This is a genomic window from Geodermatophilus sp. TF02-6, assembly GCF_003319115.1.
Classification (GTDB): Bacteria; Actinomycetota; Actinomycetes; order Mycobacteriales; family Geodermatophilaceae; genus Geodermatophilus.
The window spans coordinates 1-55,138 of record NZ_QOHF01000022.1 but is presented as its reverse complement, the minus strand read 5'-3'; the positions used below and the strand labels follow the sequence as shown (position 1 = coordinate 55,138).

At 75.3% G+C, this 55,138-nt stretch carries 63 protein-coding genes, 1 tRNA gene and 2 pseudogenes (1 of these 66 cut by a window edge); 19 read left to right on the top strand and 47 right to left on the bottom strand.

Going from position 1 to position 55,138, the window contains the following annotated elements:
* Window positions 1-309 carry the 5' end (the start) of an ABC transporter ATP-binding protein gene (locus DQ238_RS18215; RefSeq protein WP_113782663.1) on the bottom strand. Its footprint begins 678 nt before the window's first position, so only the first 309 of its 987 coding nucleotides appear in the window; the start codon lies at window positions 307-309; the stop codon falls past the left edge of the window.
* On the opposite strand from DQ238_RS18215, the gene DQ238_RS24150 reads away from it, so the two are divergent.
* Complete coding sequence (locus tag DQ238_RS24150; RefSeq protein WP_113782694.1) at window positions 214-1,347, top strand: glycosyltransferase family 9 protein; 1,134 nt, start codon at window positions 214-216, stop codon at window positions 1,345-1,347. The genes DQ238_RS18215 and DQ238_RS24150 overlap by 96 nt on opposite strands.
* Here DQ238_RS24150 and DQ238_RS18205 read toward each other — a convergent pair.
* The 10 genes from DQ238_RS18205 to DQ238_RS18160 all read right to left on the bottom strand — a co-directional run bounded on the left by DQ238_RS18205 (window position 1,317) and on the right by DQ238_RS18160 (window position 10,545).
* Window positions 1,317-2,735, bottom strand: coding sequence for a glycine--tRNA ligase (locus DQ238_RS18205; protein WP_113782662.1), 1,419 nt, complete (start codon window positions 2,733-2,735; stop codon window positions 1,317-1,319). The two genes, DQ238_RS24150 and DQ238_RS18205, sit on opposite strands and share 31 nt — an antisense overlap.
* A gap of 146 nt (window positions 2,736-2,881) precedes the next feature.
* Window positions 2,882-3,178: an antibiotic biosynthesis monooxygenase gene (locus DQ238_RS18200; protein ID WP_113782661.1), complete on the bottom strand. Its 297-nt coding sequence runs from the start codon at window positions 3,176-3,178 to the stop codon at window positions 2,882-2,884.
* Between the two features lie 128 nt (window positions 3,179-3,306).
* Window positions 3,307-4,086, bottom strand: a complete 780-nt coding sequence (locus DQ238_RS18195; RefSeq protein ID WP_233496080.1) for an isoprenyl transferase — start codon at window positions 4,084-4,086, stop codon at window positions 3,307-3,309.
* Window positions 4,083-4,868, bottom strand: coding sequence for a DNA repair protein RecO (gene recO / locus DQ238_RS18190; protein WP_113782659.1), 786 nt, complete (start codon window positions 4,866-4,868; stop codon window positions 4,083-4,085). The genes DQ238_RS18195 and recO overlap by 4 nt, the downstream gene beginning before the upstream one ends.
* Window positions 4,869-5,783, bottom strand: a complete 915-nt coding sequence (era, locus tag DQ238_RS18185; RefSeq protein WP_113782658.1) for a GTPase Era — start codon at window positions 5,781-5,783, stop codon at window positions 4,869-4,871. It abuts the gene before it with no gap.
* A gap of 230 nt (window positions 5,784-6,013) precedes the next feature.
* Window positions 6,014-6,346 (bottom strand): cytidine deaminase, encoded by a 333-nt coding sequence (locus tag DQ238_RS18180; RefSeq protein WP_113782657.1) that lies wholly within the window; start codon window positions 6,344-6,346, stop codon window positions 6,014-6,016.
* Between the two features lie 6 nt (window positions 6,347-6,352).
* Window positions 6,353-7,882 carry a hemolysin family protein gene (locus tag DQ238_RS18175; RefSeq protein WP_305037577.1) on the bottom strand — a complete coding sequence of 510 codons (1,530 nt, stop codon included), beginning with the start codon at window positions 7,880-7,882 and terminating at the stop codon, window positions 6,353-6,355.
* Window positions 7,879-8,472, bottom strand: coding sequence for an rRNA maturation RNase YbeY (gene ybeY, locus DQ238_RS18170; RefSeq protein WP_233496079.1), 594 nt, complete (start codon window positions 8,470-8,472; stop codon window positions 7,879-7,881). The genes DQ238_RS18175 and ybeY overlap by 4 nt, the downstream gene beginning before the upstream one ends.
* Before the next feature lie 5 nt (window positions 8,473-8,477).
* Window positions 8,478-9,560 carry a PhoH family protein gene (locus DQ238_RS18165; RefSeq protein ID WP_233496078.1) on the bottom strand — a complete coding sequence of 361 codons (1,083 nt, stop codon included), beginning with the start codon at window positions 9,558-9,560 and terminating at the stop codon, window positions 8,478-8,480.
* 166 nt (window positions 9,561-9,726) lie between these two features.
* Window positions 9,727-10,545, bottom strand: coding sequence for an enoyl-CoA hydratase/isomerase family protein (locus DQ238_RS18160; protein WP_113782692.1), 819 nt, complete (start codon window positions 10,543-10,545; stop codon window positions 9,727-9,729).
* 72 nt (window positions 10,546-10,617) lie between these two features.
* Here DQ238_RS18160 and DQ238_RS18155 point away from each other — a divergent pair, with 72 nt between their 5' ends.
* Window positions 10,618-11,085, top strand: a complete 468-nt coding sequence (locus tag DQ238_RS18155; RefSeq protein WP_113782656.1) for a TspO/MBR family protein — start codon at window positions 10,618-10,620, stop codon at window positions 11,083-11,085.
* Window positions 11,086-11,097: 12 nt separating this feature from the next.
* Here the strand turns inward: DQ238_RS18155 and DQ238_RS18150 are convergent, their stop codons facing one another.
* The 4 genes from DQ238_RS18150 to hrcA all read right to left on the bottom strand — a co-directional run bounded on the left by DQ238_RS18150 (window position 11,098) and on the right by hrcA (window position 14,797).
* Window positions 11,098-11,457 (bottom strand): histidine triad nucleotide-binding protein, encoded by a 360-nt coding sequence (locus DQ238_RS18150; protein WP_233496077.1) that lies wholly within the window; start codon window positions 11,455-11,457, stop codon window positions 11,098-11,100.
* 392 nt (window positions 11,458-11,849) lie between these two features.
* A complete protein-coding gene (locus tag DQ238_RS18145; protein WP_113782655.1) occupies window positions 11,850-12,617 on the bottom strand; it encodes a 16S rRNA (uracil(1498)-N(3))-methyltransferase in 768 nt (255 codons plus the stop codon).
* A 13-nt stretch (window positions 12,618-12,630) separates the two neighbouring features.
* Window positions 12,631-13,758: a molecular chaperone DnaJ gene (dnaJ, locus tag DQ238_RS18140; RefSeq protein WP_113782654.1), complete on the bottom strand. Its 1,128-nt coding sequence runs from the start codon at window positions 13,756-13,758 to the stop codon at window positions 12,631-12,633.
* Between the two features lie 16 nt (window positions 13,759-13,774).
* Window positions 13,775-14,797 (bottom strand): heat-inducible transcriptional repressor HrcA, encoded by a 1,023-nt coding sequence (hrcA, locus tag DQ238_RS18135; RefSeq protein WP_113782653.1) that lies wholly within the window; start codon window positions 14,795-14,797, stop codon window positions 13,775-13,777.
* A gap of 315 nt (window positions 14,798-15,112) precedes the next feature.
* Here hrcA and DQ238_RS18130 point away from each other — a divergent pair.
* Window positions 15,113-15,403, top strand: a pseudogene (locus tag DQ238_RS18130) (type II toxin-antitoxin system VapB family antitoxin); the annotation flags it as partial.
* A 247-nt stretch (window positions 15,404-15,650) separates the two neighbouring features.
* Here DQ238_RS18130 and hemW read toward each other — a convergent pair.
* Complete coding sequence (gene hemW / locus DQ238_RS18125) at window positions 15,651-16,871, bottom strand: radical SAM family heme chaperone HemW (RefSeq protein WP_113782652.1); 1,221 nt, start codon at window positions 16,869-16,871, stop codon at window positions 15,651-15,653.
* A 48-nt stretch (window positions 16,872-16,919) separates the two neighbouring features.
* On the opposite strand from hemW, the gene DQ238_RS18120 reads away from it, so the two are divergent.
* Entirely contained in the window at window positions 16,920-17,690 is a 771-nt protein-coding gene (locus DQ238_RS18120) for an enoyl-CoA hydratase-related protein (protein ID WP_113782651.1), read from the top strand.
* Between the two features lie 159 nt (window positions 17,691-17,849).
* On the opposite strand, the gene DQ238_RS18115 is transcribed toward DQ238_RS18120, so the two are convergent.
* Window positions 17,850-18,806 (bottom strand): polyphosphate kinase 2 family protein, encoded by a 957-nt coding sequence (locus tag DQ238_RS18115; RefSeq protein WP_113782650.1) that lies wholly within the window; start codon window positions 18,804-18,806, stop codon window positions 17,850-17,852.
* Between the two features lie 123 nt (window positions 18,807-18,929).
* Between DQ238_RS18115 and DQ238_RS22585 the strand changes: the two genes are divergently transcribed.
* Entirely contained in the window at window positions 18,930-19,205 is a 276-nt protein-coding gene (locus DQ238_RS22585; protein WP_147263112.1) for a hypothetical protein, read from the top strand.
* Complete coding sequence (locus tag DQ238_RS18105; protein ID WP_113782648.1) at window positions 19,202-19,630, top strand: PIN domain-containing protein; 429 nt, start codon at window positions 19,202-19,204, stop codon at window positions 19,628-19,630. Before DQ238_RS22585 ends, DQ238_RS18105 begins: the two co-directional genes overlap by 4 nt.
* A gap of 24 nt (window positions 19,631-19,654) precedes the next feature.
* Here DQ238_RS18105 and selB read toward each other — a convergent pair whose 3' ends face one another.
* From selB to DQ238_RS22905, 7 genes are all read right to left on the bottom strand, one after another.
* Window positions 19,655-21,400, bottom strand: a complete 1,746-nt coding sequence (gene selB / locus DQ238_RS18100) for a selenocysteine-specific translation elongation factor (protein ID WP_113782647.1) — start codon at window positions 21,398-21,400, stop codon at window positions 19,655-19,657.
* Window positions 21,401-21,453: 53 nt separating this feature from the next.
* The gene (selA, locus tag DQ238_RS18095) at window positions 21,454-22,764 is read right to left on the bottom strand and encodes an L-seryl-tRNA(Sec) selenium transferase (protein WP_113782646.1); all 1,311 of its coding nucleotides are present in this window, start codon (window positions 22,762-22,764) and stop codon (window positions 21,454-21,456) included.
* Between the two features lie 58 nt (window positions 22,765-22,822).
* Window positions 22,823-23,053, bottom strand: a complete 231-nt coding sequence (locus DQ238_RS18090; protein ID WP_113782645.1) for a hypothetical protein — start codon at window positions 23,051-23,053, stop codon at window positions 22,823-22,825.
* Window positions 23,054-23,483: 430 nt separating this feature from the next.
* Window positions 23,484-23,966, bottom strand: coding sequence for an ABC transporter substrate-binding protein (locus tag DQ238_RS18080; protein WP_113782643.1), 483 nt, complete (start codon window positions 23,964-23,966; stop codon window positions 23,484-23,486).
* A 139-nt stretch (window positions 23,967-24,105) separates the two neighbouring features.
* Window positions 24,106-24,453 carry a carboxymuconolactone decarboxylase family protein gene (locus tag DQ238_RS18075; RefSeq protein ID WP_113782642.1) on the bottom strand — a complete coding sequence of 116 codons (348 nt, stop codon included), beginning with the start codon at window positions 24,451-24,453 and terminating at the stop codon, window positions 24,106-24,108.
* A gap of 12 nt (window positions 24,454-24,465) precedes the next feature.
* A complete protein-coding gene (locus DQ238_RS18070; protein WP_113782641.1) occupies window positions 24,466-24,714 on the bottom strand; it encodes a carboxymuconolactone decarboxylase family protein in 249 nt (82 codons plus the stop codon).
* A 73-nt stretch (window positions 24,715-24,787) separates the two neighbouring features.
* Window positions 24,788-24,883 (bottom strand) — tRNA-OTHER (locus DQ238_RS22905).
* A gap of 23 nt (window positions 24,884-24,906) precedes the next feature.
* Between DQ238_RS22905 and selD the strand changes: the two genes are divergently transcribed.
* Entirely contained in the window at window positions 24,907-25,914 is a 1,008-nt protein-coding gene (gene selD / locus DQ238_RS18065) for a selenide, water dikinase SelD (protein WP_199506432.1), read from the top strand.
* Window positions 25,915-25,942: 28 nt separating this feature from the next.
* On the opposite strand, the gene DQ238_RS18060 is transcribed toward selD, so the two are convergent.
* On the bottom strand, window positions 25,943-27,025 hold the full coding sequence (locus DQ238_RS18060) for a hypothetical protein (protein WP_147263110.1): 1,083 nt from the start codon (window positions 27,023-27,025) through the stop codon (window positions 25,943-25,945).
* Window positions 27,026-27,224: 199 nt separating this feature from the next.
* Between DQ238_RS18060 and DQ238_RS18055 the strand changes: the two genes are divergently transcribed.
* From DQ238_RS18055 to DQ238_RS18035, 6 genes are all read left to right on the top strand, one after another.
* Window positions 27,225-28,190 (top strand): zinc-binding dehydrogenase, encoded by a 966-nt coding sequence (locus DQ238_RS18055; RefSeq protein ID WP_113782639.1) that lies wholly within the window; start codon window positions 27,225-27,227, stop codon window positions 28,188-28,190.
* 170 nt (window positions 28,191-28,360) lie between these two features.
* The gene (locus DQ238_RS18050; RefSeq protein WP_113782688.1) at window positions 28,361-28,804 is read left to right on the top strand and encodes a YbaK/EbsC family protein; all 444 of its coding nucleotides are present in this window, start codon (window positions 28,361-28,363) and stop codon (window positions 28,802-28,804) included.
* 2 nt (window positions 28,805-28,806) lie between these two features.
* On the top strand, window positions 28,807-28,971 hold the full coding sequence (locus DQ238_RS22900; protein ID WP_158550830.1) for a hypothetical protein: 165 nt from the start codon (window positions 28,807-28,809) through the stop codon (window positions 28,969-28,971).
* Between the two features lie 59 nt (window positions 28,972-29,030).
* The gene (locus DQ238_RS18045; protein WP_113782638.1) at window positions 29,031-29,264 is read left to right on the top strand and encodes a helix-turn-helix domain-containing protein; all 234 of its coding nucleotides are present in this window, start codon (window positions 29,031-29,033) and stop codon (window positions 29,262-29,264) included.
* A 2-nt stretch (window positions 29,265-29,266) separates the two neighbouring features.
* Window positions 29,267-29,806 carry a Clp protease N-terminal domain-containing protein gene (locus tag DQ238_RS18040; RefSeq protein ID WP_113782637.1) on the top strand — a complete coding sequence of 180 codons (540 nt, stop codon included), beginning with the start codon at window positions 29,267-29,269 and terminating at the stop codon, window positions 29,804-29,806.
* Between the two features lie 123 nt (window positions 29,807-29,929).
* Window positions 29,930-30,340: a glyoxalase gene (locus DQ238_RS18035; protein ID WP_113782636.1), complete on the top strand. Its 411-nt coding sequence runs from the start codon at window positions 29,930-29,932 to the stop codon at window positions 30,338-30,340.
* A gap of 13 nt (window positions 30,341-30,353) precedes the next feature.
* On the opposite strand, the gene DQ238_RS23360 is transcribed toward DQ238_RS18035, so the two are convergent.
* Together DQ238_RS23360 and lepA are read right to left on the bottom strand one after the other, a co-directional pair.
* Window positions 30,354-30,581, bottom strand: coding sequence for a hypothetical protein (locus tag DQ238_RS23360; protein WP_199506431.1), 228 nt, complete (start codon window positions 30,579-30,581; stop codon window positions 30,354-30,356).
* Between the two features lie 119 nt (window positions 30,582-30,700).
* Window positions 30,701-32,539: a translation elongation factor 4 gene (gene lepA, locus DQ238_RS18030; protein ID WP_113782635.1), complete on the bottom strand. Its 1,839-nt coding sequence runs from the start codon at window positions 32,537-32,539 to the stop codon at window positions 30,701-30,703.
* A 177-nt stretch (window positions 32,540-32,716) separates the two neighbouring features.
* Here lepA and rpsT point away from each other — a divergent pair, with 177 nt between their 5' ends.
* A complete protein-coding gene (gene rpsT / locus DQ238_RS18025) occupies window positions 32,717-32,983 on the top strand; it encodes a 30S ribosomal protein S20 (protein ID WP_113782634.1) in 267 nt (88 codons plus the stop codon).
* Window positions 32,984-33,082: 99 nt separating this feature from the next.
* Here the strand turns inward: rpsT and holA are convergent, their stop codons facing one another.
* The 11 genes and pseudogenes from holA to DQ238_RS17975 all read right to left on the bottom strand — a co-directional run bounded on the left by holA (window position 33,083) and on the right by DQ238_RS17975 (window position 45,452).
* Entirely contained in the window at window positions 33,083-34,075 is a 993-nt protein-coding gene (gene holA / locus DQ238_RS23895) for a DNA polymerase III subunit delta (RefSeq protein ID WP_233496076.1), read from the bottom strand.
* Between the two features lie 388 nt (window positions 34,076-34,463).
* Window positions 34,464-35,891: pseudogene (locus DQ238_RS23890) on the bottom strand (ComEC/Rec2 family competence protein); the annotation flags it as partial.
* 740 nt (window positions 35,892-36,631) lie between these two features.
* Window positions 36,632-37,450 carry a ComEA family DNA-binding protein gene (locus DQ238_RS18015; protein ID WP_113782633.1) on the bottom strand — a complete coding sequence of 273 codons (819 nt, stop codon included), beginning with the start codon at window positions 37,448-37,450 and terminating at the stop codon, window positions 36,632-36,634.
* A 139-nt stretch (window positions 37,451-37,589) separates the two neighbouring features.
* Entirely contained in the window at window positions 37,590-38,474 is an 885-nt protein-coding gene (locus tag DQ238_RS18010; protein ID WP_113782632.1) for a DegV family protein, read from the bottom strand.
* A gap of 70 nt (window positions 38,475-38,544) precedes the next feature.
* Entirely contained in the window at window positions 38,545-39,258 is a 714-nt protein-coding gene (locus DQ238_RS18005; RefSeq protein ID WP_233496075.1) for a histidine phosphatase family protein, read from the bottom strand.
* A 20-nt stretch (window positions 39,259-39,278) separates the two neighbouring features.
* Complete coding sequence (gene rsfS / locus DQ238_RS23885) at window positions 39,279-39,971, bottom strand: ribosome silencing factor (RefSeq protein WP_233496074.1); 693 nt, start codon at window positions 39,969-39,971, stop codon at window positions 39,279-39,281.
* Complete coding sequence (gene nadD, locus DQ238_RS17995; RefSeq protein WP_233496073.1) at window positions 39,968-40,711, bottom strand: nicotinate-nucleotide adenylyltransferase; 744 nt, start codon at window positions 40,709-40,711, stop codon at window positions 39,968-39,970. Before nadD ends, rsfS begins: the two co-directional genes overlap by 4 nt.
* A gap of 63 nt (window positions 40,712-40,774) precedes the next feature.
* The gene (locus DQ238_RS17990) at window positions 40,775-41,383 is read right to left on the bottom strand and encodes a DUF4352 domain-containing protein (protein WP_147263107.1); all 609 of its coding nucleotides are present in this window, start codon (window positions 41,381-41,383) and stop codon (window positions 40,775-40,777) included.
* A 465-nt stretch (window positions 41,384-41,848) separates the two neighbouring features.
* On the bottom strand, window positions 41,849-43,267 hold the full coding sequence (locus DQ238_RS17985) for a VWA domain-containing protein (RefSeq protein WP_199506430.1): 1,419 nt from the start codon (window positions 43,265-43,267) through the stop codon (window positions 41,849-41,851).
* Entirely contained in the window at window positions 43,267-44,166 is a 900-nt protein-coding gene (locus tag DQ238_RS17980) for a MoxR family ATPase (RefSeq protein WP_113782628.1), read from the bottom strand. The genes DQ238_RS17985 and DQ238_RS17980 overlap by 1 nt, the downstream gene beginning before the upstream one ends.
* A gap of 29 nt (window positions 44,167-44,195) precedes the next feature.
* On the bottom strand, window positions 44,196-45,452 hold the full coding sequence (locus DQ238_RS17975) for a glutamate-5-semialdehyde dehydrogenase (protein ID WP_199506429.1): 1,257 nt from the start codon (window positions 45,450-45,452) through the stop codon (window positions 44,196-44,198).
* A gap of 72 nt (window positions 45,453-45,524) precedes the next feature.
* Between DQ238_RS17975 and DQ238_RS17970 the strand changes: the two genes are divergently transcribed.
* Genes DQ238_RS17970 through DQ238_RS17955 form a run of 4 tightly spaced genes read left to right on the top strand, consistent with a single transcriptional unit; the run spans window position 45,525 to window position 48,626 of the window.
* Complete coding sequence (locus DQ238_RS17970; RefSeq protein ID WP_233496072.1) at window positions 45,525-46,427, top strand: metal ABC transporter substrate-binding protein; 903 nt, start codon at window positions 45,525-45,527, stop codon at window positions 46,425-46,427.
* Window positions 46,424-47,206, top strand: coding sequence for a metal ABC transporter ATP-binding protein (locus DQ238_RS17965; RefSeq protein ID WP_233496071.1), 783 nt, complete (start codon window positions 46,424-46,426; stop codon window positions 47,204-47,206). The genes DQ238_RS17970 and DQ238_RS17965 overlap by 4 nt, the downstream gene beginning before the upstream one ends.
* A 2-nt stretch (window positions 47,207-47,208) precedes the next feature.
* Window positions 47,209-48,204 carry a metal ABC transporter permease gene (locus DQ238_RS17960; RefSeq protein WP_113782626.1) on the top strand — a complete coding sequence of 332 codons (996 nt, stop codon included), beginning with the start codon at window positions 47,209-47,211 and terminating at the stop codon, window positions 48,202-48,204.
* Complete coding sequence (locus tag DQ238_RS17955) at window positions 48,201-48,626, top strand: Fur family transcriptional regulator (protein ID WP_113782625.1); 426 nt, start codon at window positions 48,201-48,203, stop codon at window positions 48,624-48,626. Before DQ238_RS17960 ends, DQ238_RS17955 begins: the two co-directional genes overlap by 4 nt.
* A 4-nt stretch (window positions 48,627-48,630) precedes the next feature.
* Here DQ238_RS17955 and DQ238_RS24275 read toward each other — a convergent pair whose 3' ends face one another.
* Entirely contained in the window at window positions 48,631-49,077 is a 447-nt protein-coding gene (locus DQ238_RS24275; RefSeq protein ID WP_113782624.1) for a MarR family winged helix-turn-helix transcriptional regulator, read from the bottom strand.
* A gap of 72 nt (window positions 49,078-49,149) precedes the next feature.
* Between DQ238_RS24275 and DQ238_RS17945 the strand changes: the two genes are divergently transcribed.
* The gene (locus tag DQ238_RS17945; protein ID WP_113782623.1) at window positions 49,150-49,794 is read left to right on the top strand and encodes a maleylpyruvate isomerase family mycothiol-dependent enzyme; all 645 of its coding nucleotides are present in this window, start codon (window positions 49,150-49,152) and stop codon (window positions 49,792-49,794) included.
* An 85-nt stretch (window positions 49,795-49,879) separates the two neighbouring features.
* Here DQ238_RS17945 and DQ238_RS17940 read toward each other — a convergent pair whose 3' ends face one another.
* The 8 genes from DQ238_RS17940 to rplU form a co-directional block, all read right to left on the bottom strand.
* On the bottom strand, window positions 49,880-50,272 hold the full coding sequence (locus DQ238_RS17940) for a type II toxin-antitoxin system VapC family toxin (RefSeq protein ID WP_113782683.1): 393 nt from the start codon (window positions 50,270-50,272) through the stop codon (window positions 49,880-49,882).
* Window positions 50,269-50,490, bottom strand: a complete 222-nt coding sequence (locus tag DQ238_RS17935; protein WP_113782622.1) for a type II toxin-antitoxin system Phd/YefM family antitoxin — start codon at window positions 50,488-50,490, stop codon at window positions 50,269-50,271. Before DQ238_RS17935 ends, DQ238_RS17940 begins: the two co-directional genes overlap by 4 nt.
* Window positions 50,491-50,532: 42 nt before the next feature.
* The gene (locus DQ238_RS23875) at window positions 50,533-50,751 is read right to left on the bottom strand and encodes an isocitrate lyase/phosphoenolpyruvate mutase family protein (protein WP_233496070.1); all 219 of its coding nucleotides are present in this window, start codon (window positions 50,749-50,751) and stop codon (window positions 50,533-50,535) included.
* Window positions 50,752-50,784: 33 nt separating this feature from the next.
* Entirely contained in the window at window positions 50,785-51,267 is a 483-nt protein-coding gene (def, locus tag DQ238_RS17925; protein WP_113782621.1) for a peptide deformylase, read from the bottom strand.
* Between the two features lie 13 nt (window positions 51,268-51,280).
* The gene (gene proB / locus DQ238_RS17920; RefSeq protein WP_113782620.1) at window positions 51,281-52,417 is read right to left on the bottom strand and encodes a glutamate 5-kinase; all 1,137 of its coding nucleotides are present in this window, start codon (window positions 52,415-52,417) and stop codon (window positions 51,281-51,283) included.
* A complete protein-coding gene (gene obgE / locus DQ238_RS17915; RefSeq protein WP_113782619.1) occupies window positions 52,414-53,910 on the bottom strand; it encodes a GTPase ObgE in 1,497 nt (498 codons plus the stop codon). Before obgE ends, proB begins: the two co-directional genes overlap by 4 nt.
* A gap of 147 nt (window positions 53,911-54,057) precedes the next feature.
* Complete coding sequence (gene rpmA / locus DQ238_RS17910; RefSeq protein ID WP_113782618.1) at window positions 54,058-54,312, bottom strand: 50S ribosomal protein L27; 255 nt, start codon at window positions 54,310-54,312, stop codon at window positions 54,058-54,060.
* A gap of 7 nt (window positions 54,313-54,319) precedes the next feature.
* Window positions 54,320-54,646, bottom strand: a complete 327-nt coding sequence (gene rplU / locus DQ238_RS17905; RefSeq protein WP_199506428.1) for a 50S ribosomal protein L21 — start codon at window positions 54,644-54,646, stop codon at window positions 54,320-54,322.
* Window positions 54,647-55,138 lie beyond the last annotated feature (492 nt).

The following is a 55,138-nucleotide window of genomic DNA, read 5'->3' as shown; positions in this document are numbered from 1 at the left end:
GCCGGTCTGCATCACCGCGGCGACGAGGCCGTGGGCGACGGCGGTCCGCGGCGCCGTGCCGTACACCTCGACGGTGCCGGCGTCGGGCCGGGACAGGCCCAGGACCATGTCGATCGTCGTCGTCTTGCCGGCGCCGTTGGGGCCGAGGAAGGCCACGATCTCCCCCGGCTCGATGGTGAGGTCGAGCCCGTCGACGGCGGTGACGGCGCCGAAGTGCTTGCTCACCCCGCGCAGGGCGACGGCGGGGACGGGAGAGCGGACGCCCGGTGCGGGCGGGTGCACCGGCTGGGGCGGGGCGGCGAGTTCCATGCCACGAGGCTGGCCGAGCCGCGCCGCCCGTCCCTCGACCGAGCATCACGACTGCCCGGTGACAGTCGTCATGGGTGCGCGGGCCGGAGGTCGAGGCATGGGCGCGGCCCGGCCCGGGCAGAGGTGCTCGGCGACCCCGTCGGCGCCCGGCGCGTGGCGCCCGACCGGCCGGGACCGAGGGACAGGACAGGAGGCGATCCGTGCCGGGAACGACCGCCGTGCCGGGCGAACCGGCCGGCTCCCTGGTGCCCGACGTCGAGCGGATCGCGGTCCTGCGGGCCAACGGGCGCCCGCCTGACCGCCGGCGCACGCGACGTCGACGCCCCGGCGCTCGACCGCGACCTGCCCTACGCGGGTGACCAGCACGAGGTGTTCCGCTGCCTGGAGGTGGTCGGCCTGGTCGGCGCCGTCCCGGCGGTCGTCGCGCCGCAGCTGGCCGTGACGGCCGCGGACGCGGCGGCCGCCGACGCCGTCCTGACCCCGGATCCGCGGCCGCTGGTGGCGATCAACCCGGGCGCGACCGATCCGCGCCGCCGCTGGCCCGCGGAGTGCTTCACCGCGGTCGCCGGCGAGCTGACCCGGCGGGGCGCACGGGTGGTCCTCGTCGGGGCCGGCCCCGACGACCGGGGGGCGGCCGCCGCCATCCGCGCCACCGTGAGCACGCCGCCGGAGGAGCTCGTCGACCGCGTGACCCTCGGCGCGCTGGCCGGGGTCCTGGCGCGCTGCCGCGTCGTCGTCGGCAACGACTCGGGCCCGCGGCACCTCGCCGAGGCCGTCGGCGCGGCGACGGTCGGCGTCTACCTGGAGCGCAACCTGCGGGGCGCCGGCCCGCTCGCCAGGTGGCGCCACCGCGTCGCCGTCTCCGCGCCGACCACCTGCCCGGTCTGCGGCGCCGACGAGCGCCGCGAACGGTGCGGCCACGACGCGTCGCTGGTGGCGGAGGTGCCGGTCGACGACGTGCTCGCCGCCGCCGTCGAGCTGCTGGGGGACGCCGGCGACCGGCCCGGTCAGCAGATCGGCAGGCGGGCCTTCAGGTAGGTCTCGACCTGGTCGATGCCGATCCGCTCCTGGGCCATCGAGTCGCGCTCGCGGACGGTCACCGCGTCGTCGGTGAGGGTGTCGAAGTCGACGGTGAGGCAGAACGGCGTCCCGATCTCGTCCTGGCGCCGGTAGCGGCGGCCGATGGCGCCGGCGTCGTCGAAGTCGACGTTCCAGCTCTGCCGCAGCTGCGCGGCCAGGTCGCGGGCCTTGGGCGAGAGGTCGGCGTTGCGCGACAGCGGCAGGACGGCGGCCTTGACCGGCGCCAGCCGCGCGTCCAGCCGCAGCAGCGTGCGGGTGTCGACGCCGCCCTTGGTGTTGGGCGCCTGGTCCTCGGTGTAGGCCTCGATGAGGAAGGCCATGAGGGAGCGGGTCAGCCCGGCCGCCGGCTCGATGACGTACGGCATCCACCGGGTGTCGGTGGCCTGGTCGAAGTAGGACAGGTCGACGCCGGAGTGCTCCGAGTGGGTCTTGAGGTCGAAGTCGGTGCGGTTGGCGATGCCCTCCAGCTCACCCCACTCCGAGCCGGAGAAGCCGAAGCGGTACTCGATGTCGACGGTGCGCGTCGAGTAGTGCGACAGCTTCTCCTTCGGGTGCTCGTAGTGCCGCAGGTTCGCCGGGTCGATGCCCAGGTCGACGTACCAGGCGGTGCGCTCGTCGATCCAGTACTGGTGCCACTGCTCGTCGGTGCCGGGCTCGACGAAGAACTCCATCTCCATCTGCTCGAACTCGCGGGTCCGGAAGACGAAGTTGCCCGGGGTGATCTCGTTGCGGAAGGACTTGCCGATCTGCCCGATGCCGAACGGCGGCTTCCGGCGGGCGGCGCCCATGACGTGGGCGAAGTCGACGAAGATGCCCTGCGCGGTCTCCGGGCGCAGGTAGTGCAACCCCGACTCGTCCTCGACCGGGCCGAGATGGGTCTTGAGCATCATGTTGAAGTCGCGCGGCTCGGTCCACGCGCCCTTCGTGCCGCAGTTCGGGCAGGTGATGTCGGCCAGGCCGTGCTCCGGCGGCCGGCCCTTCTTGGCCTCGAAGTCCTCCTCGAGGTGGTCGGCGCGGAACCGGTGGTGGCAGTTCTGGCACTCGGTCAACGGATCGGTGAAGACGCCGACGTGCCCGGAGGCCACCCACACCTGGCGGGGCAGGATCACCGAGGAGTCCAGGCCGACCACGTCGTCGCGGCTCTGGACGACGGTCTTCCACCACTGCCGCTTGATGTTCTCCTTGAGCTCGACGCCCAGCGGCCCGTAGTCCCAGGCGGAGCGGGTGCCGCCGTAGATCTCGCCCGACGGGAAGACCAGACCCCGTCGCTTGCAGAGGTTGACCACCTTGTCGAGGCGGGCGGGGTCGTGCTGGGCGGCGCTGTCGCTCACGGCGAGGGGCTCCATCCGGCTGGCGGTCGGCGGTTGACCCGTCCACGGTAGTTGCCGCGACCGGCCCCGCAGGACGGCGGCCGGAGGGCGGGACCTCCCTGGCCGACGCTCGTGCTCTGCCCACCGTGGTGGGCAGAGCACGAGCGTCCGCGGAACACGGGTCAGCCGGGTCGCCCCGCATCGGTGTCCGGCAGGTAGACCCCCGGCTCGTCCAGGGCGTGCACCCACACCGGTGCCCCGGCGATCTTCACCTCGGCGGCCGACAGTGCCCGGCGGTACGCGCCGACGCCGTCCCAGCGGGTCATCAGCGCCCACAGCTCGGGGTCGTCGGCGCAGCGGCCGAGCTCGCCGTCCCGGAAACCGGGCCGTGCCGCCAACACCGCCAGCAGCGCCGAGACGTCGGCGGCCAGACCGCCCGCCTCGGCCTCGGGCACCCGCAGCCGGGTGACAGCGAACACGATCAGACCCCTTCCTCGGTCCGGCCCCGTCCCGTGGCCCCCTCCCGGGTACCACCCCGAGCGTGCGAGGGGTGGGCAGGAGGGGGTCCTTCTGCCGAGCGTGCGAGGGGTGGGGAGGACGGGGTCCTTCAGGCGCTGCCGAAGCGGCGCTGCCGCGAGGCGTACTCCTCGCAGGCGGCCCACAGGTGCCGGCGGTCGAAGTCCGGCCACAGGGTGTCGAGGAAGACGAACTCGGCGTAGGCCGACTGCCACAGCAGGAAGTTGCTGGTGCGGTTCTCCCCCGAGCTGCGCACGAACAGGTCGACGTCGGGCATGTCCGGCTCGTCGAGGAAGCGGGCGACGGTCGCCTCGTCGACCTTGCCCGGGTCGAGCCGACCGGCGGCGGCCTCGCGGGCGATGGCGGCCGCGGCGTCGGCGATCTCGGCGCGGCCGCCGTAGTTGACGCACATGGTCAGCGTCAGGACGTCGTTGTCCCGGGTGAGCTCCTCGGCGACCTCGAGCTCCTTGACCACGCTGCGCCACAGCCGGGGACGGCGGCCGGCCCAGCGCACCCGCACGCCGAGCTCGCGCATCTCGTCGCGGCGGCGGCGGATCACGTCGCGGTTGAAGCCCATGAGGAAGCGGACCTCCTCGGGGCTGCGCCGCCAGTTCTCGGTGGAGAACGCATAGGCGCTGATCGCCTTCACGCCGAGCTCGATGGCGCCCTCGACGCAGTCGAACAGCGAGGACTCCCCCGCCTCGTGCCCCGCCGTGCGCGGCAGCCCGCGCTGCCTGGCCCAGCGGCCGTTGCCGTCCATGACGATCGCCACGTGGCGGGGGATCCGGTCGACCGGCAGCTGCGGCGGCCGGGCGCCCGAGGGGTGCGGGTTCGGGGCCTTCACCGCACGGTGCACGACCTCACGCCTCACGGGCGCAGGCTCGCTTCCGGGCGGGGGACCGGGGAGTCGGCGCGGTCGACGAGCGGCAGCGAGCGCAGGCCGCGCTCGAGGTGCCACTGCAGCAGGGCGGCCACCAGCCCGCTGCCCTCGCGGCGGGTGCCGGCCTGGCTGGCCTCGGCGCGCGCCCAGTCGCCGGTGAGCAGGGCGTCGAGCAGCTCGACGGTGACCGGGCCGGGCGTCGCCGAGCCGGGCGGGCGGCAGGCCGGGCACACCATCCCGCCGGCGGGCACCGAGAAGTGCCGGTGGGAGCCCTCCTCGCCGCACCGGGCGCAGGCGGACAGCGCCGGCTCCCACCCGGCCACCGACATGGCGCGCAGCAGGAAGGCGTCGAGCACCAGGCCGGCCGGGTGGGCCCGCTCGGCCAGCGCCCGCAGCGCGCCGACGACCAGCAGGAACAGCCGCAGCGAGGGCTCCCTCTCCTCGGCGGTCAGCCGGTCGGCGGTCTCCAGCACCGCGCTGCCGGCGGTGTAGGCCGGGTAGTCGCCGACGATCGGGGGGCCGTAGGAGCGGATCGACTCGGCCTGGCTGACGATGTCGAGGTTGCGGCCGGTGTAGAGCTGCAGGTCGACGTGGCTGAACGGCTCCAGGCGGGCGCCGAACTTGCTCTTGGTGCGGCGCACGCCCTTGGCCACCGCCCGCACCTTGCCGTGCCGGCGGGTGAGCACCGTGACGATCCGGTCGGCCTCCCCCAGCTTCTGGGTGCGCAGGACGACGCCCTCGTCGCGGTACAGGGACCTCGGCGTGGTGCTCACTCAGTACCCCAGCCGGTTGAGCTTCTTGGGGTCGTCCTGCCACTCGCCGAGCACCGTGACGTGCAGGTCGAGGTGGACGCGGGCGCCGAGCAGCGCCTCGATGCCCTGCCTGGCCTCGGTGCCGATCTGCTTGACGACGTGCCCGCCGCGGCCGAGCAGCATCGGCTTCTGGCTGGGGCGCTCGCAGTGCAGCAGCGCGTGCACCTCGACCAGCTCGGCTCCGGGGCGCTTGGGGTCGGGGCGCCGGATCATCTCCTCGACGGTGACGGCGAGGGAGTGCGGCACCTCCTGGAACACCTTCTCCAGGGCGGCCTCGCGGACGAGCTCGGCGATCTGCCGCTCGACGTCCTCGTCGGTGGTCTGCTCCTCCGGGTACAGCGGTGGACCCTCGGGCAGCAGCCGGATGAGCAGGTCCTCCAGCAGGTCGACCTGGTCGCCGGAGACCGCGCTGACCGGCACCACCTCGGCGGCGTCCACGAGCTCGCTGGCGGCGACCAGCTGCTCGGCGACCTGCTTCTTCGACGCGGCGTCGGTCTTGGTGACGACGACGACCTTCGGTGCACTCACCGCGCGCAGCTGCCGGGCGATGAACCGGTCGCCGGAGCCGACCGGCTGGTCGGCGGGCACGCAGAGGACGACGACGTCGACGTCGGCCAGGGTGTCGCGGACGACGTCGTTGAGCCGACGGCCCAGCAGGCTCCTCGGCTTGTGCAGGCCGGGGGTGTCGACGAGCACCAGCTGCCCGCCGGGCCGGGAGACGACGCCGCGGATGGCGTGTCGGGTGGTCTGCGGGCGGTTGCTCACGATGCCGACCTTGTCGCCGACCATCGCGTTGGTGAGCGTGGTCTTGCCGGCGTTGGGACGGCCCACCAGACAGGCGAAGCCGCTGCGGTACGGCTGGTCCGGCGTGCTCACGGCGTCCAGTGTCCCATCGCGCTCCGACACCCTCGTGCACCCGACCGAGCACGGCCCCCGCAGGGTCCCGCTGCGGCCCCGTCCCGGGCCCGCTGGCCCCCTGCAGGGTCCCGCCGCCGGCCCCGTCCGGAGGCTCATCCCGAGCTTGCGAGGGATGAGAGGGACGGGGTCCTTCCATGGTGGGGGGCAGGGGGTCCTCTTACGAAGGGTGGGCAGGACGGGGTCCTTGCTCAGGCCCGGGCGCGGACGGCGCCGTCGGGGCCGGCGAGCAGCACCGGCGCCGACGGGGTGAGGTCGTGGACGGCGGCCAGCCCGTCCTCCTCGACCGCGTCGGCCGCCGACACGACGGCCGCGGCCTCCAGGCCCTCGACCCCGCTGGAGACGGCGGCGGCGACGGCGGCCTGCAGGGCGGAGAGCTGCAGCGACGGCAGCGACACGGTGGCGGCGACGTAGGTGCGGCCGTCGGTGTCCCGGACGGCGGCCCCCTCGGGTGCCCTGGTGCGGCCGCGCGCGGAGCGGGCGAGGGTGACGAGCTTGGCGTCCTCGGGCTGCACGTCGTCCACGACGGGTCAGCCTTCCACGGCGCCGGCCGGCTCCTCGACGCGGTCGGCCCCGGAGGCGCTGGCCCCGGACACGGCGGCCCCGGACACAGCGGCCCCGGAGGCGGTGGCCCCGGACACAGCGGCCCCGGAGGCGGTGGCCCCGGACGCGGCGGCCCCGGAGGCGGTGGCACCGGACACAGCGGCCCCGGACACAGCGGCCCCGGAGGCACGAGCCCCGGAGGCACGAGCCCCGGAGGTGGACGCCTCCTCGCCCTCCGGCTCGGCCGGCTCCTCCACCCGGCAGACCAGGAGGGTGTCGATCCGGTTGCGCCGGCCGCCGGTGCTCTCGGCGACCAGCCGCAGGCCGGTGACCTCGGTTTGCGAGCCCTCGATCGGCACCCGGCCCAGCTCGCGGGCCAGCAGCCCGCCGACGGTCTCGACGTCGTCGTCCCGGGGCAGCTCCACGCCGAACAGCTCGGCCAGGTCCTCGACCGGCAGCCGCGCGGTGATCCGCACCGAGCCGTCGGCCAGGTGTTCGACCGGCGGCCGCTGGAAGCGGTCGTGCTCGTCGGCGATCTCGCCGACGATCTCCTCGAGGATGTCCTCGATCGTCACCAGCCCGGCGAAGCCGCCGTACTCGTCGACCACGATCGCGATGTGGATGCGCTGGGCCTGCATGTCCCGCAGCAGCTCGTCGACCGGCTTGGACTCCGGCACGAACGTCGGCGGGCGCATGAGCTCCTCGACCCGCATCTGCTTGGTGTCCTGACCGCCCAGGGTGCGGCGGATGAGGTCCTTGAGGTAGACGACCCCGACGACGTCGTCGACGTTCTCGCCGATGACCGGGACGCGGCTGAACCCGCTGCGCATGGCCAGCGCGAGGGCCTGGCGGACGGTCTTGGTGCGCTCGATCCAGACCACGTCGGTGCGCGGCACCATGACCTCGCGGGCGATGGTGTCGCCGAGCTCGAACACCGAGTGGATCATGTTGCGCTCGCCGGACTCGACGACGCCGCGCTCCTCGGCCATGTCGACCAGCTCGCGCAGCTCCACCTCGGAGGAGAACGGGCCGTCGCGGAAGCCCCGGCCGGGGGTGATCATGTTGCCGACCAGGATGAGCAGCGTGGCCACCGGCCCGAGCACCCGGCCGAGCAGCCGGACGACGCCGGCACCGGCCAGGGCGGTGCCGTAGGCGTGCTGGCGGCCCAGGGTGCGCGGGCCGACGCCGACGAGCACGTAGCTGACCACGGTCATCACGCCGGCCGCGGTGAGCACCGTCTGCCAGCCGCCGCCCCACAGCCGGTAGAGGACGACGGTGACCAGCACCGCGGCGACCATCTCGCAGGCGATCCGCAGCAGGAGCAGCAGGGCCACGTGCCGGGCCCGCTCGGCGACGACGTCGGAGAGCACGCCGGCCCGCTTGGCGCCGTCCCGGCGCATCTCGTCGACGCGGGCCTTGGAGACGCGCTGCAGCGCCGCGTCCATGGCGCCGAACAGGCCGGCGAGCGGGATGAGGCAGACGGCGATCACCAGCAGGGTGATCTCGCCGGAGGTCATCGCTGGACCGGCCCCCGCTCGAGGGCTCCGCCATCGGGGGCTCCGCCACCGGGAGCTCCGTCACCGGGAGCTCCGTCACCGGGAGCTCCGCCATCGGGGGCTCCGTCACCGAGGGGGTGGCCCGTCATCGGGGCGCGCGGCGCGGAGCGCCAGCCCCCGATCAGCTTCGACTGGAGGCCGAACATCTCCTTCTCCTCCTCGGGCTCCATGTGGTCGTAGCCGAGCAGGTGGAGCACGCCGTGGGTGGCGAGCAGGACCAGCTCGTCGTCCATCGTGTGGCCGGCGGCCCGGGCCTGGCGGACGGCGACCGAGGGGCAGAGGACGACGTCACCGAGCAGCGCCGGCCCCGGGTCGGGCTCGTCGGGACGGCCGGTGTCGAGCTCGTCCATGGGGAAGGCCAGGACGTCGGTCGGCCCCTTCTCCCCCATCCAGCGCTCGTGCAGGGTGCTCATGTAGTCCGGATCGACGCACAGCACCGAGAGCTCGGCCATCGGGTTGACGCCCAGCTCGGCGAGCACGTAGGTGCAGACCGCGGCCAGCGAGGACTCGTCGACGGCGATCTCGGACTCGTTGGCGACCTCGACGGGCATGCCGGTCAGCTCCCCTGCCGGCGCGGCCGCGACGGGCGCACCGGCTGCTGGGTGACGGCCGGCCGGTCCGGCCGCTGGCCGGCGTCCCAGCGCTCGTAGGCGTCGACGATGTCGCCGACCAACCGGTGGCGGACGACGTCGGAGCTGGTCAGGTGGGCGAAGTGCACGTCCTCGATCCCGTCGAGGATCTCGCGGACGATCCGCAGCCCGCTCTGCGCGCCGCCGGGCAGGTCGACCTGGGTGACGTCGCCGGTGACCACGATCTTGGACCCGAAACCGAGCCGGGTGAGGAACATCTTCATCTGCTCGGCGGTGGTGTTCTGGGCCTCGTCGAGGATGACGAAGGAGTCGTTGAGGGTCCTGCCCCGCATGAAGGCCAGGGGCGCGACCTCGATGGTGCCGGACTGCATCAGTCGCGGGATGGACTCCGGGTCGACCATGTCGTGCAGCGCGTCGTAGAGCGGCCGCAGGTAGGGGTCGATCTTCTCGCTCAAGGTGCCGGGCAGGTAGCCCAGCCGCTCGCCGGCCTCCACCGCCGGACGGGTGAGGATGATCCGGTTGACCTGCTTGGTCTGCAGCGCCTGCACCGCCTTGGCCATGGCCAGGTAGGTCTTGCCGGTGCCGGCCGGGCCGATGCCGAAGACGATGGTGTGCGCGTCGATGGCGTCGACGTAGCGCTTCTGGTTCAGCGTCTTGGGTCGGATCGTGCGCCCGCGACGGCTGATGATGTCGAGGGACAGGACGTCGGCCGGCCGCTCGGAGCCGCCGGCGCGCAGCATGCCGATGACCCGGCGCACCGAGTCCGGCCGCAGCGCCTGACCGGTGCCCAGCAGCGCGATCAGCTCGTCGAAGACGGCGACGGCGAAGGCGTTCTCGGCCGGCGGCCCGGTCACCGCGATCTCGTTGCCGCGCACGTGGACGTCGGTGTCGACCTCGTTCTCCACGAGGCGCAGCAGCTCGTCGCCGGAGCCCAGCAGGGCGACCATGGAGACCGAGTCGGGGACGGTGATGGTGGTCCGGACCGCGGCCGGGGCGCTGTCCCCGAGGTCGGACGCGGACCGGGCGGGCACGCCGAGGTGGCCGTCCACCGCTGCTGCCTGTGCCGAGGCCTCACGCGATGCGGGGACTGCCGGCACGGGGACGTTCGAGGAGGAGTCGGGCAAGAACCCTCGACCCTGCCTTCCTGCTACGACAGATGCGGACCGGTCGAGTCTACCCGTGCCAGACCCCGCGAACCGCCGTCCGCAACGGTCCTCACCGTCCCGCGTAGGTGGCCTTCCCCGGTCCGTCGGCGAGGAACGACGCCACCGCCCCGCGCAGGTCCTCGGTGGCGAAGAGGGCACCGGAGACGTCGGGCACCAGGTCGTCGGCGGCCCGCGCGCCCTGCCGGACGGCGGTGGTCACCAGCCGCTTGGTGGCCGCGTGCGCCACCGTGGGGCCGACCGCGACCCGGCGGGCGTACGCGCGGGCGGCCTCGGCGAAGCCCTCGTCGGGCAGCACCCGGTTGACGACGTCCCACCGCTCGAGCACCGCCGCGGGGTAGCGCTCGCCGGTGAAGACGAGCTCCTTGGCCCGGGCGGGGCCGGCCCGCTCGGCCAGCCGCTGCGGCCCGCCCATCGACGGGGTCAGCCCGACGACGATCTCCACCAGGCCGAACGACGCCCTCTCCGAGGCGAGCAGGACGTCGCAGGCCAGGGCCAGCTCGAAGGCGGCGGTGAGGGTGAGCCCGTGTGCGGCGAAGACGGTGGGCACCGGCAGGTCCTCGAACGTCTGCGCGATCCGCAGCAGCCGTCGCCACAGCTGCGCACCGCGCTCGGTCGGCTCCGGGCCCTCGGCGATGTCGCGGAAGACGGTCACGTCGACCCCGCCGGAGACGACCCTGCCGCGCGCCTCGACCAGGACCGCCCGCGCACGCTCGGCGTTCCCCGGATCGGTGAGCGCGACCAGCTTGTCCGCGACCGCCTCGACCGCGTCGAACACGGCGGCGTCGAAGAGGTTCAGCGGCGGGTTGTCGAGGACGACGACGGCGACGTCGCCGTCCCGCTCGATGCGCACGGGCGCGGTCTCGGTCATGGCGGCAGCCTGGCAGGTGGGCGCCGGCGCGGGACAGGCGGTGGCGGCGCCGGATCCGGGTAGGACGGGCTCGTGACCCACCGTTCCCCCTACGTCCTGACCTCGGCCGCCGTGACCGCCACCGCCGTCGTCGGCGGGGTCGGCACCGCGGTCGGCAGCCGCTGGTACCGACAGCTCGACAAGCCGGCGTGGCAGCCGCCGGGAGCCGTATTCGGCCCGGTCTGGACGACGCTGTACGCGCTGCTCGCCCTCGCCGGCGGCCGCGCCCTCTCCGTGCCCGGGCCGGGCAGCGACCGCTACTTGCGGGCCTTCCTCGCCAACCTGGTGCTCAACGCCGGCTGGAGCTGGCTGTTCTTCCGTGCCCGGCGGCCGGCGCTGGCCACCGCGGAGGCCGTGCTCCTGGCTGCCTCGACGGCCGACCTCGCCCGCCGGTCCTGGGCGCGGGACCGCTGGTCGGGTGCCGCGCTGCTGCCCTACGCGGCGTGGACGTCGTTCGCCGCCGTGCTGAGCGCGACGATCGCCCGGCGCAACCGGCGCTGAGCGGTCCTGCGCTCAGCCGGGCGGCCAGGTCAGGTCGCGGCCGCCCAGGACGTGCAGGTGCACGTGCGGCACCGACTGCCCCGCCTGCGGGCCGGTGTTGGTGACGACGCGGTAGCCAGGCTCCACGCCGTCCTCGGTCGCCAGCCCCTCCTGGACCGCCACCGCGGCGGCGGCCCGGACGACGGCGGCCAGCAGGTCGGGGTCGGCCTCGGCCAGGGCGGCCACCGTCGGGTGGTGCTGCTTGGGGACGACGAGGACGTGCGTGGGCGCCTGGGGGTTGATGTCGCGGAAGGCCAGCGTCCGGTCGGTCTCGTGGACGACGGTGGCCGGCACCTCGCCGGCCACCATCCGGCAGAACAGGCAGTCAGTCACGGGAGCCGACCCTAGGAGAAGGACCCCCTCGCCCCCCACCGGAGAAGGACCCTCCTGCTCCTCACCGGAAAGGACCCCGTCCTCCCCACCCTTCGCGAGCTCAGGGCGGTGCCCTGGACGGGGCCGGGGGCCCTGCAGGAGGGCCGGCGGCGGGCCCCTGCGAGGGGGCCGAGCCTGGGCCAGGATGGCCCGGACCCGTCCCCCGTCCCGGAGGTGTCCCGTGCCCGTCCCCTCCCCCCGCTCGAGGACGTAGTGGCCACCCGTCGCGCCGCCCGGTCGGGTGGCCTCCGGACCCAGCCCCTCCCCGCGTTCTCCCGCCGCACCCTCCTGGCCGGCGCCGGCGTCGCGCTCGCCGCCGCGGTGTCGTCCGGTAGGACGACGATGTCACAGTGTCACCGCCAGCGGGTGCGGGCGGAGAGGGCGGCCAGCGCGGCGGCGCCGGCGGTCGAGGTGCGCAGCACCTCCGGGCCCAGGCGCACCGGGCGGGCGCCGGCGGCGGAGAGGGCCACCACCTCGCCGTCGGTGAGCCCGCCCTCGGGGCCCACGACGACGGCGACCGTGCCCTGGGCGGGCAGGTCGAGCCGGGCCAGCGGGTGGCGGGCCTGCTCGTGCAGCACCAGCGCCAGGTCGACGTCGGCCAGGGCGCCGCAGACCTGGCGGGTGGTCATCACGTCGGTGACCTCGGGCACGCGGGGACGGCGGGACTGCTTGCTGGCCGCCCGGGCCGCGGCCCGCCACCTGGCCAGCCCCTTGGCGACGCGGTCCTCCCGCCAGCGGGTCACGCAGCGGGACGCCGCCCAGGGCACGATGCGGTCGACGCCGAGCTCGGTGGCCAGCTCCACCGCCAGCGGCCCGCGCTCGCCCTTGGGCAGCGCCTGCACCAGCACCAGCTCCAGCGCCGGCGGCGGCACCTCGTACCGGGCGGAGACCCGCACCCGCAGCCCCTCGGGGCCGGCCGTGGCCACCTCGCCCTCGGCCACGGTGCCGCGGCCGTCCCCGACCCGCACCCGCTCGCCCGCGGCCAGCCGCAGCACGTCGACGGCGTGCCGGCCCTCGGCGCCGGCGACCAGCAGCTGCGCGGTGTCGGGGAGCTCGTCGAGGAGGAACAGCGGCGCCCCGTAGAGCTCGGGCACCCGGGCGTCGGTCGGGACGGTGCTCACCGCGACGACCAGCTCACTTGAACAACCGGGAGAAGAGCCCGCCCTGCCCCTCGGAGGAGGAGCCCGGGCGGTCCTCTCCGCGCAGCGCCGCCAGCTCGCGCAGCAGCTTCTCCTGCTCGGCGTCCAGCCGGGTCGGCGTCTCCACCTCCACGTGCACCAGCAGGTTGCCGCGCCCGGTGGCCCGCAGCCGCGGCGCGCCCTTGGCCCGCAGGGTGAGCACGCTGCCCGACTGCGTCCCGGGCCGGACGTCGACCTCCTCCTCCTGGCCGTCGAGGGTCTCCAGGGTGAGGGTGGTGCCGAGCGCGGCGGCGGTCATCGGCAGGGAGACCCGGCAGTGCAGGTCCTCCCCGTCGCGGGTGAAGACCGGGTGCGGCCGCTCGGCGATCTCCACGTACAGGTCGCCGGCCGGTCCGCCCCCGGGACCGACCTCGCCGTGGCCGGTGAGCCGGATCCGCATGCCGTCCTCGACCCCGGCGGGCACCTTGACCGGGATGGTGCGCCGGGCCCGGACCCGCCCGTCGCCGCCGCACTTCGGGCACGGCTCGGGGATCACCTCGCCGGTGCCGCCACAGGTGGGGCAGGTGCGGGTGGAGACGACCTGGCCGAGGAACGAGCGCTGCACGCTCTGCACCTCGCCGCGACCCGAGCAGGTGGTGCAGGTGGTCGCGTGCGTACCGGGCGCGGCGCCGCCGCCGACGCACACGTCGCAGAGGACGGCGGTGTCGACGGTGATGTCCTTGGTGGCGCCGAACACCGTCTCGTCGAGGTCGAGGTCGATGCGGATGAGCGCGTCCCCGCCGGGGCGGACGCGGCTGCGCGGGCCCCGGGTGGTCGCCCCGCCGCCGAAGAAGGCGTCCATGATGTCGCCGAGCCCGCCGAAGCCGGTTCCGCCGAACGGACTGCCCGCCCCGGCGCCGGCGGCGGTGTCGAACGGGTCGCCGCCGAGGTCGACGATGCGGCGTTTGTCCGGGTCGGTCAGCGCCTGGTAGGCGCGGCTGACCTCCTGGAAGCGCTCCTTGGCCTCCGGGTCGGGGTTGACGTCGGGGTGCAGGTCCCGGGCCAGCCGCCGGTAGGCCTTCTTGATGTCGGAGTCGCTGGCCCCGCGGGTCAGGCCCAGCACGCCGTAGTAGTCGGTTGCCATCGAGATGTCTCAGCCCTCAGCTCTCGGCCAGGATCTGGCCGACGTAGCGGGCCACGGCGCGCACCGCGGCCATGTTCGTCGGGTAGTCCATGCGGGTGGGGCCCACGATGCCGAGCCCCCCGAGCGCGCGCTCACCGGAGCCGTAGCCCACGGAGACCACCGACGCCCCGGAGAGCGCCTCGTGCGCGTTCTCCTCGCCGATGCGCACGAGCACGGCACCGCCGGTGTCCACCTCGCTGATCAACCGCAGGACGACGACCTGTTCTTCCAGCGCCTCCAGCAGCGGGCGCAGGCTGCCGGGGAACTGCATCGCCTCCCGCGCCAGGTTCGCCGTCCCGCCGACGACCAGGCGGTCCTCTCCCGGCTCGACCAGCGTCTCGACCAGGGCCGCGCCGACCGCGGCGACCAGGGACCGCAGGTGCGGCGGCGCGGTGTCCAGCAGGTCGGGCACCTTGCTGGCGGCGTCGGCCAGCTGCGCGCCGCCGAACGCGGTGTTCAGCAGCGCCCGCAGCTCGGCGACGTCGTCCCGGTCGACGTCGACCGGGCAGTCGATCAGCCGCTGCTCGACCCGGCCGGTGTCGGTGATCAGCACCAGCAGCAGCCGGGAGCTGGCCACCTGGACGACCTCGAGGTGGCGCACCGCGCTGCGCGACAGCGTCGGGTACTGCACGACGGCGACCTGATGGGTGAGCTGGGCGAGCAGCCGCACCGTGCGGTTGAGGACGTCGTGCAGGTCGAGGGCGCCGTCGAGGAAGCGCTCGATCGCCCGGCGCTCGGCGACCGAGAGCGGCTTGATCGCCGACAGCCGGTCGACGAAGAGCCGGTAGCCCTTGTCGGTGGGCACCCGCCCGGCGCTGGTGTGCGGCTGGGTGATGTAGCCCAGCTCCTCGAGCACGGCCATGTCGTTGCGGATCGTGGCCGGCGAGACGCCGAGGTCGTGCCGCTCGGCGAGGGCCTTGCTGCCCACCGGGTCGTTGGTCGAGACGTAGTCCTGCACGATCGCCCGCAGGACCTGCAGGCGGCGGTCGTCGTGCGCCACGGTGACACCTCCCCGTACCGGTCGACGCGTCGTGCGACCCCCCGCGGGAGGCCGCGGCGCCCGGGGCCGGCGCCCGCCGACGCTGGCACTCGCACGGACGGAGTGCCAGATCAGCATACTTGACGGACCCCTGGAAGGACCTCGGTTCCCCCCACCACTCGCAGGCTCGCGGCGGGCCCCTGAACCGAGGCCGTCCGACCGCTCGCACGCTCGCGGCGAGCCTCTGGACGGGGCCGCCGGGGCGCGGCGCGGGGTCGATAGGCTCGGCGGAGGAGTTCGGTGCCCACGGGGCTCGTGCGGGCGGAGGTCGAGGCGCTGATCTTCAAAGCGGTCCGGAACGGCCGGCCCTATCCCGACCACGGTCTGTCGACGCGGGACTGGGCGATGATCCCGCCGCGGCAGATCCGGCTAGACACCCTGACCACCACCCGGCGCGAGCTGGCGCTGGACACCCTGCTGGCCGACGACTCGACCTTCTACGGCGACCTGTTCCCCCACGCCGTCCAGTGGCACGGCGAGCTCTACCTCGAGGACGGCCTGCACCGGGCTCTGCGGGCCGCGCTGCAGCAGCGCACCGTCATCCACGTCCGCGTGCTCGACCTCGACGGCCTCGTCCCGCCGGGCCGGACTGATCGGCACGGCGCTCACCGGTCCCGCGGGCCGTGAGCAGGTCGCGCGGGTGACCGCGACGTCGTCAGGCAGGAACTGCACGGTCTCGGCGGGGGCGGGGACCCGCTCCGCCGGTCCCCTGCAGGCAGAAGGGCCCCGTCCTCCTCACCACTCGCAGGCTCGCGGCGAGCCTCTGGACGGGGCCTGGCTGCCGAGCCTGCGAGGGGTGGGGGGCAGGGGGTCCTCACCCGGTCAGCTCCCGGACGACGGCGTCGGCCAGCAGCCGCCCGCGGTCGGTGAGCACGGCCCGGCCGGCCGCGTGGGCGCCCGGCTCGAGCAGCCCGCGGACCACGGCCTCCGCGGCGCGGGCCCGGCCGGCGGCCGACAGCGCCGTCAGCGGCAGCCCCTCGCGCAGCCGCAGGCCGAGCATGACCGTCTCCAGCGCGCGGTCGGCGTCGTCGAGGAGCTCGGCGTCCTGCGCCGGGCTCTCCCCACGCAGCAGCCGGCCGGCGTGGGCGGCCGGGTGCTTGACGTTCCACCAGCGCAGCCCGCCGACGTGGCTGTGCGCGCCCGGGCCGACGCCCCACCAGTTGGCGCCGGTCCAGTACAGCTCGTTGTGCCGGCACCGGGCGGCCTCGCCCCGCGCCCAGTTCGACACCTCGTACCACTCGAAGCCGGCCGCGCGGAGGGTGGCGTCGGCCTGCTCGTAGCGGTCGGCGAGGACGTCGTCGTCGGGCATCGGCAGCTCGCCGCGGTGTATCCGGCGGGCCAGCCGGGTGCCCTCCTCGACGATGAGGGCGTAGGCGCTCACGTGGTCGACGGGGGCGTCGAGGACGGCGCCGAGGGAGGCGGCCCAGTCGGCGTCGGTCTCCCCCGGCGTCCCGTAGATCAGGTCGAGGTTGACGTGCGCGAAGCCGGCCCCGTGCGCCTCCCGCGCCGCCTCGACGGCGCGGCCGGGGGTGTGCCGGCGGTCGAGGACGGCGAGCACGTGCTCGGCCGCGGACTGCATGCCCAGGCTGATCCGGGTGAAGCCGGCCTCCCGCAGCCGGGCCAGGACGGCCGGCGTCACGGTCTCCGGGTTGGCCTCGGTGGTGACCTCGACGTCGGCGGCGACCGGGAACAGGTCGCGGATGGTCGCCAGCACGGCGGCGAGGTCCTCGGCGGGCAGCAGCGTCGGGGTGCCGCCGCCGACGAAGACGGTGGCGACCGTCGGCAGGTCGGGGCCGAGGGTCGCGGCGGCCCGGTGCAGCTCGGCGATCGCGGTGCCGGCGTACTCGGCGCGGCTGGCGCCGGGGCCCAGCTCGTCGGCGGTGTAGGTGTTGAAGTCGCAGTAGCCGCAGCGGGTCGCGCAGAAGGGCACGTGCACGTAGAGCCCGAACGGCGTGGTGGCCAGGCCCTCGCGGGCGCGGTCGGGCAGCTCCAGGGACCGGCCCGGGGTCTCCAGCAGCGGCAGGGCGGTGGTCATCCGCTCCCAGTGTGCTCTCCCCGTCCCGCCCCCGGCAGGATGCGGGGCGTGACGTCCGACCAGGTGCTGCAGGTCTCGGTCTCCCGCGGGGTCGCCACCCTCACGCTGGACTCCCCCGCCAACCGCAACGCGCTGTCCCGGGTGATGCGCGCGCAGCTGCGGGCCGCGCTCGCCCACGCGCTGGCCGACGACGCGGTGCGGGTGGTCGTGCTCGACCACACCGGGCGGGTCTTCTGCGCGGGCATGGACCTGTCCGAGGCGGCCGGGGGTGCGGCCGGGGACCAGGGGGTGCGCGAGTTCCCCGCGATCCTGGAGACCGTCTGGCGCTCGCCCAAGCCCATCGTCGCCGTCGTCCGCGGGCCGGCGCGGGCCGGCGGAGTGGGGCTGGCGGCGGCCTGCGACGTGGTCGTCGCCGGGACGTCGGCGACGTTCGCCTTCTCCGAGGTGCGCCTGGGCATCGTGCCGGCGGTGATCTCCGCCGTCGTCCTGCCGCGGATGCTGCCGCACGCGGCGCACCGGCTGATGCTCACCGGCGAGGTGTTCGACGCGGCCGCCGCGGCGGCCGGTGGGCTGGTCGACCGCTGCGTGTCCGACGACGAGGTGGACGCCGCCGTCGCCGCCCAGGTCGGCGCGCTCGCGGCCGGTGCGCCCGCGGCGCTGGCCGAGACCAAGCGGCTGCTGCGCGCCGGCGGCCTGCGCGGCTCGTTCGACGACCTGCTCGACCTCTCCGCCCGCTTCTTCGCCTCCGACGAGGGGCAGGAGGGCATCGCCGCGTTCCGCGAGAAGCGCCCCGCCCGCTGGGTGCCCGCGGCCGACTGAGGTCCGCGGACGCTCGTGCTCTGCCCACGGTGGTGGGCAGAGCACGAGCGTCCCGAGGTCACCGCACGTAGCCCGCGATCACCTGCCCCGAGCTCCGGACGCCGTCGACGAGCGGGCGTGCGTGCTCCGCGAGGCCGGTAGCGGCTGACCCGCGGGGGCTCAGTCCTCGACGACCACCTGGTCGAGGCCGGCCTCGGGGGCGGGGAACTGCGGGTCCATCGCCTCCAGCGTGTCGGCGATGGTCCGCGCGATCACCAGGTTGCGGTACCACTTGTTGTCGGCCGGGACGACGTACCACGGTGCGACGTCGGTCGAGGTGTTGGTGATCGCCTCCTCGAACGCGGCCATGTAGTCGTCCCAGGACCGGCGTTCGCGCAGGTCGTTGGCGGAGAACTTCCACCGCTTGTCCGGGTCGGCCAGGCGGCTCTCCAGGCGGCGCTTCTGCTCCTCCTTGGAGATGTGCAGGTAGAACTTGAGCACGGTCACGCCGCTGAGGGCGAGGGCGTGCTCGAACTGGTTGATGACCTCGTAGCGGGGTCGCCAGACCTCCTCCGGCACCAGCCCCTTGACCCGCACCACGAGCACGTCCTCGTAGTGCGAGCGGTTGAAGATGTGGATCATGCCCCGCGGCGGGACCCGCTGGTGGTAGCGCCACAGGAAGTCGTGGCCGGACTCCTCGGCGCTGGGCGCCTTGAACGACCAGACCTGGCAGCCCTGCGGGTTCACGCCCTGGAAGACGTGCTTGATGGTGCCGTCCTTGCCGCCGGTGTCCATCGCCTGCAGCACGAGCAGCATGCTCCGGCGGTTCTCTCCGTAGAGACGGGCCTGCAGGTCCGCGATGCGCTTGCGCTGCTTCTCCAGCTCCGGGACGACCTGCTTCTTCTTCTGGTAGTGCTCGGACTCGTCGGGGTCGACCTCGGCCAGCCGGACGCCGGTGCCGGGCTCGACCCGGTAGCGCGGGTAGTCCGGCTCCGGCGGCGGCTCGTCGACCACCACCTGCTCGGGCCGGACGGTCCGCGCCCGGTCCTCGGTGGCCGCCGCGGCGGCCGCCCGCGTCCTGCCGGAGGCAGCGCCGGCGGTCCTCCGGCTGCCCGTGGTGCTCGTACCGTCGGTCATGCAGCACCCCTTCCCGGATCGGCGGCCCCGTGAGCGGGGTGCTGGCACCCTATGCCGGGCCCCTCGCGGCGGCGACCGTCCGAGCGCCGGCAGAGCCTGCTATCAGAAGTGCTATCATGACGCGTGCCCAACGTGCTGATCCGGGACGTCGACCCGGACGACCTCGAGCTGATCCGGTCGGCGGCTGCCGCACAGGGCGTCTCCCTGCAGGCTCTCCTCCGGGACGCCGTTCACGCACGAGCTGCCCACCTGCGCCGCAGGGAGGCCCTGGTCCGGATGGCTGAGCGCCTCGAGGGTCGCCCGGCGGTACCAGCCGGCGAGCGCGAGGCGGTGCTGGACGCCATCGACACCGCCCATGCCGAACGTGGCGACCGGCTGAGCGACCACGCTGCTCCGTGATCGTCGATGCGTCGTTGGTCATCGACGCCGCCGCGGATCCGGGACCGCTCGGAACGGCGGCTCGCGACGCCCTCGCCGCCCTCCCGGCCGCCGAGGAGCTCACCGCCCCAGGACACTTCGCGGTCGAGGTCCTGTCCGGCCTGTGGACGGCGGCCCGTCGCCCCGGTCACCCTCTGCGGCCTGAGGACGTGCCGCAGACCCTCCTGGATGCGGCGGCGTTGGGCATCGGCATCGAGGCCACGCCGTGGGTCGATGTGCATCGGGCCTGGGAACTCTCCCGGGGATCGCTGAGGTACGCCGATGCCGTCTACGTCGCCGCGGCCGAGCGCCACGGGGACACGGTGCTCACCACCGACGCCCGCATCGGACGTTCTGGGGCACCGACGAGATGCGAGGTCTGCACCGTCGTCCCGCCGGCCGGCTGACGACAACGTGTCTGGTCGCGCGGACTAGCGCAGTCGGCGGGTGTTGTCCGGCAGCCGCTCGGTGATCCCGCGGGCGTCGAGCCGCTCCATGAGCGGCACGGCCACCCGCCGGGTGGTCCTCCACGCCGAGCGGGCCTGGCTGAGGGTGAACGGCGCGGCCAGCCCGGTCAGCCGCTCGCGCGCGACCTGCTCCACCCCGGGCGCCAGGTACACCCCGTCGGCGACCTTGACCAGCTGACCGTCGCGGACGGCGGCGGCCAGCTCCCGCGGGCCCAGGCCGGCGGCGGCCAGGTCCGGCGCCTCCGGCGCGGCGAACGGGTCGGCCGCCAGGCGGGCGCGGAGGTCGTCGACCGCCCGCTGCACGGCCGGCGGCAGCCCCGCGGTCGCCGCGGCCACCCGACCCTCGCGCAGCGCCAGCGGCGGACGGACGACGGCGGGGACCAGCTCGGGGCCGGGCAGGTCCAGGGCCCGCTGGACGACGGCGACCGGCGGGCCGGCCTCCAGCGGCCGCAGCCGCCGGTAGCGGGTCACCACGTCCGGCAGCGCGGCGGCCAGCTCGTCGACCAGCCCGGGGGCGAGCAGCCACGGCCCGACGGCGGTCGCGCCCTCGGGGACCGGCCATCCCATCGCGGCGAAGTCCGCGGCCCGGACCACGCGGCGCCGGGCCAGGTCGGCGGCGGCGCCGGCCGCGCCCGCGGGCTGCCCGGCCAGCTCGGCGCCGCGCCGGCGGGCCGCTCCACGGCGGCGCAGTTCCGGCGGGTCGACGTCGCGGACGTCGGCGCCGAGCACCCGCCGGGCGCCGGGGTCGCGCAGCAGCAGGCGGTCGCCGACCCGCAGCGGCAGCGGCGTGACCAGCCGCAGCCGCACCGCCGTCCCCTCCAGGGGCCGCAGCCGGGCGCCCACCGCGGCCGAGCCGACGTGCACGACCGCCTCGGCCGGCAGGCGCTCCTCGGGCTGCCGGTCGAGGGTCACGTCGAGGTCGGCGGTGGAGCGGAACGCGCCCGGGGTGAGCAGCGCGTCGCCGCGGGCCAGCTCCTCCACCGCGGTGCCACGCAGGTTCAGCGCCACCCGCGCGGTGGCCTCGGCCCGCTGCACCGGTCGGCCCAGCGACTGCACGCCGCGGACGCCGACCTCGCGGTCGCCGAGCTGCAGCCGGTCGCCGGGGGCGACGCGCCCGGCGGCGAGGGTGCCGGTGACCACGGTGCCGGCGCCCTTGATCGGGAAGGCCCGGTCGATCCACAGCCGCACCGGCGCCTCGCGGTCGGGGGCCGGCAGCCCCGCGAGCACCGCTTCCAGCGCCGCGACGACGTCGGGCACGCCGGCTCCGGTGGCGGCGCTGACCGCCACGCCGGGCACCTCCCCCATCGAGGTCCCCGCCAGCCGCGCCCGGACGTCGGCCAGCACCGGCGCCGGGTCGGCGAGGTCGGCCTTGGTCACCGCCAGCAGCGCGGAGCGCACCCCGAGGGCGTCGAGGACGGCGACGTGCTCGGCGGTCTGCGCCGACCAGCCGTCGTCCGCCGCCACCACGACCAGCGCGGCGGGCACCGAGCCGACGCCGGCGAGCATGTTGCCGACGAACCGCTCGTGCCCGGGGACGTCGACGACCGCCAGCCGGCGGCCCGAGGGCAGCGTCGTCCAGGCGAAGCCCAGGTCGATGGTCAGCCCGCGGCGGCGCTCCTCCTCCCACCGGTCGGGCTCCATGCCGGTGAGCGCCCGGACCAGCGTCGACTTGCCGTGGTCGACGTGGCCGGCGGTGGCGATCACGTCCACGCCGTCACGTCCACGCCGTCACGTCCACGCCGTCACGTCCATGCCGTCGGGGGTCACCGGCACCGGATCGCCACCTCCAGCACCGCGGCGGCCAGCGCCTCGTCGTCCTCGGTGCGCAGGCTGCGCAGGTCGAGCAGGGTGCGGTCGCCGGCCAGGTACCCGACCACCGGCGGTGTGCCGGCGCGCAGCGGCGCGGCGAACTCCGCGGGCAGCGAGACGGCGGCGCTGGGCAGCGGGTGCTCGGGCGCCCCTCCCCCGCCGACCCGCGCCTCGGAGTCCACCGCCACCGCGTCCAGGCCGGCGGCGGCCAGCCGGGCGGCCAGCCCCCGGGCGCGGCGGCGCAGCCCGGCGACGTCGGCGGCGAGCATCTGCTGCACCGGCGGCAGCGGTCCGCGCAGCGTGGCCTCCAGCGCGGCCAGGGTGGTCTTGTCGACGCGGAAGGCGCGGTAGAGCGGGTGCCGGCGCAGCCGCTGCGCCAGCTCGGCGCGGCCGAGCACCAGCCCGGCCTGCGGCCCGCCCAGCAGCTTGTCGCCGCTGGCCAGCACCAGGTCGGCGCCGTCGGCGAGGGTGGTCTGCAGGTCTGGCTCGTCGGGCAGCACCGGGTGCGGGCGCAGCAGCCCCGACCCGACGTCGGCGACCAGCGGGACGCCGCTGCCGGCCAGCCCGGCGGCGAGCTCGGCCACCGGCACGGACCGGGTGAACCCGCGGACGACGAAGTTCGACGGGTGCACCTTGAGCACCGCGCCGGTCTGCTCGGACAGGGCGGCGCGGTAGTCGGCGAGGGTCACCCGGTTGGTCGTCCCGACCTCGCGCAGCCGGGCGCCGGTGGCCTCCAGCAGCTCGGGGATGCGGAACCCGTCGCCGATCTCCACCAGCTCGCCGCGGGCGATGACCAGCTCCCCGCCGAGCGCGGTCGCCGTCAGCGCGAGGGCGGCGGCGCAGTTGTTGACCACGAGCGCCGCCTCGGCCGCGGGGACGGCGGTCAGCAGCGCGGCGATCGCCGCCTCCCCGCGCGGTCCGCGGCGGCCGGTGACCAGGTCCAGCTCGACGTCGGTGGTGGCGCCAGCGGCGACGACCGCCTCGAGCGCGGCCGGCGACAGCGGCGCGCGGCCCAGGTTGGTGTGCACGAGGACGCCGGTGGCGTTGAGCACCGGCCGCAGGCTGCTCGCCGTCGCGGACAGGCCGGAGAGGACGGCGGGCACGGCGTCGGCGGGCGCGAGCGCGCCGTCCCGGATGCGCTGCTGCACCTGCGCGACGGCGGTCTTGACCAGCTCCCGGCCCAGCCGCGCCGAGGCCGCGGCCAGCTCGGGGTCGGCGAGCAGCGTGTCGGTGCGCGGCACGCGCCGCCGCGGATCGGCTCTCATCGGCGCCGAGCCTAGGGCGGCGGGGGCGGCCCGGTGGCGGACTGCCCCCGCCGCCCGGTCAGCAGGCGTTGCCCGAGGCCTGCGTGAAGGTGGGCTTGCCGCTCGTCGACCGGACCCGGGTCCGGTCGCCGAGCTCGGCCCCGCCGCCGGTGACCGACCAGTGCTGCTCGTCGACGGTGACCTCGGCGAGCTCGAAGGTGGTCTTGTACGGGGTGAACGACACGTGCTCGTTGACCGCGTACAGCGCCTGGGGCGCGCAGACGAACAGCGCGAGCGCCTGCTCGTGCACGTGCCGGTCGATCCGCGACGTCGTCCGGCGGCGCGTCGCTGCCGCGGTTGACGATGCCCACCAGCACGCGGTTGGCGTCGCAGACGACCAGCCGGGCGTGCGCGGAGTCCAGCACGCGCCGGGCGTCGGCCGGGGAGACCTCGGTGACGATGTCGACCTCGCCCTCGGTGTCGCAGACCAGCCGCAGCGCCTCGTCGGGGGTCAGGTCGTTGCGGAAGACGGCGCGCTCGATCCGCGGACCGCGGGCGGCGCGGTTCCAGTGGTCGAGGTTGGCCTCCAGCACGACCTGCGGGTCGCGCTGCTCGCTGTCGACGATCGAGGTCGCCCGGAACGGGGCGGCGCTCATGACCGCCAGGCGGGTGGTGATCGAGGAGGCACCCTGGACCAGGGTGAACGGACCGGTGCCCCACGGGCCCGGCTCGTCGATCACCTACCAGTGGCCCTCACCGGAGCCGAACTCCTCGTAGCCGAAGCCGGGGGCGTCCTTGCCGTTCCAGAACGCCGAGCTGGCGATGTGGAAGCCGCGGAACTCGCCCATGGCCAGCCCGTCGGGGCCGGGCAGGGAGAAGCGCACGGTGTGCTCGTCGACCACCTCGGCGGTCGACTCCGGCGCCGGGAAGTTCAGCCAGGTGCCCGGCGGGTGCGGGGCGGCCCAGCGCTGCATCTCGTCGAAGTTCTGCTTGATGCTGTGCGCGGTGCAGTGCTCGCCGTCCTGGAAGCGGACCCCGCGCCGCAGCTTCAGCTCCAGGGTCCGGTCGTCGAGCCACTGCGAGGACTCGGCCAGCGCGTACACGGTGCGGCCGGCCTCGTCGATGCGGATCGGCTCCTCCATGGTGTTCCAGGTGATGAACAACCAGTTCAGCGGCGAGGGGTCGACGACGTGGACGGTGCCGACCGCCGGCGGTGCGGTCATGTGAGCCCCCTGGGCTCGGGAGCGGCGCCGTCGACTCACCTGCCCGGACGCCGCCTGGCCCGGGACGTGGGACAGGCCACATCCCGAACAACGACGGTAGCGCGCCATCCGGTTGTGGGCCACCGTCCTCTCGGCCGCTTCACCCCTCGGTCGGCCCCTCGGCGGGGAGCGAGGGCAGCCGGACCGGGCACGAGGCGCCCAGCTGGTCCATCGTCTGCGTGTCCACGTCGGTGCGGACGGCGGCGTGGAAGCGGCTGATCATCTGGTTCAGCCCGCAGGTGAAGGTGATCTCCATGATCTGCCGGGTGGTGAAGTGCTCGGTCAGCGCCGTCCACGTGGCGTCGTCGATGGGCTGCATCAGGGTGGACTTCCGGCAGAAGACGACGATCGCCTCCTGGCCGGGGGTGAACAGCCCCGCGGGCAGCGGGTCGTCGAGGACGTGCGCCATCTGCTCGTCGCTGATCCCGGCGCTCCGACCGAGCACCACGTGGGTCGGCGTCTAGTAGAAGCACTCGTTCGTGACGGCGGAGGTGTAGTAGGCCAGCTCCCGCTGCACCGGGTCGAGGCTGTTGCCGAAGTAGGCCACCTGCCCCAGGTGGAGCACCGCCTCGAGGATCTCGGGGTGGTTGGCGATCCCGCGGTAGACGTTCACCTCGCGCCCGCGGTTCTGGCGCACCATCGCCAGCAGCTCACGGGCCTTCGGGTCGGCGTCCGGGTCGTCGCCGGAGATCAGCGGGATGCGTGCCACCGTCGGTGCCTCCTCGGGACGTCGCTGTCCTGGGCGTCCGGCCGGGGCGGTCGACCCCGGCCGGACGGCCGGCTGGCGGAGGCGGACGGGAATCGAACCCGCCTGACCGAGCTGCTCGGCCACGTCGGCTTTAGAGGCCGCGGGGGCCACCAGGCGCCCTGACGCCTCCGCCGGTCAGCCTACGGTGGAGTCGTGACGACCGCGCCCGCGAGGATCCGGCTGACCCAGTACGCGCACGGCGGCGGCTGCGCCTGCAAGATCCCGGCCGGGGAGCTGGAGGCGGTGGTGGCCGGGCTCACCGCCGCCGGCCCGGTCGACCCGGCCGCCGAGCTGGTGGTCGGGCTGGACGACGGCGACGACGCGGCCGTGGTGCGGGTCGCCGGCGGGCAGGGGCTGGTGCTGACCACCGACTTCTTCACCCCGGTGGTCGACGACGCGCACACCTTCGGCCGGATCGCCGCGGCCAACGCGCTCTCCGACGTCTACGCCATGGGCGGCACCCCGGTCGTGGCGGTGAACCTGCTCGGCTGGCCGCGCGACGTGCTGCCGGCCGGGCTCGCCGCCGAGGTGCTGCGCGGTGGGTTGGAGATCGCCCAGGAGGCCGGGTGCCACGTCGGCGGCGGGCACTCCATCGACGACCCGGAGCCGAAGTACGGCATGGCGGTGACCGGCGTGGTCGACGTCGAGAGGGTGATCACCAACTCCGCGGCCGTGGCCGGCGACCCGCTGTCGCTGACCAAGCCGTTGGGCGTCGGCGTGCTCAACAGCCGGATGAAGGCGACCGGCGAGGTGTCGGAGGAGGCGGTCGCCTCGATGACGGCGCTCAACCGCGACGCCGGCCGGGCCGCGGTCGCGGCGGGGATCCGCGCCGGCACCGACGTCACCGGCTTCGGCCTGCTCGGCCACCTGTACAAGATGGCGCGGGCCAGCGGCGTGACCGCGGTGGTCGACGCCGCCGCCGTCCCCTACCTGGCCGGGGCGCGGCAGGCGCTGGCCGACGGCTTCGTCTCCGGCGGCACCCGCCGCAACCTGGACTGGGTGCGCCCGCACACCGACCTCTCGGCGGTGTCGGAGGACGAGGCGCTGCTGCTGGCCGACGCGCAGACCTCCGGCGGGCTGCTGCTGGGCGGGGAGGTCCCGGGCGCCCCGGTGATCGGCGAGTTCGTCCCGCGTGGGGAGCACGTCGTCGTCGTGCGGTGACCGCCTCGGGAGCACCGCGGACCGGCGATCACCGCCCCGGGGGGTCGCTGCCGTGTCCCGGCGGGAACCGGGTCCCGGCTCGGTCGGGCCGCACCAGCGGCAGGTCGCCGGGCCAGGCTCCCCGTCCGTCCGCGGGTGTTGCGGACGACGGCGTCGGGACCGTGTCGGGCGCGCGCGGACGGGAGGCGATGATCTGGGCGATCCCGATGCCCAGGACCGCGATGGTCAGGAGCCGCTCGAGTCGCGGCAGCTCGTAGAAGTAGGCGTACACCTGGGTGGCCACCGCGAAGACCTGTGCCCCGAGCGGCAGGACGACCGCCGACCACCCGACGATCTGCGCGCCCGGGTCGAACTCGACCGCCGGACGCCAGGCCGCCACGGCGATCGCCACGGAGGCGGCGCTCCAGAGGAAGTCGTAGGGCCCCTCGTGGTACCTGGCCTCGACGGCGGCGACCGAGTACACGGCGTCGCCCACGGTCAGGCAGACCAACCCCAGGCCGAGCCAGGACCAGCTCGCGTCCACCCGCCAGTTCATCAGCGGGAGCGCCCCGAGCAGGGCGCCGAGGAGGAGCAGGTCACTGAGCGGGTAGCTCAACGTCACGACCTGCCCGAGGGGGTCGGGCGGGGCGTTCCGGAGGACGGGTTGGACGACCAGCGCCACCATCGGGGTGGCCACGATGAGGACCATGACGAACCCGTCCAGCCACCGGTGCCACTCGATGCGTGCCACGCGAGCCCGCACCAGCAGGACGAGGCCGGACATGAACAGCGGGTAGCAGGCCAGGGAGAAGACGTCGGTCGCGTTGGGGTACGGGACGACCCGGTCGCTGCTCAGCCCCAGCAGCCCCCAGAGCGCCTCCCCGACCCACACGCAGAACACGGCCGCGGCCAAGAGCGTCCAGGCCCGTCGGTCACGGGCATGGCGCGCGGCTCCCGCGGCGCACATGACCGCCGCCACGAGGATGACGGTGTCGTGCAGCCAGTCGTTGACGAGCCGGTCGGGACCAGCGGTCAACTCGTGGACGGCCTCGACGACCACGGCTGCCAGCAGGACGCCCAGCACGAGGGTCGGCGCTCCGACACGCGCCCGTGCACTGCGCAGCCACGGCACCTCCCTGACGCTAGCGGTCCTGCCCGGCGGTGCTCCCGCCATCGCCCACCACGCCATCGACCACCACGCCATCGACCACCACGCCATCGACCACCACGCCATCGCCCACCACGGCGACCGTCGGCGGCACCGGGGGCTCCAGCGGTCCCTGGGCTCCGAGCGCGTCGCAGGTGCGCGGAGCCTCCGTTACGGTCCGGGCATGCTCGCCGTCTTCGTCGCCAGGCCCGCCCCCGAGGACCCGCTCTCCGTGCTGGAGGTCGGTGAGCGCCCCGCGCCGGAGGTCCCCGACGGCTGGACGACGGTGCAGGTGCGGGCCGCCTCGCTCAACCACCACGACCTGTTCAGCCTGCGCGGCGTCGGCCTGCCGGCCGAGCGGATGCCGATGATCCTGGGCACCGACGCCGCCGGGCTCGACGAGGACGGCAACGAGGTCGTCGTGCACGGCGTCGTCGCCAGCCCCGGGTGGACCGGCGACGAGACGCTCGACCCGAAGCGGACCCTGTTCTCCGAGCTGCACCAGGGGACGATGGCCGAGCGGGTCGCCGTCCCCCGCCGCAACCTGCTGCCCAAGCCGGCCGAGCTGACCTTCGCCGAGGCCGCCTGCCTGCCCACCGCGTGGCTGACCGCCTACCGGATGCTGTTCGTCAAGTCCGGGCTGCGACCTGGGCAGACCGTGCTGGTGCAGGGCGCCAGCGGCGGTGTCGCCACCGCGCTGATCGTGCTGGGCCGCGCCGCCGGCTACCGGGTGTGGGTGACCGGCCGCAGCGAGGACAAGCGGCAGGCGGCGCTGGCGCTGGGCGCCGAGCAGGCGTTCGAGACCGGTGCCCGGCTGCCCGAGCGGGTGGACGGCGTCATGGAGACCGTCGGCCAGGCGACGTGGAGCCACAGCGTCAAGTCCCTCAGACCCGGCGGCGTCATCGTGACCTCCGGCGCCACCACCGGCTTCAACCCCGGGGCCGAGCTCAACCGGGTCTTCTTCACCCAGCTGTCGGTGATCGGGTCGACGATGGGCACCCGGGACGAACTCGAGTCACTGGTGCGCATGTGCGCGGTGACCGGCGTCCGCCCGGTCATCGACGTCGAGCTGCCGTTGGCGCAGGCTCAGGAGGGCTTCGCGAGGATGGTGGAGGGCCGGACCGCCGGGAAGATCGTCTTCACGCTGTGAGCGGTCAGGGGCGGAAGCCTCGCAGCGAGGCGGCCGCCGACGGGGAGGGAGCGTCGCAGCGAGGGACGAGCGAGGAACGGGCCGGCCGCGCGGGCGGTCGGGACGCCGGCGCGGGGAGCGCGGCGCCCCGCGGGGGCGGACCGGGCAGCACGACGACCGCCGTCGACCGGGTGGTGGCCGCGTTGCGCGCCGCGGGGGTCGACACCGAGGTGCGCCGCTTCGCCGAGCCGGTGCCGACCGCGGCGGCTGCCGCGGTGGCCCTCGGCTGCGACGTGGGCGCCATCGCCAACAGCCTGGTCTTCGACGCCGACGGGGCGCCGCTGCTCGTGCTGGCCAGCGGCGCCCACCGCGTGGACACCGGCAAGGTGGCGGAACTGGTCGGCGCGCGGCGGGTGCGGCCGGCGAGCTCCGCGCTCGTCACCGCCGCCACCGGCCAGGAGGTCGGCGGGGTGGCCCCGGTCGGGCACCCGGCACCGCTGCGCACCGTGGTCGACGTCGACCTCGCCCGGCACCCGCTGCTCTGGGCCGGCGGCGGGAACCACCACACGATGTTCTGCCTCAGCTACGCCGACCTGCTGCGGCTGACCGGCGGCGACGAGGCCGCCGTGGCCTGACTGTGAGCACCGAGGTCGTCACCCTCAGCTTCTGGACGTCGCTCGGCGCCGTCCGACAGTTCGCCGGCGACGACGTCACCGCCGCCGTCTTCTCCCCCGAGGACGCCCGCCACCTGGTCGACCGCGAGGTCACCGTGACCCACTACGAGGTGCACGGGGCGGGCTGAGCCTCCTTCGCTGTCAAATTGGGTTGACAGCCGGGCGAGAGCAACCTAAGTTGACAGCTATGGCTGACACAGCACAGGTGGCCTCCGCCGCCAGCAGCCGGGACCCCGCGGTCGGGCTGAAGGCGGTCCGCGCGCTCCGGGCGCTGGTCGAGCGACTGGAGGCCCTGCAGGTGGAGAACGCGCGCGACGAGGGATGGACCTGGGAGCAGATCGCCCAGCTGCTCGGCGTCACCCGGCAGGCGGTGCACAAGAAGTACGCAGGCGGCCGCGGGCCGCTCCGGCGGAGGGACTGACGATGTTCGAACGCTTCACGTCCGAGGCGCGCGCGACCGTGGTGAGCGCCCAGCAGGAGGCCCGCCGGCTGGGCTCGGAGCGCATCGGCACCGAGCACCTGCTGCTCGGGCTGCTCGACCAGGACGGCGTCGCGGCGGGGGTCCTCGCCCGGCACGGGCTGACCCGGGACGGCGTCGCCGCGGCGGTGGTCGCCGCCGCAGGCGGGGAGGAGCTGGACGCCGACGCGCTGCAGGTGCTCGGCATCGACCTCGACGCCGTCCGCAGCTCGGTCGAGGCCACCTTCGGTCCCGGCGCGCTGGACGCACCCGGACGCCGGGGGCGGCGCACGGACGGGCACATCCCGTTCACACCGGGGGCCAAGAAGGCGGTCGAGCTGTCGCTGCGGGAGGCCCTGGCCATGGGGTCGCGGAGCATCACCGACGGGCACATCGCGCTCGGCGTCATCCGTGAGGGCGAGGGCCTGGCCGTGAAGGTGCTGCACGACCGCGGCATCGACCCGCAGGTCCTGCGCGCGGAGCTCAGGGCGGCACTGGGCGGCTGAAGACCCCCTGCCCCCACCGGAGAAGGACCCCGTCCTCCCCAGCCTTCGCAGGCTCAGGCCGGGACCCGGGACGGGGCCCTGCAGAAGGGCCAACCTGTCACCCTCGGGTGGGACGGTGCCGGAGTGGAGATCCTCTTCGTCGCCAGCACGAGCGTCATCGCGCCCGATCCGGTGCAGAGTCGGCGGCTCTACCTGGACGCCCTCGGGCTGCCACTGGAGCGCATCGGGGGCGAGTACTTCGCAAGCGAGCACATCGGTGGCAGCAAGCACTTCGGTGTGTGGCCGCTCGCCGAGGCCGCGGCCGCCTGCTTCGGGAGGCCCACCTGGCCGGCCGACCACCCGGTGCCGCAGGCCAGCATCGAGTTCGAGCTCGCCGACGGGGCCGCGGTGGCCGACGGCGCGGCCGAACTGGAGGCCGCCGGGCACCGGCTCCTGCACGGGGCGCGGACCGAGCCGTGGGGCCAGACGGTCGCCCGGCTGCAGTCGCCGGAGGGGCTGGTGGTGGGACTGTCCTTCGCGCCGTGGCTGCACTGAGCGCCGGACGCCGTCAGCCCTGGGCCGCTGCGAGCCGCTCCTCGATGCCGGCGGTGACCTTCGCCCGGGTCCGCAGCGGGAGGTGCGCCACCGCCAGCGCGAGCTCGAACGGTCGGTCCTCGTGCGTCGGACAGGCGCGGAAGGCCGACCCGACGGTGACGCCGTGAGCAGGGATGCCGTGGTCAGGGCGGTGCCCGACCTCGACCGGGTCGCCGGCGCCGACGTCCCCGGTCTCGAGCACCCGCCGCTACGCCCCGCTGGCGCCACGCGCATAGCAGGTCGCGGCCGGGCTCGGCGGCCCACCAGTCGGCGTCCTCCTGTCGGGACCGGAGACGCAGACGGCGTCGATCCGGCCCGAGCTCACTTCTTCGCGGGCTCGGAGTTGGACAGCGCGGCGACGAAGGCCTCCTGCGGCACCTCGACCCGGCCGACCATCTTCATCCGCTTCTTGCCCTCCTTCTGCTTCTCCAGCAGCTTGCGCTTGCGGGTGATGTCACCGCCGTAGCACTTGGCGAGGACGTCCTTGCGGATGGCGCGGATGGTCTCGCGGGCGATGACCCGGGAACCGACCGCGGCCTGGATGGGCACCTCGAACTGTTGGCGCGGGATGAGCTCGCGCAGCTTGCCGGCCATCATCACGCCGTAGCTGTAGGCCTTGTCCTTGTGCACGATCGCGCTGAACGCGTCGACCGGCTCGCCCTGCAGCAGGATGTCCACCTTGACCAGCTGCGCCTCCTGCTCGCCGGCCTCGGCGTAGTCGAGGGAGGCGTAGCCGCGGGTACGCGACTTCAACGCGTCGAAGAAGTCGAAGATGATCTCGCCCAGGGGCAGCGTGTAGCGCAGCTCGACGCGCGACTCGGACAGGTAGTCCATGCCGGTCAGCGAGCCGCGGCGGTTCTGGCAGAGCTCCATGATCGTGCCGGTGTAGTCGCTGGGCGCGATGATCGTGGCGCTGACGATCGGCTCGAAGACCGTGTCGATCTTGCCGCTGGGCCAGTCGCTGGGGTTGGTGACCCGGTGCTCGGTGCCGTCCTCCATCACCACCCGGTAGACGACGTTCGGCGCGGTGGAGATCAGGCTGATGCCGGCCTCGCGCTCCAGCCGCTCGCGGACGATCTCCAGGTGCAGCAGGCCGAGGAAGCCGACCCGGAAGCCGAACCCGAGCGCGGCGGAGGTCTCCGGCTCGTACACCAGCGCGGCGTCGTTGAGGGCGAGCTTGTCCAGCGACTCCCGCAGCAGGCCGTACTCGCTGCCGTCGATCGGGTAGAGGCCGGAGTAGACCATCGGCTTGGGGTCCTGGTACCCGCCGAGCGGCTCGCTCGCCGGGTCGTTCTGCAGGGTGACCGTGTCGCCCACCCGGGACTGGCGGACGTCCTTCACCCCGGTGATCAGGTAACCGACCTCGCCCACGCCGAGCGAGGCGACCGGCTTGGGCTCCGGCGAGATGACCCCGATCTCGAGCAGCTCGTGGGTGGCGCCGGTGGACATCATCCTGATCCGCTCACGGGCGGCGATCCGGCCGTCCACGACGCGGACGTAGGTGATCACGCCGCGGTAGATGTCGTAGACGCTGTCGAAGATCATCGCCCGGGCCGGGGCGTCGGCGTCGCCGGTCGGCGCGGGGATCTGGTCGACGATCGCGTCGAGCAGCTCGGGTACGCCCTCGCCGGTCTTGCCGCTGACCCGCAGCACGTCGGAGGGGTCGCAACCGATGATGTGCGCCAGCTCTGCGGCGTACCGCTCCGGTTGGGCCGCCGGCAGGTCGATCTTGTTGAGCACCGGGATGATCGTGAGGTCGTTCTCCAGGGCCAGGTAGAGGTTGGCCAGGGTCTGCGCCTCGATGCCCTGGGCGGCGTCGACGAGCAGGACCGCACCCTCGCAGGCGGCCAGCGAGCGGGACACCTCGTAGGTGAAGTCGACGTGACCGGGGGTGTCGATCATGTGCAGCACGTGCGCGGCGCCGGCGTGCTCGCCCGTCGTCGGCGTCCACGGCAGGCGCACGTTCTGCGCCTTGATGGTGATGCCCCGCTCGCGCTCGATGTCCATCCGGTCGAGGTACTGCGCACGCATCTGCCGTGCTTCGATGACCCCGGTCACCTCGAGCATCCGGTCGGCCAGCGTCGACTTGCCGTGGTCGATGTGGGCGATGATGCAGAAGTTCCGGATGCGGGCCGGGTCGGTGCAGGCGGGAGTCGTCACAGTGCTCCCATCGTCCCACGGCTCGGCGCGTCGTCCAGTGAGCGGCCGGGACCGTGCGGGGGACCCGCGGGTTGGGGGCGGCCGACCGGCGCTGGTATCTTGGCAGACCGGTCCGCAGGCGCACGCCGTCCGGACGCACGGTCAGACGCATCCCTGAGAGACACCCGAGGCTCACGCGTGGCGAACATCAAGTCCCAGATGAAGCGGATCAAGACGAACGAGAAGCGGCGTCAGCGCAACGTCGCCGTCAAGTCCGCCCTGAAGACCGCCGTCCGGCGGTTCCGTGAGGCCGCCGACGCCGGGGACGCCGCGGCCGCGACCGCCGCCCTCGCGAACGCCACCAAGGCGCTGGACAAGGCCGCCAGCAAGGGCATCATCCACAAGAACCAGGCCGCCAACCGCAAGTCCGGCATGGCCAAGCGGATGGCCGGCCTCTCCAGCTGACACACCCCTGCCGGGTTCTCGCAGAGAGCCCCTCTCCCCCTGCGGGACGGGGGCTCTCGTGCCTCGCACTCGGGCTCGACCCGGTGCGGCGAGTGGGCGTCAGCCGCGGATGCCCCGACCGCTCTCCCGACGGATGGCCACGATCCGCCGGATCGCCTGCTCGAGCGCGTAGTCGGCGCTGGCCGCCGCGCCCTTGACGTCGGCGTTCAGCTCGGCCGCCACGCCGATCGCCTGCTGCAGACCGTCGATGCTCCAGCCCCGGGCCTGCGCCTGCGCCTTCTTGACCTTCCAGGGCGGCATCTTCAGGGTCCGGGCGAGGTCGCCGGGGTTGCTGCTGCGCACCGAGGACACCCGCGCGGCGGTCCGGACGCCGTCGGCGATGGCGTCGGCGACCAGGACGTGGGCCACGCCGCGCTGCAGGGCCCAGCGCAGCGTCTCCAGCGCCCCCTGCCGGTCGCCGACCAGGACCCGCTCGGCGACGCTGAACCCGGTGACCTCGGCCTGACCGCGGTGGAAGCGGGCGACCGCGTCGGCGTCGACGGTGCCACCGACGTCGGAGACCAGCTGTCCGGCGGCCGAGGACAGCTGCCGCAGGTCGGCACCGACGGCCTCCACCAGCGCCGACGCGGCGTCGGGGGTGATCCGCCCGCCGGCGGCGCGGACCTCGTTGCGCACGAAGGCGATCCGGTCCCCCACCGAGGTGACCCTCGGGCAGTCGTCGACGGCCGCACCGGCGGCGGTGAACGACTTGAGCAGGGCCTCGTTGCGTCTTCCTCCGTGGTGGACGACGACGAGCGTCAGGTCGGGGTCGGGGTCCCGCGCGTAGGCGGTGAGCGCCTCCACCAGCGCGCCGGCGGCCTCGTGCACCCCCGTGACGACGACGAGCCGGTGGGCGTCGAACAGCGAGGGCGCGAGGACGTCGGCGAGCTCGCCGACCGGGAGCCCCAGCGCCGGCAGCTCGTGCAGCTCGGCGTCGGGGTGGCGGTCGAGCACCGCGGCGCGCACCGCGGCCACGGCCCGCGCGCGCAGAAGCTCCTCCTCCCCGACCACGGCGCGCAGGCGTGAGGTCGGTGCGGGAGGCGCGGCGGTCACACCGGCATGGTGCCACGCGGGGCCGACACTGCGGTCCACCCGAGCGGAGCGGGCCGGGCACGGGCGGGTCACCGGTCCCGGTGCCGTCGCCGCGCACGCCGGCCGACCTGCCGAGAGCCCGGCCGGCGCCGCGCCGGTCGCCGGGGGCCGGGCCGATCGCCGTCCCGGACGCCTCGCGGCCGCGTCCGGCCACCCCCCAGGCGCCGCCGTCACCGGCCACGGCCAGGTCGCCCTCCCGGTCGGTGCGGTGCACCCGCATGCCCGCCTGCGCCAGCCAGGACAGCGCCTGCGCGGTCGGGTGCCCGTAAGGGTTGTCCACACCGACCGACAGCAGCGCCACGCGCGCCCCGGTGGCGGCGAGGAAGTCGGGGTCGGCGTCCGCGCTGCCGTGGTGCGGCACCTTGAGCACGTCCGTCCGCAGGTCGACGCCCCGGGTGAGGAGGCGCGCCTCGGCCTCGGCGCCCAGGTCCCCGGTCAGCAGCACCCGGACGCCGCGCTGGGTCACGCGGACGACCAGGGACAGGTCGTTGGCCTCCGCCGCCGCGGTGGCGGCCTCCGGCGCCGGTGCGAGCACCTCGACCGTCGCACCGCCCACGGTGCGGCGGTCCCCGGGGACGAGCACGGTCCGCTGGGCACCTGCCCGGCGCGCGGCGTCGTCCAGCCGATCCGCCCGGTCCTCGGCCGGTGACAGCGTCCCCGTGGCGAGGGCGCCGACCGCGCGCCCCGACAGAGCTCCGGCGAGCCCTCCGGCGTGGTCGGCGTCGAGGTGGGTGAGGAGGACCAGCGGGAGCGTGTCGATCCCGAGCCGGTCCAGGCACCGGTCGACCGCGCCGACGTCGGGCCCCGTGTCGACCAGCACTGCCTCACCCGGCGCGGTGGGCACCACCAGGGCGTCGCCCTGGCCGACGTCGCAGGCGACGAGGACGGTGCGGTCCGGCGGCCAGCCGCGGGTGACCTGCCGGATCGGCCAGCCCAGCACCACGACGCCGACGAGCGCCGCCAGCGCCAGCGGCCGGGCCCGGGGAAAGCGCCACAGCAGCCAGCCGACGGCCAGCACCAGCAGGGTCAGGAGCACGGCGCCGCGCGTCCCGGCCGGCCAGCCGGTCGCGCCGTCGGGCAGCGCCGCGGCGCGCTCGGCCACGAGCACCAGCCAGCGGACCGGCCAGCCGGCCAGCCACACCAGCGCGTCACCGAGCGGCGGCAGCACCGCCGCCGGTGCGGCCAGCAACCCCAGCACGGTCGCCGCGGGGACGGCCGGGGCGGCCAGCAGGTTGGCCGGCAGCGACACCGGGCTGACCAGCCCGGAGAGCCCGGCCACGAGCGGCGCGGTGGCGATGCCGGCGGCCGCGGCGACCGCCACCGCGTCGGCCAGGACCGGCGGCCAGCGCCGGTCGCGCAGGCGACGGGACCAGCCAGGTGCCAGCAGCACGATGGCGGCGGTCGCGGTGACCGACAGGGCGAAGCCGGCGTCACGCGCCAGGCCGGGGTCGACGAGCAGCAGCACCGCCACGGCGCCGCCGAGCGCGGGCAGGGCCGCCCGTGGCCGGCCGGTGGCCAGGGCCAGCAGCGTCACCGCGCCCATCATCGCGGCCCGGACCACGCTGGCGCTGGGCCGGGCCAGCACGACGAAACCGGCCAGCGCCACGAGCGCCACCAGGGCCTGCACCCGCCGGTCGACCGCGCGACGGCGCAGCGGCGCCAGGACGCCGGTGAGCACCACCGCCACGTTGGCGCCGGACACGGCCGTGAGGTGGGCCAGCCCGGCCCGGCGGAAGTCCTCGACGAGGACGGGGTCCATCGCCCCCGTGTCGCCCACGACCAGTCCGGGGAGGAGACCGCCGACCCGCGGGCCGAGCACCCGCACGGCGGCGTCGCTCAACGCGTGCCGCAGACCACCGGCGACCCGCTGCACCCACGGCGGCTCACCCAGGAGCGTCGGCGGACCCCGCACCGAGAGGCGGGCCACCAACCCGTCGCCCCCGTCGGCCGGGGACACCGCCGCCCTGACCCGCACCGACTGTCCCGGCAGCAGGCCGCGCCACTCCTCCGCGGGCGCGAAGAGCACGACCGCGTCGTCCAGCCGGGTCCGGATCGCGCCCTCGTCCAGCCCGGTCACCGTGGCCTCGGCGACCACCCGCGGCGTGCCGACGCCGTTCACCGGCCGTGGGTCGCTGTCCAGGTCGAGCTCCACGACGACCGTCCTCCGGTCCCCGGCCACCTCGGCCAGCGGGGACGCCTCCCGTGCCGCCGTCCGCACCGCGGCCGTCGCCGCGGTCACCGCGACCGCGGCGAGGACCCCCAGGAGCACCACGGCCGCCGCCGAGCGGCCGCGCCGGGACACCGCGACCGCGGCCGCGGCGGCAGCCGGTGCGACCCCGGCCAGCACCGGGACCGGCAGGAGCGGTGCCACCAGGGTGCCGGCCCACACGGCCGCGGCGACGGGGGCCAGCCGCAGGTCCACCCACGTCCAGCGACCGGGCGGAGCGCTTCCGCGTCCTCCTCGCCGGCGCTCCTCGGCCGCGTGCACCGCGCTGCTGTGCCGACCGGTGAGCTCGCTCACACGGTCACCAGCTCGGCGAGCTCGGCGTAGATGGCCGGGCCGATGCCGGGGACGTCGTCCAGCTGCTCGACGGCCGTGAACCGCCCGTGCTGCTCGCGGTGGTCGACGATCCGCTGGGCGAGCACGGGGCCGATGCCGGGCAGCGCGTCGAGGTCGGCGACGGTCGCCGTGTTGAGGTCCACCAGCCCCGAGCCACCCCCACCGGAGGGAGCGGCACCGGCCGCGGCCGCTCCCGGCACACCCACCGTGACCTGCTGCCCGTCGGTCACCACCGCGGCGAGGTTGACCGAGGCCGGATCGGCCTCCGGCAGCAGCCCGCCAGCGGCCGCGACCGCGTCGGCGACCCGGGCTCCCTCGGGGAGGGTGACCAGCCCGGGCCGGGTGACGAGCCCGACCACCGAGACCACCACGGTCGACGCGGAGTCGGCCGCGACCCCGACCGAGGGCGTGGCGGGGGTGCCCGGCGCGGACGCCGTCGGCTCGGCCGGCCGGACCGGGGCCGGCTCCACCTGTGGCCGGTCGGACCAGGTGGCGGCGGCGACCAGCAGGGCGGCGAGCAGGCCGACCACCCACAGCGACCACGCACCGCGGCGCCCGGGGTCGACCCGCACCGCACTGCCCGGGGCCCGGTGCCGACCGATGCCCGAGGGCAGTGCCACGTCCGGCGGCTCGGCGTCGTGGTCGTCGTCCGGTGGGGGCCTGTCGGCCTGCTCCTCGCCCGGCACCCAGCCCGGGGTGCGGCTCTCGTCGAGCAGAGCGCGCAGGCGGGCGCGGATCAGGTCGGCGTCGTCGCTGCGGCGGGAGGAGAGGCGCACCGGGCGGACGCTAGGCAGCGCCGGGACCGGTCGGAGCGGGTCGACGACGCCTGTGGACAGTCGTAGCGGCTGTGGACAGCCGCAGACCCGTGGCCGCACGGGGAGGCAGGCTGCCCCGGTGCCTCGTCCGTCTCGCCTCTCAGCGCGTCCCCGGGTCCGGCTGCTGCGCCTCCGCAGCCCCGGCCGGGGCCACGACCAGGCCCACCGCGCCGGGGCCGACGTGGGCACCGACCGCGGCGCCGAGCTCGCTGACGTACAGCTCGTGCAGCCCGGGGATCCGCTCCTCGAGGTCGGCGGCCAGCCGCTCGGCCCGCTCCGGCGCGGCCAGGTGGTGGACGGCCACCATCACCGGCCCGTCGCCGGCCGCCTCGACGCCGCGCTGCACCAGCCGGGCCAGCGCCCGGGCGGAGGTCCGGACCTTCTCCAGCGGAACGACCCGCCCCTCGGCCACGTGCAGCACCGGCTTGACCGCCAGGGCGGTGCCGATCAGCGAGGCGGCCGCGCCGATCCGCCCGCCGTGGCGGAGGTGGTCGAGGGTGTCCACGACGAACAGCGTCCGGGTCCGCGCCGCGGTGTCCCGAGCGGCCCGGGCGGCGGCGGCCGCGTCCGCCCCGGCCGCGGCCGCACGGGCGGCCGCCAGCACGGCGAACCCGTTGCCCATGGCCGCCGACCGGGAGTCGATGACCGTCACGACGTGCTCGCCCACCTGCGCCGCGGCCAGCCGCGCGGCGTCCACGGTCCCGGACAGCTCGGCGGACAGGTGCACCGAGACGATCCGCTCGGCCCCGGCGGCCAGCCGCCGCCGGTAGGCGCCGACGAAGTCGCCGGGGGTGGGCCGCGAGGTGGAGACGCGATGGCCCCGTGCGGTCAGGTCACGGGCCACGTCGGCCGGCCCGATGTCCGCACCCTCGCGCCCGGAGCGACCGGCCATGACCACGTAGAGGGGCACGACCTCGATCGCGTACCGCTCGACCAGCCGGGCAGGCAGGTAGGCCGTGGAGTCGGTGACCACGGCAACGGACACCCGGCGAGGCTAGCCCCCGCCCCTCGGGGCCGGTCCCGGTTCCCCATGGCGGCGCCGGCCCCGGGCCACGTCACAGGACGGCGTCGGCGTCCTGGCTCGGCGCCGACGCCCCCTCCTCCGGGCTGGCGCCGGCCTCCGGCCGGCCCCCACCGCGCGCTGCGGACGCCGGGGTGACCGGCACGTCCGGCGCGGAGTGGTTGTGCCTCAGCAACCGCCACCGGTCGCTCTGCACGCCCAGGTCGCTCCACGCGCAGTTGCCGAGGGGGCCGAGCACCCGACGGTGCTCCGGACCCAGGCCCAGCAGGGCCTCGGTGAGGCGTGCGGAGGTCCCGCCGTGGGTCACCACCACGGCCGCCGGAGCCTCGGGCAGCTCGGCCAGCGCCGCGACCGCGCGGACCGGCACCCGCGCCGGATCCTCGCCGCCCCGGCCGCGGATGGGCCGCCCGGCCAGCCAGTCGGCGTACTGCTCGGGATGGCGGTCGGCCACCTCCTCGCGGGTCAGCCCCTCCCACGAGCCCATGCCCACCTCGCGCAGGCGTGGGTCCAGCCGCAGCGGCACGCCCAGGACGTGGGTGAGCGCGGCCGCCGTCTCGGCTGCCCGGACGAGGTCGCTGGAGACCACGACGGTGCCCTCGGGGAGCAGCCCGTCGGCGGCCAGGTGCGCGGCGGCCCGTGCGGCCTGGCGGCGTCCCTCGTCGTCCAGCGGCGGGTCCAGCTGTCCTTGGAAGCGCCCGGCGGCGTTCCACTCGGTGCGCCCGTGTCGCCAGAGGACCAGGCGGGACACGGGCAGCGACCGAACGCCGCTCACCGGCCGGTCGCCTCCGAGGAGGACGGGTCGTCGACATCCTCGTCGGCCGGGGTGCTCCCGGCCGCCGGCGCCGCACCGGACGGCGCGACCTCGTCGTCGGCCGGCACACCGTCGTCCAGCACACCGTCGTCCAGCACACCGTCCTCGGCGAGCGTCTCGTCGGTCCGCACCTCGCCCTCGGCGCCCACGTCCTCGTCGGCGAGCACGTCGGCGGCGGGTTCGGGGACCAACGGCGTCGGGTCCGCGCTCGTCGGGTCGACGTCGTCGGCCGACAGCGTCGCGCGGCTGCCGCCCACCGGGCCGTCGGCGCCGGTGCGGTCCGCGGGCGCGGCACGGTCGACGAAGGGGATGGTGGGGCAGTCCTTCCAGAGCCGCTCGAGGGCGTAGTAGGCGCGTTCCTCGGCGTGCTGCACGTGGACGACGACGTCGACGAAGTCGAGCAGGACCCACCGCGCCTCGGCCACCCCCTCCCGGCGCACCGGCCTGACCCCGCGCCGGCGCAGGCGCTCCTCCACCTCGTCGACGATCGCCTGCACCTGGCGTTCGTTGGGGGCCGCGGCCAGCACGAAGGCATCGGTGATGGCCAGCCGGTCGCTGACGTCCACGATGGAGACGTCCGTCGCCAGCTTGTCCGCGGCGGCCTGGGCCGCCAGCAGTGCGGTCTCCCGCGCCTCCGGCGAGGCGGTCATCGGGGTACCTCCTGGAGGTCGGGGGAGGGTGGTTCGGGAGGACCGTCGGGTCGGGGAGCCGTCGCCGGCGGCCGGTCGTAGGTGGGCCGGTCCCCGGACGGGGGCGCGCCGCCGCGGCGGGCGTCCTCGCCTGCCACGGCACGGGCGCCGGTGGGCGAGCGGTAGAGCCCGCGCTTCTCGATGTACTGCACGACGCCGTCGGGCACCAGGTACCAGACCGGCATGCCGCGGCCGACCCGTTCCCGGCAGTCGCTGGAGCTGATCGCCAGCGCGGGCACCTCGACCAGGCTGACCACCCCGTCCGGCAGGTGGGCGGCGCCCAGGTCGAAACCGGGCCGGGTGACGCCGATGAAGTGCGCCAGCTCGAAGAAGCGGTCGCTGTCCCGCCAGCTCAGGATCTGCGACAGCGCATCGGCGCCGGTGATGAAGAACATCTCGTCGCCGGGCCGCTGTCGCTGCAGGTCGGTGAGCGTGTCGATGGTGTACGTGGGCCCGCCGCGGTCGATGTCGACCCGGCTGACCGAGAAGCGCGGGTTGGAGGCGGTGGCGATGACGGTCATCAGGTAGCGGTCCTCGGCCGGGGCCACGTCCCGGTCGCTCTTCTGCCACGGCTGGCCGGTCGGCACGAACACGACCTCGTCCAGGCCGAACAGCACGGCGACCTCGCTCGCCGCCACCAGGTGCCCGTGGTGGACGGGATCGAACGTCCCGCCCATCACCCCGACCCGCCGACCCGTCACCGATCGAGCCTATCCGGGCCGCCCCGGGCCCGGCCCCGAGGTCCGGGGCCCGGACCGGCCCGGTCAGCGGGTGCTGAAGAACACCCGCTCGTCGGGGTTGCCCGCGACGAGCGGCTCGATGAACAGCTGCCCGCCATCGATCGCCGTCGGCGGCACGTCCATGCACACCTGGAAGGACGCCGACCCGCCCGGGTCCAGGGTCGGGGCGTCGACCGCGTCGTCGGGCAGCAGGGCCGAGCAGTCGGAGTCGCTGTACTGGCGGGCGTCGGTGCCGGTGAAGACGTAGGAGAGATCCCAGAACGGGTTGCCCTCGTCGGTGCCGACGTACCGGGCCGTGGCCTCGACGACGACGTAGCGCCCCGTCGGCGGCTCGTTGAACTCGTTCGCGCCGGCCACGATCGCGTCGCCGTCCAGGATGACCGCCGTGACCGCGACCTCGTAGTCGCCGACGCGCGCCGGCGTCCCCAGCGGGACCGGCGTCGACGGCGCAGACCCCGCACCCGGCGCCGGAGCCGTCGGGGACGGCGACGGCAGGCGGCCGGCCGATTGCTCAGTGGCCGGGGCACCGGTCGGCGCCGCCGCGACCGGGTCGGGTGGCGACTGCACGAGCACGACGACCGAGGCGACGACCGCCGCGAGCGCGGCGACGACGCCGAGGACCGGCACGACCACCGACGCCGGCGGCACCCGGCGCCCCCGCGGGACCGGGGCGGCCGGCGGAGGCAGCTGCCCGAGGAACGCGCGGCTGGAGGACGGGTACGAGCCGGGCCCGTCGGGAAACGGAGGCGGTGACGGGTGGGCGCTCCCCGACTGCCCCTCGGAGCCTGCCGGCCGACCTTCTCCACGGTTCCCCGTCACGCGTCGTCCTCCCTGGTGGGCAGCGGGTCCCGCACCGCCGTCCCGGCCATCCTGTCCTCGGGGAGCGGGGCCGGGCGAGCCTGCCGACCCGTTCGGGTGACCGGCCGGGGGCGCCCGGACGGCCGTGTCGACACGGTGGCCGGTCGACACGGTGGCCGGTCGACACGATGGCCGGTCGACACGGTGGCCGGTCGACCACGGCGCTCCGTCGACACGGCGCCCGGTCGACTGACTCGTTGGCCCGGGCGGCACCGGGGCCGGCGGCAGGGGTCAGAGGTGTCAGAGGGTCGTGACGAAGTCCGCCAGCTGGGCGGCGTTGCGGCACTCGACCATGTCGACCACCTCGCCGTAGCGGTGGGCCGCGGAGTCCCCGCTCCCCCACAGCCGGCGGGGCTCGGGGTTGAGCCAGTGCGCCGACCGGGCGCGGCGGACCAGGTCGGCCAGCACCGGCAGCCCGGGCTGCCGGTGGTTGGTGCGCCCGTCGCCGAGCACCAGCAGCGACGTCTTGGGCCCCACCGCGCCCGGCCACCGGTCGGCGAACACCTCGAGGGCGGCGCCGTAGTCGCTGTGCCCGTCGAAGCCGACGACGTCGGCCTCCCGACCGATCCGCGCCACGGCGTCGGCGACGTCGGCGCCCGGCCGGAAGAAGCGGGTCACCTCGTCGGTGGAGTCGACGAAGGCGAAGGCTCGCACGCCGGAGAAGTGCTCGCGCAGCGCCTGGGTCAGCATCAGCGTGAAGTGGCTGAACCCGGCCACCGAGCCGCTCACGTCGCAGAGCACCACCAGCTCCGGCTTGTGCACCGCGCGCGGGCGGTGGTGGGTCACCACCGGCACGCCCCCGGTGCCCAGCGACGCCCGGACGGTCCGGCGGAAGTCCAGCCGCCCCTCGCGGCCCAGCCGGCGCCGCGCCGACAGCCGCACCGCCAGTCGGCGGGCCAGCGGGGCCACGGTCCGGCGCAGCTCGGCGAGGTCGGCCTGGTTGGCGCGGAGGAAGTCGACCTGGTCGGCCAGCGGGCGCACCGCGCTCCTCGCGACCGTGTCCCGGCCCCGCTCGGCCGCCGTCCGCCGGCGGACCTCGGCCTCCACCGCTGCCCGGAAGGCCGCCAGCCGCTCCCGCACCGTCTGCCTGGCGACCTGCTCGGCCAGCCCGCCTCGCTCGGCGTCGCCGAGCAGCCCGGCGAGCAGCTGCGCGACCAGCGTGTCCGGCGAGAGCGCCCGCACGACCCGGTAGCTGAAGAACGACTGGCCGGACGGCGACGGCGCCGTCCGGCCCAGTCGGTCCACCGCCGCCCGGGCGAAGCGGCGCAGCGCCTCCTCGTCGCCGTCGAGCAGCAGCCGGGCCAGCTCCGCGCGCATCAGCTCGGTCAGGTCGGCCCCGTCGGGCAGGTCCAGGGTGGACTCCCCCGGCTCCCCGGCGGGCTCGTCGGGGTCCGCGGGCTCGGTCGGCCGGTCGCCCAGCGGCCACCACAGGTCGAACAGCACGTCGTAGGCTGGCTGCTGCGCCGCCCGTTGCAGCAGCACCGCCGCCAGCCCGTGCCGCAGCTGCTCGCGGTCGAGCAGGTCGACCACGGTGAGGATCTCGGCGGCGTCCACGGCCTGGCTGATCCCGACCGGGATGCCGGCCGCCCGCACCGCGCGGACGAACCCGTCCAGGTGGCCGGCCAGCCCACCGGGTTCGGCAGGAACGGACGCGGTCATCAGTTCAGCCGCAGCTCGGCCGCGGCCCGCTGCTGGTCGCTGGCGTGCTTGAGCACCACGCCCAGCGTCGCGCGCACCGCCGTCTCGTCCAGGGTGTCCAGCCCCAGCTCCAGCAGCGTCTGCGCCCAGTCGAGGGTCTCGGAGATCGACGGCGCCTTCTTCAGCTCCAGCGCCCGCAGCGCCCGGATGGTGCGCACCAGCTGCTCGGCCAGGCCGGCCGCGAGGTCGGGCACCCGGGAGAGCACGATCTCCCGCTCCCGCTCGGCCGAGGGGTAGTCCAGCGCGAGGTACAGGCACCTGCGCTTGAGCGCCTCGGACAGCTCCCGGGTGGCGTTGGAGGTGAGCACCACCATCGGCCGCCGGGTGGCGGTGACGGTGCCGAGCTCGGGGATGGTCACCTGGAAGTCGCTGAGCACCTCCAGCAGCAGGCCCTCGACCTCGACGTCGGCCTTGTCGGTCTCGTCGACCAGCAGCACCGTCGGGTCGGTGCGCCGGATCGCGCTCAGCAGGGGCCGGGAGAGCAGGAACTCCTCGCCGAAGATGTCGTCGTGGACGGTGCCCCAGTCGGCGCTCCGCCCGTCCGAGGCGCCCCCCTGTGCGGCCTGGATGCGCAGCAGCTGCTTCTTGTAGTTCCACTCGTACAGCGCCCGCGCCTCGTCCAGCCCCTCGTAGCACTGCAGCCGGATCAGCTCCGACCCGGTGGCGGTCGCCAGCGCCTTGGCCAGCTCGGTCTTGCCGGTGCCCGCCGGCCCCTCGACCAGCAGCGGCTTGCCCAGCCGGTCGGCGAGGAAGACGGTCGTCGCGATCTGCGCGTCGGGCAGGTACCCGGCGGTGGACAGCCGCTTGCCGACGTCGGCGACCGAGGAGAACTGCGGGGACTGCGACGGCGGGCGGGGCATGCGGCTCCTGTCGGGAGGGGGAACGGAGATCAGCGGCGGGTGTGGCCGTTCCCGGTGACGACGTAGGTGGTCGAGGTCAACTCGGGCAGGCCGAGCGGACCGCGGGCGTGCAGCTTCTGGGTGGAGATGCCGATCTCGGCGCCGAAGCCGAACTCCCCGCCGTCGGTGAACCGGGTCGAGGCGTTGACCAGCACCGCGGCGGCGTCCACCCCGGCGGTGAATGCGGCGATCGCCCGCGCCGAGTCGGCGACGATCGCCTCCGAGTGCCCGCTCCCCCACCGCTCGATGTGGTCCAGCGCGGCGGGCAGGTCGTCGACGACGCGCACGGCCATGTCCATCGACAGGTACTCGGTGGCCCAGTCCTCGTCGGTCGCGGGGACGACGGCCTCGTGCGCGGCCCGCGCGCGCTCGTCGCCGTGCAGCGTGACGCCGGCGTCGGCCAGCGCCGACAGCAGCCGCGGCAGGAACGGGACGTCGCGGTGCACCAGCAGCGTCTCGGCGGCATTGCACACGCTCACCCGGTGGGTCTTGGCGTTGAGCACGATCGCCTCGGCCACGCCCGCGTCGGCCGAGGCGTCGACGTAGACGTGGCAGTTGCCCTCGCCGGTCTCGATGACCGGGACGCTCGCCTCGCGCACCACCCGCTGGATCAGCGAGGCCCCGCCCCGGGGGATGACCACGTCGACGACGCCGCGGGCGCCCAGCAGCTCGCCGACCGACGCCCGATCGGCGGGCAGCAGCTCGACGAAGCCCTGCGGCAGGCCCGCCTTGGTCCCCGCCTCGGTGAGGACGGCGACCAGCGCGGTGTTGGTGCCGAACGCCGATGCCGACCCGCGCAGCAGGGCCGCGTTGCCGCTCTTCAGGCACAGGCCGGCCGCGTCGACGGTCACGTTGGGCCGGGCCTCGTAGACGATGCCCACCACGCCGAGCGGCACCCGCACCTGCCGCAGCTGCAGCCCGCCCCGCAGCGTCGACCCGCGGACGACGTCGCCGACCGGGTCGGGCAGCGCGACCAGCTGGCGCAGCGCGTCGGACACCCCGGCGACCCGGGCGGGGTCGAGCCGCAGCCGGTCGAGGACGGCCGCGGAGGTGCCGTCGGCCGCGGCGGCCTCGACGTCGGCGGCGTTGGCGGCGAGCACCTCGTCGGTGCGCTCGACCAGCGCGTCGGCCATCGCCCGCAGCGCGGCGTCCTTGGTGTCGGTGGGCAGGGTGCGCAGCACCCGGGCGGCGGCGCGGGCACGCCGCGCCGGAGCCCCGATCAGCGGCAGGCCGGAGACGTCGGACACGCCCGCGAGCCTACGCGCGCACCCGTCGCCGACCCCTCGTCCGCCGCGGACCGCCGTGCGAGAATGATTCTCATGAACAGGTTGACGCGGTCGGCCGTGGTCGTGGCCGCCGCGCTCCTGCTGGCCGGGTGCGGCGGCGCGGGCGGCCCGGGCGGGAGCGGGGCCGGCCTGACCGTCGTCGCCGGCTTCTACCCGCTGGAGTGGGCGGCCGAGCGCGTCGGCGGGGACCGCGCCAGCGTCTCCTCGCTCACCCCGCCGGGCGCCGAGGCCCACGACCTGGAGCTCACCCCCCGGGACGTCGTCGCCGTCGCCAGGTCCGACCTGCTCGTCTACCTGGCCGGCTTCCAGCCGGCCCTGGACCAGGCCACGGACGACGAGGCCGCCGACTCCGCCTGGGACGTCGGCTCGGCCGCCGGCCTCATCCGCACCCCAGGCCAGCACACCGGCGACGACCCGGTGGACCCGCACTTCTGGCTCGACCCCACCCGGCTGGCCACCGTCGGCGACGCGCTGGCCGGCCGGCTGACCGAACTGGACCCCGACGGCGCCGCCACGTACGAGCAGAACGCCGCCGCACTGCGCGCCGACCTCGAGGCCCTGGACGGCGAGATGCGGGCGGGGCTGGCGAACTGCGCCGTCGACACGCTGGTGACCAGCCACGAGGCCTTCGGCTACCTCGCCGACCGCTACGGCTTCGACATGGTGGGCATCAGCGGGTTGAGCCCGTCGCAGGAGCCGGACCCGGAGCAGCTCGCCCGCATCGCGACGCTGGTGCGGGAGAAGGGCGTCACCACGGTCTACACCGAGACCCTCGTCGACCCCGCGGTGGCCGAGACGGTGGCCGCCGAGGCCGGGGCGCGCACCGCCGTCCTCGACCCGATCGAGGCGCTGAGCGACTCGTCCCCCGGCGACGACTACCTCTCGGTGATGCGCGCGAACCTGGCCACGCTCCAGGAGGGACAGTCCTGCTCGTGATCCCCGCCATCCACCTCCGGGACGCCCGCATCGGCTACGGCGACACGGCGGTCGTCCAGGGAGTCGACCTCACCGTGCGCTCCGGCGAGGCGGTCGCCGTCCTGGGCTCCAACGGGTCGGGCAAGACCACGCTGGCCCGCGGTCTGCTGGGGCTGGCGGCGGTGCTCGGCGGCGAGGTCGAGGTGCTCGGCGCGCCGGTCGGGCGGCTGCGCGAGCGCGGCCGGGTCGGCTACGTGCCGCAGCGGCACACGGTGAGCGGCGCCGTCCCGGCCACCGTGCGGGAGGTGGTCGGCGTCGGCCGGCTGGCCCGGCTGGGCTCGTTCCGGCGGCTGCGCCCGGCCGACCGGGCCGCGGTCGCCGACGCGGTGGCCGCCGTCGGGCTGGCCGACCGCCTCTGCGACCCGGTCGCCTCGCTCTCCGGCGGGCAGCAGCGGCGGGTGCTGGTCGCCCGGGCCCTGGCCGCGGAGCCGGAGCTGCTGGTCATGGACGAGCCCACCGCCGGGGTGGACGCCGCCAGCCAGGACGCCCTCGCCGCCGTCCTGGCCGACGTCTCGGCGACCGGCACCACCCTGCTCGTCATCACCCACGAGACCGGCCCGCTGGCCGGCGTCCTGACCCGGGCCGTCGTCGTCGACCACGGCCGGATCGGCTACGACGGGCCGCTCGCCGGCGCCGGGGCCGGGGCCGGCGGCCACCACCACCCCGAGGACACGGGCGAGCCACCCCGCGGCGGGTACCGCATCGACCAGCCCCGGGTGACGACGGACGGAGGCCGTTGACGGTGGAGATCCTCGAGTTCGGCTTCATGCAGCGGGCGCTGCTCGCCTCGCTGATGGTGGGGCTGGTCGCACCGGCGGTGGGCGTGTTCCTGGTGCAGCGCCGGCTGTCCCTGCTCGGCGACGGGCTGGGGCACGTGGCGCTCACCGGGGTGGCGGTCGGCGTCCTGACCGCCACCGCCCCGGTGGGGACGGCGCTGGTCGCGGCGGTCGCGGGCGCGGTGGTCATCGAGCTGGTGCGGGCGCGCGGGCGCACCAGCGGCGACGTCGCGCTCGCCGTCCTGTTCTACGGGGGCATCGCCGGCGGGGTGGTGCTGCTGTCCCTCGCGCCGCGCGGCCGGGCGACCAACCTCGAGGCCTACCTGTTCGGGGCGATCACCACGACCAGCGCCGGCGACGTCGCGGTGTTCGCCGTCATCACCGTCGTGGTGCTGGGCGTGGTCTGGCTGCTCGGCCAGCGGCTGTACGCGGTCAGCGACGACGAGGAGTACGCCCGGGCCGTCGGCCTGCCGGTCCTCGCGCTCAACGTCGTCCTGGCTGCTCTGGTCGCCGCCACGGTCGTGCTCTCCATGCGGGTGGTCGGCCTGCTGCTGATCAGCGCGCTGATGATCGTGCCCAGCGCGGTGGCCCAGCTGCTGGCCCGCAGCTTCCGGCAGACCCTCCACCTGGCCTGTGCCATCGGGCTGGTGGTCAGCGTCACCGGCACGACCACCTCCTTCTACACGGGCACCCCCTCGGGCGGCACGATCGTGCTGCTGGCGATCGCGCTGTTCCTGGTGGTGACCGCCGCGGTGGCCGTCCGCGACGCCACCGCCCGCCGCCGCCACCGGCGCCGGGCCGAGGTGCACGCCGCCCACCCGCACGAGCACGGCGCCGGCTGCGGGCACCAGCCGGTCCCGCACGGCGACCACGTCGACTACGACCACGACGGGCACCTGCACGCCCCGCACCGCACCGGGACCGGCGTCCACTACGACGAGCACGGGGCGGGCCGGCCGTGAGCCGCCCGGAACCGGCGGAGGTCCCGGGCCGCCGGCAGACGCGCCAGCGCAGCGCGGTCCTGGCCCTCCTCGACGAGCTCGAGGGGTTCCGGACCGCCCAGGACCTGCACGCGCTGCTGCGCGAGCGGGGCGAACCGGTCGGGCTGGCGACCGTCTACCGGGCGCTGCAGGCCCTGGTGGACGACGGCCTGGTCGACGTGCTGCGCAGCGAGGGCCTTGCAGACGGTGGTGCCGCCTACCGGCGCTGCTCCCCGGTGCACCACCACCACCTGGTGTGCCGCTCGTGCGGGCGGACGGTGGAGGTCGCCGACCCGCCCGTCGAGCGCTGGGCGGCCCGGGTCGCCGCCGAGCACGGGTTCGCCGACGTGCAGCACCAGCTGGAGGTGTTCGGCACCTGCGCCGCCTGCGCCGCCGCCCGCTGACGCCTCAGCGGTACGGGTCGGTGATCTCCCGCAGCCGCTCCAGAGCCGCGCGCAGCGCGGCGGTGGCCTCCTCCCCCAGGTACGCCGTCCACTCGGCCTCCACCTCGGCCTCGACCCGGCGGGCCACCGCCACGACCTCCTGGCCGCGCTCGGCCACCTGCACCAGCCGGGCCCGGGCGTCGGTGGGGTCGGGCACCCGCCGGACGTAGCCGGCTCGTTCCAGCTGGTCGACGAGGTGACCCGCGGTCTGCTTGGTCACCAGCGCCTGCGCGGCCAGGTCGGTGAGCCGGGTGCCGGCCGGGCCGATCCGGGCGGCGATGCGGCCCTGCGCCATGGTGATGTCGTCGAACCCGGCCGCGGCCAGCTCTCCCAGGAGGCGCGACTCCAGGGCCCGGTGCGGGTAGAAGCAGAGCAGGCCGAGGCTCTGCCGCGGGTCCCCTGTGTCGCTCACGTCCCCCCTTGACGATGGTCAGAGGATCTGACGAAAATGGTACGAAGATCGTACCAACACGAGGGAGGCGTCGTGGACCTCGACGACGTGTGGCGGACCATCGACGCCGAGCGGTCGAGCCTGGCGGACCTGCTCGAGGACCTCTCCCCCGCCGAGTGGGCGACGCCGTCCCTGTGCGACGGCTGGCGGGTGGGCGACGTGGCGGCCCACCTGACGCTGGCACACCTGGGGCACCGGGAGGCCCTCGTCGCCGCCGTCCGCGCGCGGGGCGGCTTCGACCGGATGATCCGGGACACCGCCCTGCGGGCCGCCTGCCTGCCGCGCCCGGAGTACCCGCGGCGGCTGCGGGCGATGGTCGGTTCGCGCCGCACGGCTCCGTTCGTCACGCCGATGGAGCCGCTCATCGACGTCCTCGTGCACGGGCAGGACGTCGCGCTGCCACTGGGCCGGACCCGGTCGATGCCGACGGCGGCCGCGGCCGCGGCCGCCCAGCGGGTCTGGGACACGGGCTTCCCGTTCCGGGCGCGGCGGCGGCTGGCCGGGTTCCGGCTGGTGGCGACCGACACCGACTGGGGAGTCGGGTCCGGCGCGGCGGTCGAGGGGCCGACGGCCGCGCTCCTGCTGCTGGCCACCGGGCGGGACGCCGCGCTAGACCAGCTGTCCGGCGAGGGTGCCCGCCGACTGGCGGCGAGGGGCTGCGGCGGCGGCACACCCTGAGGACGACGGTTCGAGGTCCACGACCTGGTCGTGCCGATGGGTGGGCCGGCCTGGGTGAGGACGCCATCGGTCCTGCTCTCGCGGCTCACCACACGGTGCGGATCGCAGGGAACTCCACGAGCGCGGGGTCACTGGTGACGACGGGGAGGGACTCCAGCACCGCCTGGGCGACGATCACCCGGTCGAACGGGTCGCGGTGGGACCACTGCAGGGTGCCGGCCGTGAGCGCGTGGTGGCCGGTGATGGGCAGCTCCATCGCGCGCAGCCGGACGAGGTGCTCCCGGTAGCCGCTCACCACCGCGGCCGCGCCCGGCAGCTTGCCCAGTCTGTGCTTCGTGGCGATCTCCCAGGCGCTGGCCGCGGAGACGAACACGGTGGTCTCCGGTGCGCGCACGGTCACCAGGGTCTCGGCGGGGATGCGCTCGGGGCCGAGCAGGAGCCAGAGCAGGGCGTGGGTGTCCAGGAGCAGGGAGGTCACCCCCACCGGGCGAGTTCGTCGTCCGGCAGCGGCTCGAAGAAGGCCTCGGTCAGGGAACCGGCCACGAAGCCGACGGGGCGAGGGGCGGGCTCGTCGACCGGCACGAGACGCACCACCGGCCGGCCACCTCGCGCGATCACGACCTCCTCGCCACGCTCGGCGGCCGCGAGCAGCTGGGACAGCCGCGTCTTCGCCTCCTGCACGTTGACGTGTGTCACGCCGCCAGACTACGGCTGCCCAGCCAGGTTGGCCAAGCCACTCTAGCCAACCTCGTGCGGCGCGTTCAGTTCAGCGCGCGGGTGCCAGGGGGCAGGGTGCCAGGGGGACAGGGTGCCAGGGGACAGGGTGCCGCCGGCGACCATCTCCGCGGTGGCGTCCTGCAGCGCGGTCAGCGCGACCCGCTGGGTGAACGGGCCGGTGGAGGCGCGGGCCACGCCGAGCTCCTGCATCTCCCGCGCGGGCAGCGAGGCGCCGGGCACGCCGATCAGTGACTGGCGGTGGCCCGGAGCCGGTCAGCGGTCGCGCAGCGCCCGCAGGGCGGTCGTGCGGGCCTCGCCCGCGAGCCGGTCGAGGAACACCTTGCCGTCGAGGTGGTCGACCTCGTGCTGCAGCGCCCGGGCCATCAGGCCGCTGCCCTCCAGCCGCAGCGGCTCGCCGTGCACGTCGACGCCCTCGACGACGGCGTGCACCGCCCGCACGGTGGGCGCCCACAGTCCGGGGATGGACAGGCAGCCCTCGTCGCCGTCCTGGGTCTCCTCGGACAGCGCGACGATCCGCGGGTTGACCGCGTGCCGGATGACGCCGTCGATGTTGAGGGCGAAGACGCGCGCGCCCACCCCGATCTGCGGAGCGGCCAGCCCGGCGCGGCCGGGGTGGTCGACGGTCTCCTCGAGGTCGCGGACCAGCGCGGCCAGCTCCCGGTCGAAGGACCGCACCTCGTCGGCCGGGGTGCGCAGCACCGGGTCACCGAGCTCGCGGATCGGGCGGATCGTCACGCGCCGCAGTCTCTCAGCCGGCCGGGACCGCCCGGACGGGCCGGGGGCCGAGCAGCACCATCTCGTCGCGGTGCACGACCTCGCGGCGGTACTCGGGGTCGAGTTCGCTGGTCTTGCGGCCGAGGAGCGCGGGCAGCTCTCGGGCGTCGTAGGCGACCAGCCCGCGGGCCACGACGGCGCCGTCCGGGCCGACCAGCTCGACCGGGTCGTCGGCCAGGAACTCCCCGCTGGCGCCGGTGACGCCCGCGGCCAGCAGCGAGGCGCCCCGCTCCCGGACCGCCCGCACCGCGCCCTCGTCGAGGTGCAGCCGGCCCCGCGGGCGGCTGGCGTAGCGCAGCCAGAACTGCCGGGCACCCGGCCGGCGGCCGGCCACGGCGAACAGCGTGCCCACCCGCTCGCCGGCCAGCGCCGCGGCGGCCTGCGCGGTGGAGGTGACGACGACGGGCACGCCGGCGTACGCGGCGATCAGCGCCGCCTCGACCTTGGTGGCCATCCCGCCGGTGCCGACGCCGTTGCGGCGGGCCGAGCCCAGGGTGACCGCGGCCAGGTCGTCGCGGCCGCGCACCGTGTCGATCAGCCGGGCGGGGCCGACCCGCGGGTCGCCGTCGTACACGCCGTCGACGTCGGAGAGCAGCAGCAGGGCGTCGGCCTGGGCCACGTGGGCCACCAGCGCGGCCAGCCGGTCGTTGTCGCCGAAGCGGATCTCCTCGGTGGCCACGGTGTCGTTCTCGTTGACGATCGGCAGCACGCCCAGGCTGAGCAGGCGCTCGACGGTGCGGTGTGCGTTGCGGTAGTGGCTGCGCCGGGTCAGGTCGTCGGCGGTCAGCAGCACCTGACCGACGGTGAGCGAGTGGCGGGCGAACGCGTCGGCGTAGGTCTGCACCAGCCGCAGCTGGCCGACGCTGGCCGCGGCCTGGGCGGTGGCGAGGTCACGGGGGCGACCGGCGATGCCGAGCGGGGCCAGCCCGGCGGCGATCGCCCCCGAGGAGACGAGCACGACCTCGCGGCCCCGGGCCCGCACCGCGCCGAGGACGTCGGCCAGCGCGGAGAGCCGCGCCTCGTCCAGGCCCCCGGGCAGGGTGGTCAGCGACGACGAGCCGACCTTGACCACGACCCGCCGCGCGCCGGCGACCTCCGGGCGGGCGCTCACGCGTCGTCGTCCTCGTCGTCGGGCAGGTCGTCGGGCAGGTCGTCGTCGGTCCACGTCTCGGTGAGCTCGTAGGGCACCCGGCGGGCCCGCTTGGCGGCCAGCCGCTCCTCGGCGCGGACGCGGTGCGGGGCGTCGATGCGCGTGTCGGTGCCGCGCCCGCCCAGGCCGGCGGTCTCCTCGGCGGTGAGCGTCCCGGCCGGCAGCGTGGGCACGAAGTCGAAGGTGACGTCGCCGATGGTCACCGCGTCCCCCTCGCGGGCGCCGGCCTCGGCGAGCGCGTCCTCGACGCCGAGGCGGTTGAGCCGGTCGGCGAGGAAGCCCACGGCCTCGTCGTTGGCGAAGTCGGTCTGCCGCACCCACCGCTCGGGCTTGACCCCGCGCACGACGAACGCCGCGTCGTCCTCCGGGTCGCGCTCGACGGTGAACCCGGTGTCGTCGACCGCGCGCGGGGTGAGCGTGACCCGCACCGGCTCGGCCTCGGGCAGCGTGGCGCGGTGCACCTCGACGGCCGCGGCGAGCGCGAAGCCGAGTTCCCGCAGGCCCTCCCCCGTTGCGGCGCTGACCGGGAAGACCCGCAGCCCGCGGGCCTCCAGCGGCTCGCGGACCAGGTCGACCAGCTCCCGGGCGTCCGGGACGTCGACCTTGTTGAGGACGGCGAACCGCAGCCGGCCGACGAGGTCCTCCCGGTACTGGGCGAGCTCGTGCTCGAGCGCCTCGATGTCGCTCTCCGGGTCGCGGCCCGGCTCCATCGTCGCCATGTCGACCACGTGCACCAGTACCGCGCAGCGCTCGACGTGGCGGAGGAACTCCAGGCCCAGCCCTCGACCCTCCGACGCGCCGGGGATGAGCCCGGGGACGTCGGCCATGGTGAAGGTGACGTGGCCGGCGCGGACCACGCCGAGGTTGGGCACCAGCGTGGTGAACGGGTAGTCGGCGATCTTCGGCCGGGCCGCGGACATGGCCGCGATCAGCGAGGACTTGCCCGCGGACGGGAAGCCGACCAGGCCGACGTCGGCGATGCTCTTGAGCTCGATGACGGCGTCGAACGCCTCCCCCGGCTCGCCGAGCAGGGCGAACCCGGGGGCCTTGCGGCGGGGGTTGGCCAGCGCGGCGTTGCCGAGGCCGCCCCTGCCGCCGCGGGCGAGGACGAGGCGGGTGCCGGCGCCGACGAGGTCAGCGATCACCTGGCCGTCGGGGGTGCTCACCACGGTGCCCGCGGGGACGCGCAGGACGCGGTCCTCGCCGCGGGCGCCGTGCCGGTTGCTGCCCTCCCCCGGGCGGCCGTTGCCGGCCTTCTGGTGCGGGCGGTGGTGGAAGTCGAGCAGGGTGTGCACGTTCGGGTCGACCTCGAGGACGACGTCCCCGCCGTTGCCGCCGTTGCCGCCGTCCGGGCCTCCGAGCGGCTTGTACTTCTCCCGGTGGATCGACGCGACCCCGTGCCCGCCGTTGCCGGCGGCCACGTGCACGACCACGCGGTCGACGAAAGCGGCCATCTCCGCGCCGCCTCCTGGTTCTGGTTCGTCAAGCGCCACGAGCGCACGGGCCGGCGGCCCTTGCGCTCGTGGCGCAGTGGTAGGAGGACCCCGTCCCACTCACCGCTCGCAAGCTCGCGGCGAGCCTCCGGACGGGGCCAGGGGTTCTCAGTCGACGGCCGTGACGGAGACGGTCTTGCGACCCCGCCGGGTGCCGAAGGTCACGGCGCCGGGCTGCAGCGCGAACAGCGTGTCGTCGCCGCCGCGGCCGACGCCCAGGCCCGGGTGGAAGTGGGTACCGCGCTGGCGCACGATGATCTCGCCGGCCTTCACGACCTGGCCCCCGAAGCGCTTGACGCCGAGGCGCTGCGCGTTCGAGTCGCGGCCGTTGCGGGAGGACGAGGCGCCCTTCTTGTGAGCCATGTCGACGTCAGCCCTTCGTGGTGGTCGTGCTGTCGATGCCGGTGACGACCACGTCGGTCAGCGGCTGACGGTGGCCCTGACGCTTGTGGTAGCCGGTCTTGTTCTTGAACTTGTGGATGCGGATCTTCGGGCCCTTGCCGTGGCCGACGATCTCGCCGGTCACGGTCACGCCGGCCAGGGCCTGCCGGTCGCTGGTGACGGTGTCACCGTCAACCAGGAGCAGGACCGGGAGGGTGACGGTGTCGCCCGCCTCACCCGCGAGACGGTTCACCGTGAACCGGTCGCCCACGGCCACCTTGTGCTGCCGGCCACCAGCCTTCACGACTGCGTACACCACTGGACTCCTCGATCGCCTCTGTCGTGTCCTGCGTGCGCCCGGACGTCGGGCGCCAGTTGCTGGACGGGCTGCCCGCCTCCCAGGCGGCACCGGATGGTGCCCCGCCGGGGCGGTGCAACCGGACCAGCGTACCCGAGCCCCGACGGCTCCGCCGCAGGGTCCCCCGCCGGCCCCGTCCAGAGGCTCGTCCCGAGCCTGCGAGGGACGAGGAGGACGGGGTCCTTCCACGGTGGGGGGCGGCGGGGTCCTTCCTCCGGTCGAACGGGGAAGGACCTGCTCCCCTCCCGGGCACCGTCGCCCCCTGCAGGTAGCAGGTGGAAGGCCCCGGCCGCGGCGGGACCCGGCAAGGGGGCCGGGGTCCTCCTAGTACTACAGGGCTACAGCCTTGGCGTGGCAACGCGGTGATCGTGCTCCGGCGTGCTGCTGTTCAGGATGCGGTGCTGCCGAGACAATGATGCTGTGTCGTGCACAGACCTGCAGGATTGGTCG

Coding starts and splice junctions, on each gene's coding strand:
- selA (WP_113782646.1), bottom strand. CDS start 22,764: ATGAGAGCCGATCCGCGGCGGCGCGTGCCGCGCACCGACACGCTGCTC.
- DQ238_RS18205 (WP_113782662.1), bottom strand. CDS start 2,735: ATGGAGCCCCTCGCCGTGAGCGACAGCGCCGCCCAGCACGACCCCGCC.
- DQ238_RS18055 (WP_113782639.1), top strand. CDS start 27,225: ATGCTCGCCGTCTTCGTCGCCAGGCCCGCCCCCGAGGACCCGCTCTCC.
- DQ238_RS17985 (WP_199506430.1), bottom strand. CDS start 43,267: ATGACCGCGTCCGTTCCTGCCGAACCCGGTGGGCTGGCCGGCCACCTG.
- DQ238_RS18080 (WP_113782643.1), bottom strand. CDS start 23,966: ATGACCGCACCGCCGGCGGTCGGCACCGTCCACGTCGTCGACCCCTCG.
- rpmA (WP_113782618.1), bottom strand. CDS start 54,312: ATGGCTCACAAGAAGGGCGCCTCGTCCTCCCGCAACGGCCGCGACTCG.
- DQ238_RS18045 (WP_113782638.1), top strand. CDS start 29,031: ATGGCTGACACAGCACAGGTGGCCTCCGCCGCCAGCAGCCGGGACCCC.
- DQ238_RS18175 (WP_305037577.1), bottom strand. CDS start 7,882: ATGACCTCCGGCGAGATCACCCTGCTGGTGATCGCCGTCTGCCTCATC.
- hemW (WP_113782652.1), bottom strand. CDS start 16,871: ATGACCACCGCCCTGCCGCTGCTGGAGACCCCGGGCCGGTCCCTGGAG.
- obgE (WP_113782619.1), bottom strand. CDS start 53,910: ATGGCCGCTTTCGTCGACCGCGTGGTCGTGCACGTGGCCGCCGGCAAC.
- DQ238_RS18040 (WP_113782637.1), top strand. CDS start 29,267: ATGTTCGAACGCTTCACGTCCGAGGCGCGCGCGACCGTGGTGAGCGCC.
- DQ238_RS17970 (WP_233496072.1), top strand. CDS start 45,525: ATGAACAGGTTGACGCGGTCGGCCGTGGTCGTGGCCGCCGCGCTCCTG.
- DQ238_RS17980 (WP_113782628.1), bottom strand. CDS start 44,166: ATGCCCCGCCCGCCGTCGCAGTCCCCGCAGTTCTCCTCGGTCGCCGAC.
- rsfS (WP_233496074.1), bottom strand. CDS start 39,971: ATGACCGCCTCGCCGGAGGCGCGGGAGACCGCACTGCTGGCGGCCCAG.
- DQ238_RS18160 (WP_113782692.1), bottom strand. CDS start 10,545: ATGACCGAGACCGCGCCCGTGCGCATCGAGCGGGACGGCGACGTCGCC.
- DQ238_RS18115 (WP_113782650.1), bottom strand. CDS start 18,806: ATGACCGACGGTACGAGCACCACGGGCAGCCGGAGGACCGCCGGCGCT.
- ybeY (WP_233496079.1), bottom strand. CDS start 8,472: ATGCCCGTCGAGGTCGCCAACGAGTCCGAGATCGCCGTCGACGAGTCC.
- dnaJ (WP_113782654.1), bottom strand. CDS start 13,758: ATGGCAACCGACTACTACGGCGTGCTGGGCCTGACCCGCGGGGCCAGC.